Here is a 57,671-nt window from a genome sequence, read left to right on the forward strand (position 1 = left end):
CTTTGATTTCTCGCGGAGTAACTTGTGATGCTGATAATCTTGTTGACTACCAGTCTGACTCCACAAGCACCCACACGAATTGCTTGATTCAGTTGTTAAAGAGCGTTTGGTTAAGAGCTTTCGTCTCAACCGAGGCGCGCATTCTACAGCAGCCTCATTTGCTGTCAAGTGATTATTTTCAGAAGTTTTCGAAGAATTTCTCAACAACTTCAACCACTTGCGCTTCCGATCTCTCGTTAGCGGGAGGCGAATTCTACAGCGTTACACGCTGCTGTCAACACCTCTTTTTCACCGCTTTCGACCGAGAAGACCGAGAAGACCGAGCCGTCAAAAGAGTCAAACATCACCACCCTTTCAACTGCTTCCAGGCTTCGATGAACTGAAGCAACTCGCTATCGAAAATCGCTTAACTCATTGAATCTCAAGGAGTTTTCCGTTTCGACTGCGCCGGAAGTGGGGCGAATTATAGACATCTAAAATTCGCCGTCAACACCTAATTTGGTTTTTCTATCGTGCGAGGAGAAAAGGCGGCGTCCATATAGACGTGTCGCAGATCGGTGCGCAATATACTGCCCAACATCACAATAAAACTCCGCACTCCTGGATGATTCTCCGCAATGAATGATCAACCCCGCAGCCTGGCCTCAACCCTTTTCCCGGTCGGCCTGCTACTTATAGCCATGGCGTCCATTCAATCCGGGGCATCGCTGGCCAAGAGTATGTTTCCCATAATTGGTGCCCAAGGAACGACGACATTACGCTTGATGTTTGCCAGCGTGATCATGCTGTTGTTGCTGCGCCCCTGGAGAGCGAAGCTGACAGCCAAGTCTCTGCGTACTGTCATCGTCTATGGAATGGCTTTGGGCGGCATGAACTTCCTCTTCTATATGTCATTGCGTACGGTCCCTTTAGGGATTGCGGTAGCCTTGGAGTTCACCGGCCCTTTGGCGGTTGCCATTTACGCCTCCCGCCGCGCAATAGACTTCCTCTGGATCGCACTTGCCGCTACCGGACTGCTTTTGCTGATACCGACAGGAGCGACCACTGTCGGCCTGGATCTAGTTGGCGCCGGATATGCACTGGGGGCTGGCGCCTGCTGGGCGCTGTATATCCTGTTCGGGCAGAAGGCCGGCGCCGATAACGGTGTAACCACAGCAGCGCTGGGCGTCATGATCGCAGCCCTGTTTGTCGCGCCGATCGGCATCGTCCATGCGGGCGCCGCACTACTGACGCCCTCCCTGATACCGGTCGCGATCGGCGTTGCCATTCTCTCTACCGCCCTGCCCTACACCCTGGAAATGGTCGCCCTCACCCGTATGCCGGCCCGCACGTTCGGAACACTGATGAGCATCGAACCGGCATTCGGTGCATTGTCCGGTTTGTTGTTCCTGCAGGAATACCTGACGTTTGCGCAATGGATGGCGATCCTATGCATCATCCTGGCGTCAGTGGGGGCAACCATGACAATGGGAGCAGCAGCCAAACCAGCGGTTGCCGCGGATTGAAACAGGATTTGACTCAGGTCTGGTAATTGGTGCTCATTTAGGCCATGTTAGCCACGTAACCCAATGCCAGACATGGATTTTTCGGACAGGGACATCAGAACGCCTACAGCGCGAGCGAACAGGGGCGGACCCGAGCGCCAGACCCGAGGCCGCCATTAAGGATGGTAATGAAACGAATCTTGATACTGATCGCCGTACTCGCCATAGCGGGCTGCGCCGCGACATCGAAAACCCAGGTGAAGCACGGCAAGAAAGGGCTGCATATCAATTGCTCCGGACTCTCGTCCTCCTGGGACAAGTGCTATACCAGTGCCGCCAATGCCTGTGCACCGAAGGGTTACAAAGTCATTGCCAAATCAGGTGACGCCGTGGAAGAGCCGGGTGATTATCCATTTGGTCTGAATCCCGCCGGCTATACCAGTCGTAGCATGATCGTCATCTGCAAATAGTTCGACGCCATCTTACTCAGCGCATTTCTCATCGAGCACGCGCTGTATCTCCTGGTGGCTCGACTCCAGTACCCTGCGCTGAATCTCGGGCGAAGCAAGCATTCGTGCCACCACCAATGCCCCGACACATTGCGACAGAATGGACCAGGCAAGACTGTCGCTCTCCAGTATCTGTGCCCAACTTTCCTGGAGTCGGCAGATCCACAGCTCGGCCTGTTCACGCACCGACTCCTCCGACCGGGCTATTTCAGCCCCCAATGCAGGTAACGCACAACCGGATTCCGGCTGCTCGACATGAGCCATGCTCAGATACTGCTTGAGACAGCGTTGCAGCCGCTGCCTGTCTTGTGCCCCCTCCCCGCCCAGCCGCTCCAGGCTTTGACTTAACTCACGCTCAACGATCGCGCTGAACAACTCACTTTTTGACGAGAAATGACTATAGAACGCAGCGCCACTCAGTCCGATCGCCTTCATCAGACCATCCACTCCCACGGTCGAGAAACCTGAGCTTTTCGCCGACAGCGCGCTGCTTTGCAGCAATTTTTCTCGAGTTTCCAGTTTATGGCCGGCGGAATAACGCATGTTTTTTCCTCAATGTGAGTCGTCTTGACGCTGACACGATCCTAGCATAACGTTCGTTCACTTAACGATCGTTTACCAAAGGGAACTACCCATGAATAACAAGAAGGTCGTATTGGTTGTCGGTGCGGGCGACGCTACGGGAGGCGCTATTGCCAAACGATTCGCCAGGGAAGGATTCATCGCATGCGTTACACGCCGCAGCGCCGACAAATTGCAGCCGTTGGTGGAATCCATTCAGGCAGACGGCGGTGAAGCCCACGGTTTTGCTTGCGATGCGCGCAAGGAAGAAGACGTGATTGCGCTGATCGAAGATATCGAAAACCGCCTCGGGCCGATTGAAGCGTTCATTTTCAACATTGGCGCCAATGTGCCTTGCAGCATTCTCGAAGAAACGGCACGCAAGTATTTCAAGATCTGGGAAATGGCCTGTTTCTCGGGCTTCCTGAACGCTCGCGAAGTGGCAAAGCGCATGGTTATCCGCAAACGCGGCACGATTCTGTTCACTGGCGCTACTGCGGGACTGCGTGGAGCTTCCGGATTCGCGGCGTTTGCCGGCGCCAAGCATGGCATCCGCGCACTGGCGCAGAGCATGGCCAGGGAACTCGGGCCGATGAATATTCATGTTGCCCACGTTGTGGTTGATGGCGCCATCGACACCGACTTTATCCGCAGCAACTTCCCTGACAAGTATGCGACCAAGGATCAGGACGGTATTCTCGATCCCGAGCATATCGCCGAAAACTATTGGTATCTGCACAGCCAACCAAGGGACGCCTGGACCTTCGAGCTGGATCTGCGTCCCTGGAATGAACGCTGGTAACCTTCCTCAAAAATAAAAAAGAGTGCAGCGACCATGAGCAAAACCGTGGAGTTCTATTTCGATCTTGGCAGCCCCGCCACTTATCTGGCGTACACCCAACTTCCAGCAATCTGCGCCAGGACCGACAGCCGGCTGGTCTATATCCCGATGTTGCTCGGAGGCGTATTCAAAGCCACAGGTAATGCATCACCGGCGATGATCCCGGCCAAAGGCCGTTACATGTTTCAGGACCTCGAACGCTACGCCAAACGCTACGGCGTGCCCCTGAAATTCAACCCGCATTTCCCGATCAATACTCTGATGTTGATGCGGGCGGTGACCGGCATTCAATTGCGCCACCCCGAGTGCTTCCTGGCGTTCATCGACTGCCTGTTCAAAGCGTTGTGGGTTGAAGGTCGCAGCCTCGATGAACCGGCAACGGTTGCAGCCGTATTGACCGAACACGGCTTCAATCCTGATCAGGTACTGGCATTGCCCCATGAAGAAGCGGTAAAGACTGCCCTCAAGGACAACACCGAGGCCGCCGTAAAACGGGGTGTCTTCGGTGCGCCAAGCATGTTCATCGGCAACCAGTTGTTCTTTGGCCAGGATCGACTCGACTTCGTTGAAGAAGCCCTGCGCTAGATCTCTACCACCAAACGTCCCCGGGCTGCTTTCGATGAAAGCAGTTCATGGGCCTCATAGGCCGATTCAAGGGTGAACCGACGCCCATCAAGCAACGGCTTGACCTTCCCTGCCTCAATCAACAGCGCGGCCTGGCGCAAAATCTCGCCATGGTGCTCTCCGCCCTTCCCGGTCAGCAGAGGCATAAGGGTAAACACTCCCGAGTAAGTCGCACCTCGGAAGGACAGCGGCGCCAGACTATGCTGGCCCCAGCCGAGGCAACTCAGAACGTGCCCGTGGTAGATTCGTGCAGCCTTGAAGGAAGCATCCAGCGTTTCGCCGCCCACCGTGTCATAAACGATATCGAACCCCTCCCCCGCCGTGTACTCGCGGACATAGTCCTCAACCGACATCTCGCGGTAATCAATGAACGTCGCGCCATAACCTTCAATAATCCCGCGTTGCCCTGCGGACCCCGTCGCGAAAACCTCGGCACCGAACGCGCGGGCAATTTGCACCGCCACATGCCCAACGCCACCCGCCCCACCGTGAATCAGCACCTTTTGTCCGGCACTCACTCGTGCCCGATCCACCAGGCCTTCCCAGGCAGTAATCAGCACCAGCGGCAAACCTGCCGCCTCGCGCATGCTCAGGTTGAACGGCTTACGCGCCAGAAGTCGCACATCGACCACCGCAAATTCGGCCAGCGAACCCTGCACGCCGCCAACGCCGGTCGCCAGCGCATAAACCTCATCACCCGGTGCCCAACCCTGCACGTTCTCACCCACTGCTTCAATCACACCCGCAAGATCCAGCCCCAGCACCGCCGGCAACGGCTGTCGAGCATGGGCGGCTTGCCCCGCGCGGATTTTCAGATCCAGCGGATTCACGCCGCTGGCCTTGATCCGCACCAATACCTGTCCGGCACTCGCCACTGGGCGTTCAAGGGAAACCAAGCGTAGGGGCCCATTGGCCACGTCTACTATCAAGGCGTTCATGTGCTTTGAATCAGTCATTTCGGTCATTCCTGTGGGAGAAAGTGAAGCCATGTTCTCCCAGCCGACTCATGCCGATAAGACACCGAATGGCTATAGTGATCATGCCAGTCCGGCATGAATGAGGCGTTTCATGGACAAGCTCAACGCAATGGCGATTTTCGTTCGGGTGATCGAGCGCGGTAGTTTTTCCGCCGTGGCCCGTGAGCTGCAAACCACCCAACCTACCATCAGCAAAGTTCTGCGCGCTCTTGAAACCCAGCTGGGCGGCAAGTTGATTGCCCGCAGCACGCGCAAACTGTCGCTGACCGACGAAGGTCAACGGTACTACAAAGAATGCCGAAATATTCTCGCCGCGGTGGATGCTGCCGAGCACCGCTTCCAGTCCGGTCGGGAAACAGTCGCCGGGGCGTTACGAATAGGCTCATCGGTCAGCTTTGGCCGCCTGCAGATTGCTCCAAGGCTGCCGGATTTTCTCAAGCAATACCCACAGATTCAGATCGACCTGCACCTGAACGATCAGAATCTGGATCTGGTCAGTGAAGGTCTGGATGTCAGCCTGCGCATCGGCGAGTTGAACGACAGTGGCATGATCGCCCGCCGCATCGGCACCACCCACCGCATCACCGTCGCAGCACCAGCCTACTTGCAATGTCATACCCCGCCACAAACACCGGGCGAGCTGACGAAACACAACTGCCTGCAATTCAACCTGCTCGAATCGCAGAACCTGTGGACTTACGAAAAGGACGGCCAGCGTCACGAGGTGCGCATCAACGGTAACGCCCAGAGCAACAACTCCGAAGCGATCCGCGAAATGGTCCTGGGGGGATTGGGGATTGCGCTATCACCCGTCTGGCTGTTCAGCGAGGATTTGAAGGCGGGTCGAGTGGCCGCCCTGTTGCAGGATTACCAGACCCGATCACTGCCAATACATGCCGTGTCCCCGGCGAACCGTCGCCAATCCGCCAGGGTCAATGTGTTTGTCGAGTACATGTCCCGGGCGCTGGCAGCAGCGCCCGAGCTTCAACCCATTAAATAGCGGCGGTACGCGTGTTCAGCCATGCCAGCGCCTCACCGCTGAGCAACGGACTCAAACGCTCGCGCACTTCGGTGTGATAGGCGTTGAACCATTGCTTCTCTTCCTGCGTCAGCAAGGACGGTTCCAGGCAACGGGTGTCGATCGGGCACAGGGTCAGGGTTTCGAACTTGAGGAAGTCGCCGAACTCGCTGCTGCCAGCCTCAACGTTCATCGCCAGGTTCTCGATTCGCACACCCCAACGACCCGGGCGATAAGTGCCGGGCTCGATAGACGTGATCATTCCTGGCTGCATGGCGGTTTGCGGCGCCGGCGCAGCCTGATAGGCGATCACCTGCGGACCTTCGTGCACATTGAGGAAATAACCCACGCCGTGACCGGTGCCATGACCGTAATCCACGTTCTCGGCCCAGATCGGCGCACGGGCGATCGCATCCAGCAGCGGCGACAGAATGCCTTTCGGGAAATGCGCGCGGGACAATGCAATCACGCCCTTCAACACGCGGGTGCAGTCGCGCTTCTGCTCCTCGGTTGGCGTACCGACCGGCACCATACGAGTGATGTCGGTGGTACCGCCCAGGTACTGTCCGCCGGAGTCGATCAGCAGCAGGCCATTGCCCTCGATCACCGCGTGTTCTTCTTCGGTGGCGTGATAATGCGGCATCGCGCCGTTGGCATTGAATGCGGCGATGGTGTTGAAGCTCAGCGAAACATAATCCGGACGGCGCTCACGGGCTGCCGTGAGTTTTTCGTCGATGGTCAGCTCGGTAATGCGCTCACGCCCCCAGGCCGACTCAAGCCAGGTGAAGAACTCGCACAGCGCCGCGCCGTCCTGCTCCATTGCCCGACGGATATGCTCGGCATCCGCCGGGCTTTTTTTCGATTTGGCCAACGTTGTCGGGTTGAGGCCTTCAACCAGTTTCACACCATTGTCGAGGTTGCCCAGCAAACCGCTGGTCACCCGCGCCGGATCCACCAGCAGACTCGCGTCGCTCGGGATCGCACGCAAGGCATCCGCAACTTCGCTGTAGTCGCGCAGGGTCACACCGTCCTTCTCCAACACGGCGCGCAGTTCAGTGTCGACCTTGTTCAACGCCACGAACAACGTGGCTTGTTGCTGGCTGATCAATGCGAAGGAAACGAATACCGGGTTGAACGACACATCGCCGCCACGCAGGTTGAACAGCCAGGCGATGTCGTCGAGGGTGGCGATGAAGTGCCAGTCCGCTCCGCGTTCCTGCAGGGTTTCGCGCAGTTGGGCGATTTTCTCGCCACGGCTGACGGTCGCCATCGGCGGCAGGTGCTGATAGATCGGTGCGTTCGGCAGGCCGGGACGATCGCCCCAGACCTCGTTCAACAGATCGAGATCGGTACGCAAGCTGGCGCCCCGCGCTTCGAGCTTGCTGCCCAGGGTCCGCGCCGAGGCCACAGCCATGACCGCGCCATCAACCGCGACCACGCCACCTTCCGGCGTCTGCTCGGCCAGCCAGTCCAGCGGGCCCGGTTGACCCGGTTGCAGTTTCACGAGTTCGATACCGCTGCCTTTGAGTTCCTTGGTCGCCTGTTCCCAGTAACGGCTGTCGGCCCAGACGCCGGCGAAATCGGCAGTGACAATCAAGGTGCCCACCGATCCATGGAAGCCCGACAACCATTGCCGCCCCTGCCAGTAACCCGGCAGGTATTCCGACAGGTGCGGGTCGGCGGACGGCACCAGCAGTGCGTGAATGCCTTCGCGACGCATCAGTTCGCGGGTGTGCGCCAGGCGCTGGGGAACCGTTCCTTCGGTCAAAGTCTGGGTACTCATCGTGTCTCCTGCCAATCACTTCATCGTTATTGTTCGGTGCCGGTCGAAACCGGCTCTTTAAAGCCCTGTCGCCCAGAATGCCGGAGCACTGGCGCAAGCGGCCTTGATCAAATCTACAGCCTTGTCGATGTCTTCGGCGGTGGTGAAGCGGCCGAGACTCAAGCGAATGGTACGGCCGGCCAGGTGTGCGTCATGCCCCAGAGCCAGCAGAACGTGAGACGGTGTGTTGCTCGCGGAATTGCAGGCCGAGGTCGCTGAAAACGCGATCGAATGGCTCAACGCCGCCGGATTGAACTCGCCTTCGCTGAAGGTCAGGCTCAAGGTGTGCGGAATGCGTTGCACAGCGCTGCCGTTGAGGCGTACGCCGGGCAGGCTCAACAGTTGTTCGAGCAGTCGCTCGCGCAACGCGACGATGGTTTTCTTCTCGTCATCGAAAGCCTCGGCGGCCAAAGCAAACGCCGAGCCCATCGCGGCGATCTGATGCGTCGCCAACGTACCAGAACGCAACCCGCCCTCGTGGCCCCCGCCGTGAATCTGCGCCTGCAAACGTTGTTGCGCACGCGGACCGACGTACAGCGCACCGATGCCCTTGGGGCCGTAAAGCTTGTGCGCCGAAAACGACATCAGGTCCACCGGCCATTGCGCCAGATCGATCGCCACTTTGCCGGCGCCCTGGGCCGCATCGACGTGAAATAACGCACCACGCCCACGCACCACTTCGCCGATGGCGGGGATGTCGTTGACGGTGCCGAGTTCGTTGTTGACCAGCATCAGCGACACCAGAAAGGTGTCATCGCGCATTGCTTCGCTGACCGCTTGCGGAGTGATCAGGCCCTCGGCGTCCGGTACCAGGTAGGTGACGGCCACACCGGACTCCTGCAATTGCCGGGCAGTGTCGAGAATGGCTTTGTGTTCGATCTGACTGGTGATGATGTGCCCGCCGGAAACGCCGCGGGCCTGAGCCACGCCCTTGAGGGCGAGGTTGTTGGATTCGGTGGCGCCGGAGGTCCAGACGATTTGCTGTGGCTGCGCGCCGACCAGTTCGGCCACCTGACGGCGGGCGTTTTCGACGGTTTTGCGGGCCTGTTGACCAAAGGCATGGGAACTGGAGGCCGGGTTGCCGAAATTACCGTTGAAGCCCAGACACTCGATCATCACCTGAATGACCCGCTCATCCACCGGAGTGGTGGCGGCGTAATCGAAATACAGCGGACGTTGATTCATAAAAAGACTCGCAGAGCGTGTTCCGGGATCAGGAGGCTCGTATCTGCAAACGGCGCGGCGCAGCCTTGTGAGCTGCGCCCGGGTTCGAGAGCGCCATCAATACCTGATCGGATGCCGTTAAAGAAGTAGGGCTTCATTAATAGTGCGTAGGAACGCTCCTGAACGCGACTTTAACAGGCATCAGGCCGGCGGTTGTAGCACTGCGTCAGCTAAAGCTTTCAAGGAACAACGGATACAGCGAAATCACCAGCAGCGCGGCCATGCCCCAGTTGAACACCCGCAACCAGCGGCGATCCTTGAGCACGTTGCGCAGCAAGGTCCCGCACGCCGCCCAGACGCCGACGCTCGGCAGGTTGATGATGGCGAATACCGCAGCGATCACGATGACGTTGGTGAAATATCCCTGCATGGGTGTGTAAGTGCTGATGGCACCGATGGCCATGATCCACGCCTTGGGATTGACCCACTGGAAAGCCGCCGCCCCCAGATAACTGATCGGCTTGGCCTCGCCCTGCTCGCTGTCGCCGACCGGGCCGGAATGGGCGATTTTCCACGCCAGGTACAGCAAGTACACCGCGCCGACATATCGCAGCACCGAATACAGGATCGGATAGGTCTGAAATACCGCGCCCAGCCCGAACCCCACCGCCACCACCAGCACGAAGAATCCGCAGGTAATGCCGAGCATATGAGGAATGGTGCGGTTGAAACCGAAATTCACCCCAGATGCCAACAACATCGTGTTGTTCGGCCCCGGTGTGATCGAGGTGACAAGGGCAAACAGGGCAAAGCCCAACAGCAGGTCAAGCGAGAGAGTCATGGCAGGCAGTCCGTCAGGGTCATTCAGGTGTTGACCCTATCCCACAGCGTCCCGCAAACCCACGGACAGTTGGGTAAAACTTCGAGCGGTACAGTTTAGGATCAGCTAGGGCGACCGTGCAGCTGTACGGCTCGCTCTGCGCTCATCTCACCCTTGTTATCAAAGCCGAAAGGCTTCTGCGGCTGACCGAGCAATTCAGCTTTCTTCGCCTGATATTCATCGAAGGACAAACCACGACGATTGAGGCTTTCAAGGGCCAGTTCACGGGTTTCTTCCGCCGTGTAAGGGCGCAGTTCCGGGGAAACGTGGCTCGCGCAACCGGCGAGAACGGAAACAGCGAGCATCAGGGAAACAGTCAGTAAACGATTCATGGGAGCGTCCTGGCGAGCAGTGTGGAGTCGATGGAGAAAGGCTACGCCCGGGCTCGTCGTGGCAGAAATCAACGCTCTCAATAGTGGCTATCAGGTTTGCCGACAGATCAGCCTCAAATATTCAAAAAAGATCTATCAATATCAATTAACAGTCTTTTACGGAATAACAATCAGCCCTTATAAATCCTTCATCGCGTTCGGCGCTGTTGCTCCAGCAACTGTTTCCCAGGCAACAGCGGTTCAACAAACCCGCCTGAAAGTCACAGGACCACAGCCCGTGACAACGCTCAAGGCCCCGGAATACGGGCTTTCAAAGAATTGGTACAGCGCTTGCTCTGCTCCCGTGACTACTCACTGCTCGCCGAGCAACTGTTGAAAAAGGAACTGACCATGTCGCGTCCATTGAAAGTCGTCGCCCTGTCCGGCGGAACCTGGCGTCCGTCTCGCACACTGGTATTGACCCAGGCCCTGCTGAGCGAATTGTCCGGGCACCTGCCCGTCGAGAGTCACTTGATCGAACTCGGCGATATCGCCCGCCCGCTCGGCGCCGCACTGTCCCGTCAGGAGTTGCCGGCGGAAATCGAAGCTCAACTGCAGGCCATCGAGCAGGCAGACCTGTTGATCGTCGCCGCTCCGGTGTATCGCGGTTCGTATCCGGGTTTGCTCAAACATCTATTCGACCTGATCGATCTGAATGCGCTGATCGACACCCCTGTCCTGCTCGCCGCCACCGGCGGCAGCGAACGCCATGCGCTGGTCCTCGATCACCAGTTGCGCCCGCTGTTCAGTTTCTTCCAGGCCGTGACCTTGCCCATCGGTGTGTACGCCACCGAGGCCGATTTCGCCGACTACCAGATCACCAGCGAGCCCCTGAAAGCGCGCATCCGTCTGGCCGCCGAGCGCGCCGCGCCGCTGTTCGGTACGCACATCAAACCGTTGCTGAAAATCGCCTGAGGAGCTGTTCATGGATGTTTTCTGGTTCCTGCCGACTCACGGCGACGGTCACTATCTGGGCACCGCCCAAGGCGCTCGTCCGGTCACCCTTCATTACCTGAAACAGGTTGCGCAAGCCGCTGACAGCCTCGGCTATCACGGTGTGCTGATTCCCACCGGGCGTTCCTGCGAGGACTCGTGGGTGATCGCCTCGGCGCTGGTGCCGCTGACCGAACGCCTGCGTTATCTGGTGGCGATCCGTCCGGGGATCATCTCGCCGACCGTCTCGGCGCGTATGGCGGCGACCCTCGATCGGCTGTCCAACGGCCGCCTGCTGATCAATGTCGTGACCGGCGGCGACCCGGACGAAAACCGTGGCGACGGCAGTTTCCTCAGCCACAGCGAACGCTACGAAGTCACCGACGAATTCCTCAAAATCTGGCGCCGCGTGCTGCAAGGCGAAGCGGTGGATTTCGAAGGCAAACACCTGCAGGTGCAGAACGCCAAAGCCCTGTATCCACCGGTACAGAAACCCTATCCGCCGCTGTACTTCGGCGGTTCCTCCGACGCCGCCCACGACCTGGCCGCCGAGCAGGTCGACGTGTACCTGACCTGGGGCGAACCACCGGCCGCCGTTGCGGAAAAACTTGCCGACGTGCGTGAGCGCGCCGCCCGCCACGGACGCAAGGTGAAGTTCGGCATCCGCCTGCATGTGATCGTGCGCGAGACCGCCGAAGACGCCTGGAAAGCCGCTGACAGACTGATCGAATACATCAGCGACGAAACCATCGAGGCCGCGCAGAAATCCTTTTCCCGTTTCGACTCCGAAGGCCAACGGCGCATGGCCGCCCTGCACGGTGGGCGCCGCGACAATCTGGAAATCGCCCCCAACCTGTGGGCCGGTGTCGGCCTGGTACGCGGCGGGGCGGGCACTGCGCTGGTCGGTGATCCGCAACAAGTAGCGGCACGAATCAAGGAATATGCCGACCTGGGTATCGAGAGCTTCATCTTTTCCGGTTATCCGCATCTGGAAGAAGCCTACCGGTTTGCCGAACTGGTGTTCCCGCTGTTGCCCGAACCCTACGCGAGCCTGGCCGGGCGCGGCGTGACCAACCTCACCGGGCCGTTTGGCGAAATGATCGCCAACGATGTTCTGCCCGTCAAAGCCAACGCCTGAGGAAGACCGAGTGACTGCCAAACCGCAAAGCACCCTGCTTTCCCCGTTGCAGACCGCCCGACAACTGGCCGCTGAATTCGCCCTGACCGCCGTCGAACGCGACGAACGCGGCGGCACGCCGAAAGCCGAACGCGATGCCTTGCGTGAAAGCGGTCTGCTGGCCCTGAGCATTCCCACCCGTTACGGTGGCCTCGGTGCGCGCTGGAGTGAAACCCTGGAAGTCGTGCGCGAATTCGCCAAAGTCGACAGTTCGATCGCCCACGTCTTCGGTTTTCATCATTTGATGCTGGCCACCGTCCGCCTGTTTTCCCGTCCCGAACAATGGCAGCCATGGTTCGAACAGACGGCGCGGCAGAACTGGTTCTGGGGCAACGCCCTCAATCCGCTGGACACCCGCACGGTGGTCAAGGATCTCGGAGGCTGGCGCGAGTTTTCCGGCAAGAAAAGTTTCTGCTCCGGTGCCAGCGATTCACAGATGCTGATCGCCTCGGCGGTGGACGAAAACAACGGCGGCAAACTGTTGATCGCGGCGATCCCCAGCGGACGCAGCGGCATCACTCTGCACAATGACTGGAACAACATCGGCCAGCGCCAGACCGATAGCGGCAGCGCGACGTTCGAACGGGTGCGGGTCGAGGAATCGGAACTGCTGCTCGATCCCGGCCCGCTGAGCACACCGTTCGCCTGCCTGCGCCCGTTGATCGCACAACTGACGTTCACCCACATGTTTCTCGGCATCGCCGAAGGCGCCTTCGAAGAAGCGCGGCAATACACCCTCAGCGAAACCCGTGTCTGGCACAAGTCCTCGGTGCGCGAGGTGCGTGAAGACCCGTATGTGCTGGCCCATTACGGCGAGTTCTGGGTGGCCCTCGAAGGCATCCGTCTGCTGGTGGAACGCGCCGCCGCGCTGCTCGACGAGGCCTGGGCCAAAGGCCCGAACCTCAGCGCCGAAGAGCGCGGCCATCTGGCCACGGCGATTGCCACGGCCAAGGTCGCTGCCAGTCGCCAGGGGCTGGAGATTTGCAGCCGACTGTTCGAAGTCACCGGCGCCCGTTCGACCCATGCGTCGCTGCGACTCGACCGCCACTGGCGCAACCTGCGCACGCAAACCCTGCACGACCCGCTGGATTACAAACTCCATGAGCTGGGCGACTGGGCGCTGAACCAGGCCCTGCCGGTGCCGACGTTCTATTCCTGATTTCCTTTCGTGGAGCGAGACCCATGCAACTGCTGACCCTGCCGCCCTCACCCGCCCTGGCCACGTCGATCCGCGCCACCGCCCAAGTCTTCGAAGACCCGAAATCCCGGGCCTTGCTCGCGCATCTGCAACAAGTCGCACCGAGCGAAGCCAGCGTGCTGATCATCGGCGAAACCGGCACCGGCAAGGAACTGGTGGCGCGGCACATCCATAACTTGAGCAACCGGCGCAACCGACCGTTCATTGCAGTCAACTGCGGGGCGTTTTCCGAATCGCTGGTGGAAGCCGAATTGTTCGGCCATGAAAAAGGCGCCTTCACCGGCGCCCTCAGTGCCAAGGCCGGGTGGTTCGAAGAGGCGGATGGCGGGACGTTGTTCCTCGATGAAATCGGCGATTTGCCCATGGCGATCCAGGTCAAATTGCTGCGGGTATTGCAGGAACGCGAGGTGGTGCGACTGGGTTCACGCAAGAGCATTCCCATCGATGTGCGAGTGCTGGCAGCGACCAACGTGCAACTGGAGAAAGCCATCAACGCCGGGCATTTTCGCGAGGATCTGTATTACCGGCTGAACGTGGTCAATCTGGACCTGAGCCCGTTGCGCGAACGGCCCGGCGACATCCTGCCGCTGACCCGGCACTTCATCGAGGCCTACAGTCAACGACTGGGCTACGGCCACATCACCATCAGCCCTGGCGCCGAACACAAACTGCGCGGCTACAGCTGGCCGGGCAACATCCGCGAACTGGAAAACGTCATCCACCACACACTGCTGATTTGCCGCAACGGCGTGATCGAGCGCGACGACCTGCGCCTGTCGAACCTGCGCATCGACCGTCCGGACGATCAGCATTCCAATGTCGACGACTCACCGGAAGCGCTGCTTGAACGCGCCTTCCAGAAACTCTTCGAACAACAGGCCGGCGCCCTGCATGAAAAGGTCGAGGACGCCTTGTTGCGTTCGGCCTATCGCTTCTGCCACTACAACCAGGTACACACCGCCGCGCTGCTCGGCCTCAGCCGCAACGTGACCCGCACGCGGCTGATCAAGATCGGCGAACTGGCGGTGAACAAGCGACGGCCTACGGAAAACCTGCAAGGCGAGCGCCTGATCCAGTTGTCGATCTAACCCACCAGTTGGCAGTGCAGGCCATCGTCCTGACTGCGGGCGATGCTGCTCAGCACCTGGAATGAACCGAAGGTCACGGTTCGCGCCTGATGGGTGCGGATCAACTGCCAGAAATCCTGCTCGCCGGTTTCGAAACTCTGGAACGCCGCCTCCCCCGCCTCGCGGGATTGCCATTGCAGGAAACCCAACACCCGCCGGCCATCGTCGCTGGCCTGAACGCTGGCGCTGACGAAACCGGCGTAACGCTGGGCCAGACGCTCGGTCTGCACAGTCAGCGCCGAGACCAGCGCCGGTTGTTGGGCGGGATCGATTTCGAATTCGATCAATTGGGTGAAGCTGCGGTTTTTCGCTGTAACTTGCATGACGCCCCCACTCTGTCAGGCGAATCTTGCGATTCGAAGGCCTGCAGGGTAAAACCTCGAGTTAACTAGAGGTCAAGGGGCAATTTTCAAATGGTCACAGCGGAAAACCTGCACAGACAACTCACGGTTGGCGAAGTCGCGGCCCGCAGTGGTGTCGCCGTCACCACCCTGCATTTCTATGAATCCAAAGGCTTGATCAAAAGCCAGCGCAATGCCGGCAACCAGCGCCGCTATCCACGGGAAGTGTTGCGCCGGGTGGCGTTGATCAAGGTGGCGCAACGGCTGGGCATTCCACTGGCGGAAATCGGTGAGGCACTGAAACAGTTGCCGGACAACCGCGCACCGACGGCTGCGGACTGGAAAGTGTTATCGGAGCAATGGCGGCGGGAACTCGATGAACGAATCAATCAGTTGATGCTGCTGCGGGATCGTTTGACGGGTTGCATCGGTTGCGGCTGTCTGTCGATGGAAGCCTGCCCGCTGCGCAACCAGGGCGATGTGCTGGGCGAGCAAGGGCCGGGCGCGCACTTTCTCGATGTTCCGGGTTGACGGTTCCCACGGCGCGGGAACCGTCGAATCGATCAATCAAAAACCCGGCGCAATCTGGCCTTTGTAGCGGGTCAGGATGAACTGACGCACTTCGTCGGAGTTCAACGCCTTGGCCAGTTTCTGCAGGCCCGGATCGTTGATGTTGTCGGGACGTGCGACCAGAAACTCGACGTAAAGACTCTTGCCCTTTTCGACGATCAGCGCGCTGTTGGTGTCGATCCCGGCTTCCAGCGCGTAGTTGGCGAACACGAACGCGAGATCCACCTGACTCACCGAACGGGCCAGCAATGCACCTTCCAGCTCACGGATTTTCAAATGTCTGGGGTTTTCGACGATGTCACGCTGGGTGGCCAGCGTGTTGCTCGGATCCTTGAGCTTGATCAACCCCGCCTCGTGCAACAGCACCAGGGCGCGACCGGTATTCACCGGGTCGTTAGGGATCGACACACTGGCGCCGTCCTTCAGCTCCGAGATGTTTTTGATCTTGGTCGAGTAAGCACCAAATGGCTCGATGTGCACCCCGACCACCGGCACCAGATCGGTGTGGCGGGTCTTGTTGAAATCATCGAGAAACGGTCGGTACTGGTAGTAGTTGGCATCGAGGTTTTTCAGCGCCAGTTGCTGGTTGGGCTGGATGAAGTCGGTAAACACCTTGATGTCCAGGTCCACACCTTCCTTGGCCAGGGTCGGTTTGACGAATTCGAGAATTTCCGCGTGCGGCACCGGGGTGGCACCGACGATCAATTTTTCGTTGGCGTGAGCGCCGAACGACAGCACGGCAGCCAGAACGGCCAGGGTCTTTTTCATGGTTTGCTCCAAGGCAGATTTGAGTGGCCGTCGTGGGGTGGACGTGGGGCCTTTATGGGATGAACTTTTTTTCAGCGGCGGCTGTAGTGCGCCACCAGTCGATCGCCGGTCATTTGCAGCGCTTGCACCAGAATCAGCAGCAATACCACGGTGACCACCATCACGTCGGTCTGAAAGCGCTGATAGCCGAAGCGGATCGCCAGATCACCGAGCCCGCCGCCACCGATCACGCCGGCCATCGCCGTGTAGTCCACCAGCACGATGGCCGTGACCGTCACCGCCGCCAGCAACCCGCCACGGGCTTCCGGCAACAGGGTGTGGCGGATGATCTGCCAGGTGCTGGCGCCCATGGCCTGGGTCGCCTCGACCACGCCGCGATCGACTTCCCGCAGCGCGGTTTCCACCAGCCGTGCAAAGAACGGTGTGCAGCCGACCACCAGCGGCGGAATGGTGCCCGGTACACCCAGCGAGGTGCCCACCAGCAGCGTGGTCAGCGGAATCAGCACGATCAGCAAAATGATGAACGGCAGCGAACGCAGCATGTTCACGATCACCGACAGCACCCGATACACGCCGACCGTTTCATGCAACTGACGCTTGCCGGTGAGAAACAGCAGCAGCCCCAGCGGCAGTCCCAGAATCACTGTGAACAGCAGCGGCGCTCCGAGCATGCTCAGAGTATCGAGACAGGCCTGGGCAATGTCGGCCCAGTAAATGTGTCTGAACCACTCGGCCATGATCAGGACCAGTCGTGACGCGGTGGTTTGACGCCGTTGAGCAGCCAGTTGCCGACCACGTGGTATTTCCAGCGCACCGGGTCATGCAAGGTGTGCACCCGCGCATTGCGCCAGTGGCGGTCGAAGTTGTGCTTCTTCAGAGTCGAGCGGGTGCCACCCAGTTCGAACAACTTGTTGCTGGCCTCGATGGCGATTTCGGTGGTCAGCACTTTGGCCTTGGCCACGGCCAGGGATGCCAGCGCGACGTTGTCTTCATCAGGTGCCGGACGCGCGGCATCCAGTGCCCGACCTGCCCGTTCGAGCAAGGCTTCGGCGGCTTCCAGACGGATTTCCAGCGCGCCGATCTGAATGATCGTCAGCGGATCTTCGCTGGCCTTGTCCACCCCGGCATCAATCCATGGCCGGGCGAACCGGCGGACGAACTCAACCGTATCGCGCAGCGCCGCCCGGGCAATGCCGGCGTCGATGGCGGCGGTGGTCAACTGGGCGAACGGCCCGGCCAGGGTCGGGCTTTCGTAGGAACGATACGTCGGGAACAGATTGAACGGCGCTACATGAAGGTTTTCCGCCAGCACGGTGCCGCTGGACGTGGTGCGCTGGCCGATGCTGTCCCAGTCGTCGACGATCACCAGCCCTTTCGTGCCACGCTCGACGAAAGCCAGTTGGCCCTTCTGTTCTTCATCCAGCGCCAGCACCGCCAGCCAGTGAGCGTAAAGCGAGCCGGTGCAGTAACCCTTGCGGCCGTTGATCACAAAGCCATCGCCATGACGACGGATCGTGGTCTGGATGTCCTGCACATTCTTGCCGCCGGTTTCCGACAGCGCATTGGCAAAGCGATGGCCTTGCAGCGCCAGTTCAAAAAAATGCGCCTGTTGCGCCGGGGTGCCTTGCAGGCGGATGTCTTCGAGCAGGCAGTAATGGTTTTGCGGGATCTGCCCGAGGGACGGATCGGCGGCGGAAATGATCGCGATCACCTGCGCCAGCACCGCGTACGACACCTGGGCACCACCGTATTCCTTTGGCACTGTGATGCCCCACAGACCACTGTTGGAATACAGATCGACGATCTCGGCGGGAACTTCGCGGCTACGGTCGCGCTCGGCGGCGTGCTCCTGCAGAACGTCGGCGACCTGTACGGCCACGCGCAAGGCTTCGGCATCGTCGGTGATGCGATGGGCGGTCGGCGGGTTGATCGGATAAACGGCAGATTCAGGCATGGATGACTCTCGGTATCGATGTTGTACCGGGTCATTGCAGCTTCTGTGCCTGACTGCCAGCCCTTGTCTGACGCGTCTTTCAACGGCTATCAACAGGCTCTGGCGATAAAAACCCGCGCATTCTGTTGCTTCACTGTCGATGGCTGAACACTGCTCGTCGGGTACTCGGTCACGGCGGCGACACACGCCTATAGTGGAGCGACCGGCATTCCCGTCGAAGACATGCAGTCAACCGCCAAATAACAACAGGGAGCAACGCCATGAGTGTCAAACCCATTCCCGAGGGGTATCACAGCATTACCCCGTACCTCGGCATTCAAAAAGCTGCCGAGGCCATCGATTTCTATAAAAAGGCATTCGGTGCCACCGAAGTCATGCGCCTGAGCATGCCTGACGGTCGTGTCGGCCACTGCGAACTGCGCATCGGCGACAGCGCCATCATGCTCGGCACACCCTGCGACCAAGGGCCATTGCGCAATCCGGACAGTGGCGTGTCCGTCGGTCTGCATCTGTATGTGACCGATGTCGACAAGTCGTTCCAGCGTGCACTGGATGCCGGGGCGACGGCAGTGTCCGAGGTCAAGGATCAGTTCTATGGGGATCGCAGCGGTACGTTGAAAGATTCATTCGGGCATGTGTGGTTCCTGGCCACCCGCAAGGAGGATCTGACCCAGGAGCAGATCGAGCAACGGGCGAAGGAAATGTTTCAACAGGGTTGAGTCCTTCAGGGTCCGAACCGGTCCTTTCGCGAGCAGGCTCGCTCCCACACGGGATCGGCGTGTACCTGCCCGCGACAGGCACTCTGGCTCTACACGCTTCATGAACAATCCGAACACGTTTCACGCCTTGTCATGAACGCCCGGCAATTCCACGATGCAGGCCACCTGCCTGAATAAAGGATCAAGCCGATGTTTGCCGGATTCGTCAAAGACCAGCGCCACGTCAACGGCGTGGACATCAACTATCGCGTCGGTGGCAGCGGCCCCGGCCTGCTGCTGTTGCACGGGCATCCGCAAACGCATGTCATCTGGCACAAGATCGCCGAGCATCTGGCCGAACACTTCACCGTGGTCGCCGCCGATCTGCGCGGTTACGGCGACAGCAGCCGACCGCCGGCCGATGAACGGCATGTCCACTATTGCAAACGGGAGATGGCCCGCGACAACGTGGAACTGATGAGGGCGCTGGGCTTTACCCGATTTTCGATCCTCGCCCACGACCGTGGCGCGCGGGTCGCCCATCGCCTGGCTCTCGATCATCCCGCCACCGTGCAGCGCATGGTGCTGCTGGACATCGCGCCGACCCTGGCGATGTACAGCCAGACCGACGAAGCCTTCGCCCGGGCCTACTGGCACTGGTTTTTTCTGATCCGCCCGGCACCGCTGCCGGAAACGTTGATCGAGGCCGATCCCGAAGGCTATCTGCGCAGCGTCATGGGCAGCCGCAGCGCCGGGCTCAAGCCGTTCACTGACGACGCGTTCGCTGAATATCTGCGATGCCTGAGCCAGCCCGGCAGTGCCCGAGGCATCTGCGAGGATTACCGGGCCAGTGCCGGGATCGATCTGGAACACGACCGTGCCGACCTCGCGGCCCATCATCATCTGAGCTTGCCGCTGTTGGTGCTGTGGGGAGCCGAAGGCACGGTCGGCCGGTGCTTCGATCCGCTCAGGGAATGGCAGCAGGTGGCCACCGACGTGCGTGGCAAGTCCCTGCCCGCCGGTCACTACCTCGCTGAAGAAGTGCCTGAGCTGTTGCTTACCGAAGTGCTGCCGTTCCTGCGCTGATTCGCCGCCAAAAAGCTCAACACAATCCCTTGTGGGAGCGAGCTTGCTCGCGATGACGGTGTGTCTGTGACATTCAAGCTGTCAGACACGACGCTATCGCGAGCAAGCTCGCTCCCACAAGAAACATTTACTTTCATATCCTTCATCGGGATTTGCTTCGGTCATCCGTCTTATAGAGATGCGGGCCGGTCGCACAGGCAAAAGCCACCACCGGCCCTTCAGGGACTCCCGCGCTGCGAAGCCCGTAGTGCTGCGTCCTGTCACCGAATCAAGACCCGTCATCATGTCGAAGAAATCCCGCTCGAAACTGTGGTTCCTGGTACACAGCTGGCTGGCGTTGCCGATCTGGTTTTTTGTCCTGATCGTCTGCGTCACCGGCACCCTGGCGGTGGTCAGCCAGGAGATCGTCTGGCTGGCCAACCCGCAAATGCGCGCCAGCGCACCGTCGGACGATGCTCAGCGCCTGAGTTATGACCAGATCCTCGCCGAGATCAAAAAGGCCGAACCCCGGACTCAGGTGCAAAGTATCAATCGTCCGGACGAATCGCACTTTGCCCTCGACGTCGATGTCAGCTACCCGGACGGGCGCTCGCTGACGGTCTACGTCAACCCGTACACCGGGGTGATCCAGGGCACCGCGCCGAATTTCAACTTCAAGGCCTTCACCCGCGCGCTGCACGGCTGGTGGCTGGTGCCGTTCACCAACGGTTTCAGCTGGGGCTGGTACCTGGTGTCGTTTCTCGGCCTGCCAATGCTGGCTTCGCTGGTGACCGGGCTGGTGGTGTACAAACGCTTCTGGAAAGGTTTTTTCCGTCCGACCCTGCGTTTCAACCATGGCGCACGGATTTTCTGGGGCGACTTCCATCGCTTGAGCGGCATCTGGTCGATCTGGTTCATCGCGGTGATTTCCATCACCGGTACGTGGTTCCTGATCCAGGCGCTGCTGTCGGATAACCAGATCTCCATTTCCAGCGAACCGATCATTCCGGCCATGTCCCGGGAAGCCGTTCCGATGTCCTCCGATGGCGCACCGCCGCCGCGCATCAGCCTGGACCGCGCCATCGAAATCGCCCGGTCGAAAATCCCCGGCCTGGAAGCCAGCTTCATCAGCCTGCCGGGCAATGCCTATGCACACCTGGATATCGGCGGTCGCGGCTGGTATCCGCTGATGTACCAGACCGCGACGCTCAATCCGTACAGCGGAGAGGTGGCGGCTTCGCGGCTGTTGTCCGACCGCACGTCGCTGGAGTTCGTCACCGAGTCCATGCGCCCGCTGCACACCGGGGATTTCGGCGGCCTGTGGATCAAGCTGATCTGGTTCTTCTTCGGCCTGCTGCTGAGCATGATGGTCCTCAGCGGCTTGCTGATCTGGACCAAACGCACCGCGCTGGCCACCGCCAACGCCCTCAAGCGCGAGCACAAGAAACAACGCGTCAAGGCGCAACCGGCCCTGCGCGGTGAACCGTCGGAGGTCAGCCCGTGAGCAAGTCCACCACCGTGGCTCAGCCTTCCCGACTGAGCGTGATCTGGCACAAATGGCGTTTCCACATCAACGTGCTGTTGCTGCTGATCCCGCTGGGTTTCATGCCCAGATACTTCGCCGACGCCGCGCTGTTCCGTGGCGACAGCGGCCTGGGCGAGCGCGAGATCGGCGAAATCCAGGTAGGTCCCTGGAGCCTGCGTCTGGCCGAACTGCGTGACGAAGCACCCCGCTCCGACGGACCGGCGGGCTATCTGAAAGGCTTCAACGCTGCGCTTTGCGATGCCTGTATCGAACCGGTCAAGGCCACCTACCTGCGCATCGGCAAGCCCCGCAGTCTGAGAGCCGCCGGTTCGATCTTCTTCGGTACGCCCTATCGCATGGGCATCCAGTTGCCGGTGCCGGAGAAAACCAAAGCTGACGCCGAACTGTGGATCACCATGGAAGGCTGGGACGGCAGCCTGCATCAAGCCTCTATTCCGCTGAGCCAGGCCTCGCCCGCCACCGTTGCCTGGCTGAACAAACAAGGAGCCAAACCATGAGCCGCCCTACTCGCCTGAATATCGGCGCCGCATTGCTGGCGTTGTGTGCCGGTTTCAGCACCGCAGCCCTGGCCCACAACCCGATGTGCGAGTGCAAGGCCATCGATGCCGAACAGATCAAATGCACCGGCGGTTTTTCCGATGGCAGCGGCGCGCCGGGGGTGACCCTCGATGTGATCGGCTACGACGAAACCATTCTGGTGCCGGGCAAACTCGGCGCCGATTCGACCCTGACCTTCAAGAAACCCGGCGCCGAGTTCTACGTGTTGTTCGACGCCGGCCCCGGCCATGTGGTCGAAATCGACCAAGCGGATATCGAAGCCCCATGACCACACCGACCACCCAAATCGTGCGCCCCGCCGGCGCCGGCCATGAAACCCTCAATGTATTGCTGATCTGTCTGTTGATCCTTGCGGTCGCCGGCTCCGTGGTGGCGTGGCGCGGGGTCCCTCACGAGCCGGAGCCGGTGTCCAGCCATCAACTCGACGCCCGTCGCGACCTCGCCGCCAGCGAACAAGGCATCTACGCCGACCTTCGAGTGACCCTCGACGAAATTCACTTGTTGCGCGAAGAACAACAGTCTCTGCCGACTCCGCAGAACCTGGCCGACGAAGGTTTTGCACCCTTCGCCCAGGATGCCAGCTCAGTGAGCCGTGGCGGTCATGCCTGGCAATTGCTGGGCAACAGCGCTTACTTCGGCCACAGCCAGGCACCTGCTGTGGCCGGTTCGTTTCTCATGCGCCTGAACGAAGACGCGCCGGACATCTGGCTTAACCGCGCTGCCGACCTGCAAGCACCGACGGACCTGTCCGACGCGGCACTGACCGCTGCCGGATGGAAACAGATCGTCGCGCAATTCGATGCCGGGGTGACCCGCGAGCATCGTCATTGAACCTTCGCCTTCATTCGAGAGAAGACCGTCTGCCCATGCCCAGTTCATCTCAACGCCGTCCTTTTTTGCGCCTGCTGCTGATCGGCCTGTGCGCCTGCCTGCTTAGCCCGCTGGCCAGCGCCGACCCGGCCAAGCGCCTGCGCATCGGCATCACCCTGCACCCTTATTACAGCTATGTGGCGAACATCGTCGGCGACAAGGCCGATGTCGTGCCGCTGATTCCCGCCGGTTTCAATCCCCACGCCTATGAGCCCCGCGCCGAAGACATCAAGCGCATCAGCGGGCTGGACGTGATCGTGCTCAATGGCGTCGGCCATGACGACTTCGCCGACCGCATGATCGCCGCCAGCGAAACACCGGACATCAAGACCATCGAAGCCAACGAGAACGTGCCGCTGCTGGCCGCCACCGGGGTCGCCGCGCGCGGTGCCGGCAAAGTGGTGAACCCGCACACCTTCCTGTCGATCAGCGCCTCGATTGCCCAGGTCAATAACATCGCCCGGGAACTGGGCAAGCTCGACCCGGACAACGCCAGGACCTACACCCAAAATGCCCGCGCTTATGGCAAACGCCTGCGGCAGATGCGTGCCGACGCCCTGGCCAAACTGACCCAGGCGCCGAACGCCGAGTTACGGGTGGCGACCGTTCATGCCGCATATGACTATCTGCTGCGCGAGTTCGGTCTGGAGGTGACAGCGGTGGTCGAGCCGGCCCACGGCATCGAGCCAAGCCCGAGCCAGTTGAAGAAGACCATCGATCAACTGCGGGAACTGGACGTGAAGGTGATCTTCTCGGAAATGGATTTCCCGTCCACTTACGTTGAAACCATCCAGCGCGAATCCGGGGTGAAGCTGTACCCGCTGTCACACATTTCCTACGGCGAATACACCGCCGACAAGTACGAAAAGGAAATGACCGGCAACCTCGACACCGTGGTTCGGGCAATTCAGGAGTCCGGCGCATGACGGCTCAGGAAAACCTTTCAATCATCAGCAGTGGCCCGACACTGGAGTTTGCCGAGGTCAGCCTGACGCTGGGTCGCACCACGATTCTGGACAAGGTCAGCTTCCAGGTGCAGCCCGGCCACGTGCATGCGCTGGTCGGCCCCAACGGCGGCGGCAAGAGTTCGCTGATCAAGACCCTGCTCGGGCAGATGCCGCATCAGGGCCGGCTCAGCCTGCAATGGCCCGGCGAGCCTGGCACCATCGGCTACGTGCCGCAGGCGCTGGAATTCGACCGCGGTCTGCCGATGACCGTCGACGACTTCATGGCCGCCATGTGCCAGCGCCGCCCGGCGTTTCTCGGCCTGAGCAAGCGCTACGCCGGCGCCATTGGCGATGCGCTGGAACGGGTCGGCATGCAGGACAAGCGCAAACGCCGGATGGGCGCACTGTCCGGCGGTGAACGCCAGCGAGTGCTGCTCGCCCAAGGCTTGATTCCGACCCCGCAACTGTTGGTGCTGGACGAACCCATGTCGGCGTTGGACGAAGCCGGAATCCAGGTGTTCGAGCGATTGCTGGCCGACTGGCGCGCGGCGGGCATCACCGTGCTGTGGATCGAGCATGACCTGGAAGCGGTCGGGCGTCTGGCCAATCGTGTCACCGGCCTCAACCGTCGGGTGCTGTTCGACGCCACACCACAACAGGCCCTGACTCCGGAGCGTCTGCTGACGCTGTTCTCGACCCATCCACGGAGCGCTGCCTGATGAGTTACGAAGCCTTTCGTTTGATGGTGCAAGGCTGGGCCACCTCCGGTTATCTGCCGGAGGCACTGGCCTACGGATTCGTGGTCAACGCGCTGCTTGCCGGTCTGTTGATCGGCCCGGTGCTCGGTGGTCTCGGCACACTGGTGGTGGTCAAGCGTTTCGCGTTTTTCTCCGAAGCGGTCGGCCACGCGGCGCTGACCGGCGTGGCCATCGGCATCCTGCTCGGCGAGCCCTACACCGGGCCGTATGGCAGTCTGTTCGGCTACTGTCTGTTGTTCGGGATTCTGCTCAATTACCTGCGCAACCGCACCGGCCTGGCACCGGACACGCTGATCGGCGTGTTCCTCTCGGTGTCCCTGGCGCTGGGAGCCAGCCTGCTGCTGATTCTGGCAGGCAAGATCAACGTGCACATTCTGGAAAACGTGCTGTTCGGCTCGGTGCTGACGGTCAACGGCAATGATCTGGCGGTGCTGGCGATCGTCGGTTCACTGGTGATGGCCCTGGCGTTACCACTGTACAACCGCATCATGCTCGCCAGTTTCAATCCGCAACTCGCGGCCGTACGCGGCGTCGCCGTGAAAGCGCTGGACTACCTGTTCGTGGTTCTGGTGACGCTGATCACCGTTGCGGCAGTAAAAGTCATCGGCGCGATTCTGGTGGGCGCCCTGCTGGTAATTCCCGCAGCGGCGGCACGTTTGCTCAGCCAGTCGCTCAAGGGCTTTTTCTGGTGTTCGGTGCTGATCGCCACGGTCAGCACGCTGTGCGGGATTCTCCTGCCCATCGTGTACGACCTGCCGATTCCGTCCGGCGCCGCGATCATCCTCGTCGCCGGCATCGGCTTCGCCCTCGCCGCCATTGCCCGGGGCGTTGTCCCCAGTCTGAAAGGGAACCTTGGATAAATGTCATTTTCTTTGCGAAAGCTCGCCCTGGTCATCGCCCTCGGCGGCTCCGTTTCCAGCCCTCTGCTGGCCACCGAAAAACCTGTGCGGGTGCTGGCCTCGCTGCCGATCACCTACGGTTTGGGCGAAGTGCTGCTCAAGGGCACCGACATCAGCCTCGAACGCGCGGCGCCGGCGAACCTGCCGGGCAGCCGCCAATCGGCGTATTTCACCGGGCGCGGCGCCCCGGCGCTGGACAAACTGGCCACTGGCGCCGATGCCGTGATCGGCGTGCGCTCGCTATGGGCCGACGATCCGCTTTACCCCATCGCCCGACGCAGCAATATCCGCATCGTCGAGGTCGACGCCGCCCGGCCGGTTGACGGTGCCTTGCCGGGCATCGCCGTGCAACCGGGGTTGAAGGTTGATGGCCTGAACAGTCAGCCGTGGCTGGCCAGCAACAACATGGGTCGCATGGCAGACGTGATGGCGGCCGATCTGGTACGTCTCGCGCCGAATGACAAACCGAAGATCGAAGCCAATCTGGCGGCGCTCAAACAGCGCCTGCTGAAACTCACTGCCGACACCGAAGCGCGTCTGGCCAGTGCCGATAACCTGAGCGTGATGAGCCTGAGCGATCACTTCGGCTATCTGATCGGCAGCCTCAATCTGGAGTTGATCGGACAGGATCCGCGGCCGGATGCCGAATGGACGCCGCAAGACCTGAAACAGTTGACCGCCACGCTCAAGGAAAACGATGTGGCGCTGGTGCTGCACCATCGGCAACCGTCGGATGCGGTGAAAGCAGCCATTGCCGAATCAGGCAGTCATCTGCTGGTGCTCAGCACCGATGCGGCGGATCCGGTGGCGGAGCTGGAAGGGAATGTGGATGCGCTGCTCAAAGGTCTGAGCGGCGCGTAACGCCCCCCTCGGACATGAAAAAAACCCGCTGACTGTTTCCAGTTCAGCGGGTTTCTTTTTGATCGGCAGTCTTACTGCGCCGCCGCTTGCGCTTCCATCTTCTGGCGCAGGCTCAGCGGACGCATGTCGGTCCAGACTTCCTCAATGTAGGCCAGGCACTCCTTTTTCATGCCGCTTTTGCCCACGGTGCGCCAGCCTTCCGGAATGGCCTTGTAGTCCGGCCAGATCGAGTACTGCTCTTCGTGGTTGACCACGACCTGAAAGAGGATGTCCTCGCGGTCGAATACTGACGTCATGCTGTGTCTCCATCGTTGTAGGGTGGGCTGCACGGCGGGTGCAGCCGGGTCTGTAGAAGGAACGTTCGGCGCGGCGAAAAATTTACAGGGCAGCGATCGCAGCGCTCAATGCACGGCCGAAAATCTCGGCAACGCGGTCGACTTCAGCGGCGGTGATGACCAGCGGTGGCAGGAAGCGCACCACCGCGCCATGACGTCCGCCCAACTCCAGGATCAGGCCTCGCTTGAGGCACTCGCGCTGCACCAGCGGCGCCAGTCGGGCGAAGGCTGGCGGATGACCAAGGGCATCCGGCGTGCCGTCCGGATCGACCAGCTCGACGCCGAGCATCAGGCCACGGCCGCGAATGTCGCCCAGTTGCGGGAAGTCACGCTGCAGGATGTGCAGGTGCTCGCTCAGGCGTTCGCCCATGGCAGCGGCGTGCTCGCAGACCTTGTGCTCGACCAGGTAACGCATCACAGCGGAACCGGCGGCCATCGCCATCTGGTTGCCACGGAAGGTGCCGGCATGGGCGCCCGGCTGCCAGGTGTCGAGCCAGTCACGATAGACCACCACCGCCAGCGGCAGGCTGCCGCCGATGGCTTTGGACAGCACCACCACATCCGGGGCGATGCCGGCGTGCTCAAAAGCGAACATCTTGCCGGTGCGGGCGAAACCGCTCTGGATCTCGTCGACGATCAATGCGACACCGGCCTTCTCGGTGATGCGACGCAGACCGCGCAGCCACTCGATGTCCGCCGGGATCACCCCGCCCTCACCCTGCACCGCCTCGACGATCACTGCTGCCGGCAATTGCACACCGGCCTCCGGGTCGTTGAGCAGGTTTTCCAGGTAACTCAGGTTGGCCTTCACGCCCGCCACCCCACCAAGACCGAACGGGCAACGGTAAGCATAGGGGAATGGCATGAACTGCACGCCGTTACTGAGCAGTGCGCCCAAGGGTTTCTTCGGCCCCAGGCTGCCCATCAGGCTCAACGCGCCCTGGCTCATGCCGTGGTAACCGCCGGAGAACGCCAGCACGGTGCTGCGGCCGGTGGCGGTACGCACCAGTTTCAGCGCAGCTTCCACCGCGTCGGTGCCGGTCGGGCCGCAGAACTGGATTTTCGCCTGGGAAGCCAGCTCCGGCGGCAACAGACTGAACAGGTCCTGAACGAACTGATCCTTCACCGGCGTGGTCAGGTCGAGGGTGTGCAGTGGCAGTTCGTCGGTCAGCACTTGCTGGATGGCCTCGATCACCACCGGATGGTTATGCCCCAACGCCAGGGTACCGGCACCGGCCAGGCAATCGATGAACGTGCGGCCTTCAACGTCTTCGACGTACAGGCCCTTGGCACGCTTGAGCGCCAGCGGAATGCGTCGTGGATAGCTGCGGGCGTTGGATTCCTGCCGGCTCTGGCGGGCCAGCAGCGGCGTTTCGTTGAACTCGTACAGCGTTTGCGCCGGCGCGGAGGCGATCCGGGCCGACGACTCTTTGATAAGGCTGGTGGCGACTGACATCTCTCGACCCCTCAATTCGCTATGGATAATGACCAAAACTGCACACCACACAGGTGCGCGTTCCGGTCCCGGGGCGCACATGCAGGTTTCCTGTTCTGGAAACGCACCAGCGGGTCGAGGATTTACACCCTTGATCGAGTTCTCAAGCCGATAACCGCAGCGGTTTGTGCATCGGCAGGCTGCGCATGCCGTGGCGAATGAGCGGTGGTGCCGACTCGCGATAGCCCAGATGCCGATAAAAGGCCTCACCGGTGCGGGTGCTCCTGAGCATCGAGCAGTCTCGGCCCCGGGTCCGCAGCCAGCCTTCGAGATCCGCCATCAATGCACGGCCGGCGCCGCGGCGAAACCACTCCGGCTGTACATGGCACAACATGACATCGCCATCGAGCGTGGCCATTCCGACGCCGACCGGTTTGTCCTGCAACAGTGCAATGTTCAGATAATGCTGCGGATCGGCGAGCCATGCGCTGATGCGGTCCGGCGATTGCCGACGGATCCAGCTGTCAACGAGGTGTGGATCGTTACGGTGATCGAGCGCACAACCGACGCGGATCGAACGCTCGACGATGCGGCTGATGATGCCGGTATCGGCCGCAGTGGCCGGACAAATGTAGATGGATGCATCCATGGCGCAGCTCCCTCAATCCATTGAGTCAAAGGCTGGGGCGACAATAGCGGCGCGACCGGCGAATGACCAATGGAGAGAGGTTACATTTGATGTGCCGGGCTCAGGCCGGTTGCAGCGGCATGGTCAGCTCGACCCGCAAGCCATCCGGACGGCTGTCGAAGTGCAGCGTGCAGGCGCAGCGCTGGACAATCGCCTGGACAATCGCCAGCCCCAGCCCGCAACCGGTGCTCTGGCCATTGCGCCAGAAGCGTTGGGTCAGGTGTTGCAGATCGTCCGGTGCAATGCCCGGCCCGTGATCGCGCACGACGAAACGCACACGGTTGCCGAGGGTTTCCAGGCTCAGTTCCACGGCGCCTTCCGACGGGGTATGACGCAGCGCGTTATCCAGCAGGTTGCGCAATGCGGCGATGGACAACACCGAGGGCATTTGCAGTGGCGCGCTGGACAGGCGCTCGGGCAGATGCAGCTTGATTCGCTGCCGCTCGCCGCTGGCAGAGTCCTGAATCGCCAGTCTTGCCACTTGCTCGGCACTGCACTGCACGCCGTCATCGAACGACAGACTGCCCTCGACCCGGGCCAGCAACAGCAATTGCTCCAGAGTCCGATGCAGGCGGTCGGCCCCCTCCTCGGCCCGGGCCAGAGACTGATCGCGGGCACTGCCGTCGGTCATCCGCGCCACTTGCAGGTGAGTCTTGATCGCCGTCAACGGGCTGCGCAGTTCATGAGCCGCATCCCCGGTCAGGCGCCGCTCGCGCTCGATGGTCTTGCCGATGCGCTGGAACAGCTGGTTCTGGGTCTCGAGCAGCGGTTTCAGCTCACTGGGAAAAGACTGCAACTGCAATGGCTCAAGCGAGTCGGCATTACGCCTCATCAGCGCCTCGCGCAGGCGATTGAGCGGTGCCAGCCCCTGACCGATCCCCAGCCACAGCAGGCACAGGCAGCCGAGCAGCGCCACACCTACCGGCACCGATGCCGCCAGCAGGATCGACATGTTCAAGGCTTCACGCTCGATCACCCGGTCGGCAGTGGTGATGCGCACATCCCCCCTGGCCAGAGTGAAGGTGCGCCACGGTGCGCCGTCGATCATCTGGTCGTGGAAGCCCATTTTCTGTGCCTCCAGTGCCTGTTCCGGGTTGTTGTGACTTCGGGCGAGGATCTCGCCGCGCAACGAACTGACCTGACAGGCCATGCCGCCGGGAATGTTCAGTTGTTCTGCACTGAAATGCGTTCCGTCACCCTTGCTCGGGATGGCCGGCAATTGCTCCAGCAGCCCGGCGACCATCCGCGCCGATGCCACCAGTCGCTGATCGAGGGAAAACATCATCTGGTTGCGCAGGTCGCTGAGCATCCAGGCGGCCGCCAGGGCCCAGATCAGCGCGAACGCAGCGCCGAGGGTCAGGCTCAGGCGCAGGCGCAGACTTATCACTTGTCAGGTTCTCCACCATCCGCCGGGCCCAGGCGATAGCCCAGACCACGCACGGTTTCGACGATGCCTTTCCCGAGCTTGCTGCGCAGGTGATGGATGTGCACGTTGAGGGCGTTGCTTTCCAGCTCATCGCTGAAGCCGTAGACGCTGTCCTTCAATTGCTCGGTGGACAGCACTCGGCCACGGTTGTGCAGCAAGGCTTGCAGCAGGGACTGCTCGCGGCGGGACAGGTCAATCGAACGGCCCGCGAGGGTCGTTTCGCGGCTGCTCGGGTCGTAGGTCAGCGCACCATGCTCGATCAGGTTGACGCTACGCCCGGCCACCCGACGCAACAAGGTTTGCAGACGGGCGAACAGTTCACGCAGGTCGAACGGCTTGAGCAGGTAATCGTCGGCGCCGGACTGCAGGCCGTCGACCCGGTCCGTGACCGAATCCCGCGCTGTCAGGATCAGCACCGGAATTTCCAGGCCCTGCTGACGCAATTGCTGCAACAGTTTGAGGCCGTCTTCGTCCGGCAGACCGAGGTCGAGCACCATTACATCGAACTCGGCGACCTTGAGGATCGCCCGCGCCCTGGAGGCGGTATTGACGTGCTCGACCGTCAGGCCCTGGGCCGTCAGCCCGGCGACGATGCCGCTGGCAATCAACTCATCGTCTTCGCATACCAGTACGTGCATGGGAGCTCCGTGAGAAAAAAAGCGATTCAAGCAACAGAGGATTAAGCGGCAATTATGGACACTGCCCGTGCCGAGGAAAAGCACGATCCCGGATCAAACGCTCACACACAATATCCTTTCAATATTGACCACCGCATCGACAACTGTAAAACCGGCAAAACAAGTTGAAACTTCCCCACCGATACAAATGGCAAACAACAAGATAATGCGCAGATGTTAATTATCGCTATAACCTTCCGGCGCAACACAAACAAAAGCAACCCGCTTTATTAACAATCACTACTTATTAAAAAGGAACATTCAATGTCCAAACTTAAAAACTTCGTCGCTATCGACTGGCGCTCCGGACCGGACCGTATTTACTTCTTTCTCAAAGATAACGACACCTATTCCCGCTATGACAATGGCGATGAAAAAATATCTGATGATTATCCCCTGCCGATCAAGGGCAACTGGAAGGAATTCGACGCCCACGCCAGGCACCTGCGCTTCGGGTTCACCCAGACACGGGCGAGCGACAAGGATATCGCCTGGCTGTTCTTCTACAATGGCGATCGTCCATGGGTGTGTGCCTATGACCAGGACAAGGATAACGTCGACGCGTTTTACAATCTTTCCAACTCGCTCTGGGCGCCGATCCTGCCTTACTTTGAAAGAATCATCGCCGGTACCTGGCTGGAAGCGATCGGACACAAGTCCCTGTTCCGCTTCCTGTTGAATGATGGAACTTATCTGACATTCGACACTATCAAGCAACAAATAAGGCACGACCCCACAGCGGTATTATCCGGACTTGCACCTTACAAACATCGCCTTGTGACTGCCGCTCAAGTTGATCCAACTTTCAGCGACAACCGCTGGTACATCTTTCTGACCGATGACCAGTTCGTGACTTACAACATGCAAAAAGGCCGGGTCGAGGGGGGCGTGCATAATGTCAGTGGCAGATTCGCCGGGTTGACCCGGGGCCTCTGACTCCCCAAATCGGTCGCAATGCTGTAGCGTCGCGCAGTTCGACGCATGGAGACGCCCGGTTAATCATCGGTTAATCGCTGCCGCCCATTGTGTTCATCACTTGCACAGGGACAAGGCTCCACCATGCGTCATATTTTTCTACTGTTTGCACTGTTGATTTCGGGTCTGGCCCAGGCAGGGAACGATCCTTTTGCGACAAAACCGGAGTTCCTCCCGGTCGACAAGGCCTTCGTGCTGACGTCGGAACGACTGGACTCCGGTGAAACCCAACTGTTCTGGCAGATCACAGACGGCTACTACCTGTATCAGAAACGCCTGAAATTCGATGGACTGGCGGCGCAAAACGTTCCGGCGCTGCCTGAAGGCGAATCCCACAGCGACGAATACTTCGGCGAGCAACCGGTTTATCGCCAGGGCCTCGAGCTGAAAATCCCGGCGGCGGCCAAAGGCCAGATCAAAGTCAGTTATCAAGGCTGCGCCGACGCGGGCCTGTGCTATCCACCACAGACCCGCGTGATCGATCTCGGTGGCCAGGCGGCCGCTGCGACGACGGAGCAAGCGCAGGATCAAGCGCTGGCCAGCGGCCTGCAGCAGCACTCGCTGGGCTGGAGTCTGCTGGTGTTCTTCGGTCTCGGTCTGCTGCTGGCCTTTGCCCCCTGCTCGTTGCCGATGCTGCCGATTCTGGCCGGCATGGTGGTTGGCAGTGGTGCTACGCCACGTCGTGGTTTCGCACTGGCCAGCAGTTATGTGATTTGCATGGCGCTGGTGTATGCGGCGATGGGTGTCATCGCGGCCCTGCTGGGAGCGAACCTTCAGGCCTGGTTGCAGAATCCGTGGCTGCTCGGGACGTTCGCGGCGATATTCGTGATTCTGGCACTGCCGATGTTCGGCTTCTTTGAACTGCAACTGCCGGTCGCCGTCCGTGATCGACTGGAGCACGCCTCACGCAGCCGCAGCGGCGGCAGTCTGGTCGGCGCGGGTGTACTGGGCGCGTTGTCCGGCCTGCTGGTCGGGCCGTGCATGACCGCACCGCTGGCCGGTGCCTTGCTCTACATCGCACAAAGCGGCAATGCGTTGCACGGTGGCCTGATTCTGTTTGCCCTCGGCATCGGCATCGGCGTCCCGCTGCTGGTACTGGTGACCGTCGGCAATCGCTTCCTGCCAAAACCCGGCGCGTGGATGAACCTGCTCAAAGGCGTGTTCGGTTTCCTGTTCCTCGCCACCGCAGTGCTGATGCTGCGCCCGGTGCTGGACCCGTCGCTGTGGCTCGCACTGTGCGGCGCGCTGCTGCTGATCGCGGCCTACAGCGCGTGGAAACAGTCCGAAGGCTTTGGCCGGGTCGCCCAGTTGTTCGGTGCCGGCTCGCTGTTGCTGGGGCTATGGGGCAGTTTGCTGATGGTGGGTGCCGCGGGCGGCAGCGATGATCCGTTTCAACCGTTACAGGTTTACAGCGCCGGACGCACCGGCACGGCTGCACCGAACGGTCATGAAGCGTTCATCACGATCAAGGATCCAGCGGCCCTGCAACGTGAACTCGACACCGCCAAGGCTCAGGGCCAATGGGTGCTGCTCGATTACTACGCCGACTGGTGCACGTCGTGCAAAGTCATGGAAAAAAAGGTGTTTGGTCAGGCGCGGGTGATGCAGGCCTTGAATGATGTGCACTTGCTGCGCCTGGACGTCACCGCCGACAACGCCGCCAGCCGTGAACTGCTCGCTCGCTACAAAGTGCCGGGGCCACCGAGTTTTGTATGGATCGGTACCGACGGTGAAGAACGCCGCAGCCAGCGCATCACCGGCGAGGTCGATGCCGATACGTTCCTGCAACACTGGACTACCACCCGAGACGCCCGTTAATGCTGACCTTCACCCTCGGCACCTTTGCCATTGCGCTTAATCACCTGCTGCTGATCAGCGCCCTGGCGCTGGCCACATTCGTCGGCTGGCGGGTGGCCAAGCGTGGTGGCGATAACCCCGAGTCAGCCCTGTTCAGCCTGTTCCTGCTGGGCATGCTCGCGGCGCGCATCGCCTTCGTCGCCCTGTACTGGGGGCACTATCGCAACGATCCGTGGCAGATCATCGATCTGCGCGACGGCGGCTTTCTCGCCTGGCCGGGGGTGATCGTGCTGTTGCTGGCCGCGCTGTATCGTGGCTGGCGCCGACCGGGCCTGCGCCGTCCGCTTGGGTTTGGCGTGGCCAGCGGCGTGGCCTTCTGGTTGCTGGCTACCCTGTCACTGAGCATTTACGAGCAAGGCACACGCCTGCCGGACATCACGTTGCGCAACGCCGCCGGGGAAACCGTAAAGCTTGCCGACTATCAGGGCGGGCCGCTGGTGATCAATCTGTGGGCCACTTGGTGCCCGCCCTGCCGCCGGGAAATGCCGGTGCTGGAAAACGCCCAGCAGCAACGCCCGGACCTGACGTTCCTGTTCGTCAATCAGGCCGAGAGCATGCAAAGCGTCGCCACTTTTCTCGAAACCCAGGGCCTGAGCCTGAACAACGTGCTGTTCGACCGCAGCGGTCATCTGGGTCAGGCCGTGGGTTCCATGGCATTGCCGACTACGCTGTTCTATAGCCCGGACGGTCAATTGCTGGCCAGCCATCTGGGCGAGTTGTCGAACGCCAGTCTGGCCCGGGCCCTGGAAAACTTCGACACCCCGAATCCGACTACGAACGCCGTACCGGCCACCTCTGCAAGGAAACTGCCATGCCCCGCCTCCGCCACCTGCTGACGCTGTCTCTGGGCGCCGCCCTGTTGCACTTGCCGTCGGTGCAGGCCGCTGAAGAACTGCCTGACGCGATCAAGAAGATCGAAGCCAAGGGCGCAAAAATCGTCGGCCAGTTCGACGCGCCCGACGGCCTGCGCGGTTACGCTGCGCAATACCAGAACCGCGGTATGGCCCTGTACCTGACGCCGGACGGCAAGCATGTGCTGTTGGGCAACCTGTACGACGCCGACGGCAATGACCTGAGCAGCGCGCCCTTGCAAAAACTGGTGTACGCGCCGATGGCCAAGGAAGTCTGGGCCAGGTTCGAAGCGAGCAACTGGATTCAGGACGGCCAAAAGGACGCACCGCGCACGGTGTACCTGTTCAGCGACCCGAACTGCCAGTACTGCAACATGTTCTGGGAGCAGGCCCGCCCCTGGGTCAAGGCCGGCAAGGTGCAGTTGCGGCACATCATGGTCGGCATCATCCGCGAAGACAGCCCGGGCAAATCCGCTGCACTGCTGGCGGCCAAGGACCCGGCCAAGGCCCTGGACGATCACGAGAAGGCCGGCAAGACCAGCACGCTCAAGGCCCTGAAGGATATTCCGGCCACCGTGCAGACCAAACTTGCAGCGAACATGCAGTTGATGGAAGACCTGGAACTGCAGGCCACCCCGGCGATCTTCTACATGGATGACAAGGGTGAACTGCAACAACAGCAAGGCGCACCGACGCCGGACAAGCTGGTGAAGATTCTGGGGCCGAAATAAACAACGCCCACGCAATGCGTGGGCGTTTTCGTTACTTCAAGTCAGCCAGAAATTTCAGCAGCGTGTCGGTCACGAACGGCGGATTCTCCAGATTGGAGATATGCCCCGCCTCCGGCACCAGCACACACGGGCAACCGATCAGCCCGGCCATTTCCTGTGCTTCCGACGGTGGACGGGGTTTGTCCTGATCACCGCAAACCACCAGAGTCCTCGACGCATTCAGTTCCCCCAGACGCGGCAGCAGATCATCGCGGCCAAAGGTGATGCGCCCCATCGGCACGATGCTTTGACGCAGACGTTCAGCAGAGTAAGCCGCGAGTTTCGTGCGAAAGTCCTGATACAGCGCCGAATCCCGGTCGATACCCGGACGGAAGAAGATCGGCACCACGATGTCCAGCAATTGCTCGGAGATTGCGCCGCTTTCCTCGATCTGTTTGAACAGCGAGAAATAATACTGACGAGTCGGCTCCGGCTCGACGCCAACGTAGGTGTCCATCAGCACCAGACCGTTGAGCCGCTGCGGCGCCGACAGTGCCAGGCGCACGCCCCACATACCGCCGACCGACAGGCCGACCAGCGTCACCCGGTCGATGTCCAGATGATCGAGCAAGGCCAGCGCCTGCCGGGCGATGTCGTCCAGTGATGTGGTGTGTTCAGGCAAGCGCCCGGATTCACCGTGGCCCCACAGGTCCAGCGCAATCACCCGATAGTGCGGTGACAACGCGGCGATCTGCGGCGTCCACATGGCCTGGTCCCACAGGTAGCTGCCTGCCAGCAACACCGCCGGCCCCGTGCCTTGATCAATGTAGTGAAGCGCCTGTCCGTCAACCGTGAAAAAAGGCATCGATTACCTCCGAGGCAAAGAAACTGGAGCCCGCAGACTGAGCGGGTCGGCCCTGGCAGTCAATGATATGAAAGGATTACAGCGCCCGACCTGCGACAACAGCTACAGAGACAGACATGTTTTCCGTAGCCGTCTTCGCAAGGCGGGATCTGCGGGGTTTTACAACCCCTCCAGCTCCGCCATCAGATCATTCAGCCGATCCACCTTCTCCTCGGTGATGTCACTGGCCGCCAGCCCTTCAATGTACCCGGCCAGTTCCTCCACCGTGCTGCACTCGAACATCGCTCGCAGCGGCACGTCCCGTTGCAGGGCTTTCTGCACCCGCGAGGCGATCTGCGTGGCGAGCAGCGAGTGGCCGCCAAGTTCGAAGAAGTTGTCGCGTACCCCGACCTTCTCGACCTTCAACACCTCGGCCCATATATCAGCCAGGGTCTGCTCCAGTTCGCTGCGCGGCGCCAGGTAATCCTGGCTCTGCAGCTGGCCGATTTCCAGCGCCGGCAGGGCCTTGCGGTCGAGTTTGCCGTTGGCGTTGAGCGGCAGCCGGTCGAGCCACAACCAGTGCAGCGGCACCATGTATTCCGGCAGTTCGGCGCGCAGGCGCTGCTTGATTCGTTCCAGGCGCTCAGTCTGATTCAGTGCGCAATCAGCGGCGACCAGGTAGCCGACCAGATGCTTGCCGTTGACGCCTTCCTGCACGCCGACAGCGCCGTCACGGACTTCCGGTTGCTCATGCAGACGCGCCTCGATTTCACCCAGTTCGATCCGGTAACCGCGAATCTTCACCTGATGGTCGACCCGACCGACGTACTCCAGCACACCGTCACTGCGGCGGCGCGCCAGGTCTCCGGTGCGATACAGACGCTCGCCCGGCGCACCGAACGGATTCGGCACGAATACCGGTGCGGTGCGCAGCGGATCACTGACGTAACCACGACCGACACCGGTGCCCGCGACACACAACTCACCCACGGCACCCAACGGCACCAGATCCAGCGCGCCGTCGAGCAGGTACAGCAAGTTATTGTCGGTGGGTGTACCGATCGGCAGGTAACTGCCGCGAGTCGACGCCATGTCGACGCGGAAGAACGCCACGTCGTCCGAACACTCCGCCGGACCGTAGGCGTTGACCAGCCCGATCTCCGGGTACCGCAGCAGCCACTGGTGCGCCAGCTCCGGCGGCATGGCCTCACCGGTCGGCAACATCCAGCGCAGGCCATCGAGGCTCAGGCGATCCGAAGCCAGCATGCCCTGAATCAGCGACGGCACACTTTCCAGCACAGTGATGCCCTGTTGCTGCACATGCACCAGCAAACCTTGCGGATCATGAGCGATGGTATTCGGCACGATATCGACCCGTGCGCCGAACAACGGCGCAGCGAGGAACTGCCAGACCGAAATGTCGAAACTTTGCGAAGCGGTCTGGGCGATCACGTCGGCGTCGCTGAGGCCCAGGTAAGGCACCTTGCTCAACTGGTTGTTGAGCATGCCGCGCTGCTCGACCATCACGCCTTTGGGCAACCCGGTGGAGCCCGAGGTGTAGATCACGTAGGCCAGGTTACCCGGGCCGCTGAAGATGCCCGGATTCGCCGACGACACCGCGCCAGCCTGAACCTCTTCCCACACCAGCAAACGTGGGCGGTTGGCGCAGCTGAACTCATCCAGCAAGACCATCGCCTGTTCACGGCAGGCTTCGCTGCACACCAGCACCGGCGTGCGGCTGAGCTCGATGATGCGTTGCAGACGCTGGCTCGGCAGGCCCGGATCCAGCGGCAGGTAACCGGCGCCGGCCTTGAAGCTGCCGATGATCATGCCCAGCAGATCCGGATTGCGCTCGCTCAGCAGCGCCACTGGTTGATCCATTTGCACACCCGCAGCAACCAGCGCATGGCCGAGCCGGTTGGCGTTGCGGTTCAACTGCTCGTAGCTCAATTGCTGATCGAGGCAACTGGCGGCGACGCGTTGCGGATGTTGCGCCACCTGCGCTTCGAACAGTTCGACGTAGCTCTGCTCCAGCGGATAGTCGTGCTCACTCTGGTTGCAGCCGTGGAGCAGGAAATCCTGTTCCTCATGGCCCAGCAGCGGCAGGTCAGCCATGTCGCCATGGAAGCCGTCGACCAGCGCCAGCAACAGACGCTTGAACTCGCCGAGCATGCGCTCGATGGTCGACTCGTCGAAGTAGCGTTGGTCGTAGGACAGGTGCAGGCCGAGGTCATCGCCCGGATAGCAAACCGCTGTCAGCGGGAAGTTGGTGTGGGTACGGCCCGAGTCCGAGGTCGCATTGAGGCTCTGCGCCCGGTCCAGCACCGAGACTTCCACCGGGGCGTTTTCAAACACGAACAGGCTGTCGAACAGCGGCTGGCCTTTCGGCAGTTCGCTCTGTTCCTGGATGTTCACCAGCGGCAGGTATTCGTACTCGCGCAGCTGCATGTTGCTGTCGAGCAGAGCGCTCAGCCACTGACGCACGCTGGTGCGCTGATCGTCCGCCGGGATCTGCACCCGCAGCGCGATGCTGTTGATGAACAGGCCGACGGTGCGTTGCATCTGCGGCATGTCCACCGGGCGCCCGGCCACGGTCACGCCGAACAACACGTCGCGATCACCGCTCAGACGTCGCAGCACCAGGGCCCACGCCGCCTGGGCGAAGGTGTTGATGGTCAGCTGATGAGCCTGGGCCAGTTCGCGCAGACGGGCACCGTCCTCGACATTCAATCGGGTGTAGCGGTCGCCGACGATCATCCCGCCGCTTTCGCCGGCGTGCTCACGCAGGAACGGACGGTCGCTCGGGATCGGTGTGGTGCGCTCGAAGCCTTGCAGGTTCTGCCGCCACCACTCGCGCGCCTCAACCAGGCTCTGGCGTTGCAGCCAGCCGATGTAATCGCGATAACGCGGCGGCACCGCCAATTGCGCTTCGCGACCTTCACCCAGAGCGGTGTAGATCTCGAAGAAGTCGTTCATCAGCAGCGAGCGGCACCAGGCATCGATCAGGATGTGGTGGTTGCTCATCATGAACCAGTAACGGGCCGCGCCGACCTTGATCAGGCGCAGGTGGAACGGTGCCTGATTGAGCAGATCGAACCCGGCTTCGCGCTCGGCCTTGAGCAGTGCTTGCAGCTTCGGCTCCTGCTCGGCTTCGGCAATGGCGCTCCAGTCCAGGTAATCGACCGGCGTGCGACCCGGCGTATGAATCACTTGCAGCATGTCTTCGCCGACGTTCCAGCAGAACGATGCACGCAGCGCTTCATGACGGGCGACCACAGCCTGCCAGGCCTGGGCGAAACGCTCGGGGTCGAGTTCGCTGTTGATGCGGTAGCGATCCTGCATGTAGTACAGACCGGTGCCCGGTTCGAGCAAGGTGTGCAGCAACATGCCTTCCTGCATCGGCGTCAGCGGGTACACGTCTTCGATGTGCGCCGCCGGCACCGGCAGTGCGTCGAGCTGCGCCTGGGTCAGTTTCGCCAGCGGGAAGTCCGACGGCGTCAGGCCACCGGCCTCGTCCTGCAGACAGTGTTCGATCAGGCTCTGCAACTCGCCGACATAGGCATCGGCCAGCTCGTTGATGGTCTGCGCGTCGTAGCGTTCGGCGCTGAAGGTCCAGCGCAGGATCAACTCACCGCCGTACACCTGACTGTCGACGCTCAATTCGTTCGGCAACGGTGCGTGAGGATCGTGGGCCGCACCGACCGGCTCGTCCAGCGGATGGAACAATGCGTCGCTGCCGAAACTCTGGTCGAACTGGCCGAGGTAGTTGAAGGTGATCGGCGCATCCGGCAATGCCGCCATGCTCTGACGGCTGGCGTCATCAGCCAGATAACGCAGCACGCCATAACCCAGGCCCTTGTGCGGAACGGCACGCAGTTGTTCCTTGATCGCCTTGATCGAAGCGCCCTGCCCGGCGGCTTCTTCGATGTTGTGCGGAGTCAGGCGCAGCGGATAAGCGCTGGTGAACCAGCCGACGGTGCGAGTCAGGTCGATTTCGTCGAACAGGGTTTCGCGGCCGTGGCCTTCCAGTTGAATCAACGCCGATGGCTGGCCGCTCCAGCGGCACAGCACGCGGGCCAGTGCAGTCAGCAACAGGTCGTTGACCTGCGTGCGATAAGCGCTCGGTGCCTGTTGCAGCAGTTGCTTCGTCCGTTCGGCATCCAGACGCACGCTGACCGTTTGCGCGTGACGATTCTGCCGCCCGCCTTCAGGGCGTTCGCACGGCAGGTCGGCATTCGGGCCGGCCAGTTGCGCCTGCCACCAGCTCAGTTCTTCACGCAGGGATTCGCTGCCGGCGTAAGCCTGCAAGCGCGCCGCCCAATCCTTGAAGGCGCTGGTTTTCGCCGGCAGCGCCACCGACTGACCGGCATCGAGCTGGCGATACACGGTTTGCAGATCGTCGAGCAGAACGCGCCACGACACACCGTCAACCACCAAGTGATGAATCGCGATGAACAACCGTTGCTGAGCGTCCGGCCCATCCACCAGCACTGCACGCAGCAGCGGGCCCTGGGCAAGGTCGAGACTGCGCTGGGCATCGGCGAACAGTGCAGCGCACTTGTCCATCGACGGCACGCGCACTTGCCACAACACTGCGGCATCGGTCACCGGTTGATGGGTTGCCTGCCATGCGCCGTTGACCTCGATGAAGCGCAGACGCAGGGCGTCATGCTGCTCGATCACCGCCAGCAATGCTTGCTCCAGACGATGCGGTTCCAGCGGTGCAGTCGGTACAAGCAGCAACGCCTGGTTCCAGTGCTGACGCTGGGGAATCTCGGTGTCGAAGAACCAGTGCTGGATCGGCGTCAGACGCGATTCACCGGTCACCAGACCTTGTTCGGCGGTCACGGTTTCTGTACGACTGGCGACAGCGGCCAACGTCTGCACCGTCTGATGCTGGAACAAATCACGGGGGCTGAAATGAATGCCCTGCTGCCGGGCGCGGCTGACCACTTGAATCGACAGGATCGAGTCGCCGCCCAGTTCGAAGAAGTTGTCGTTGAGACCGACCTGCCCGACGTTGAGCACTTCGCACCAGATCTGCGCCAGGGTCTGCTCCAGCTCGTTGCTCGGCGCCACGTAATCCTGACGGTTCAGCTCCGGGTCCGGTGCCGGCAACGCGCGGCGGTCGAGCTTGCCGTTGGCGGTCAGCGGCATGCTCGCCAGCAGGATCAGATGCGTCGGCACCATGTAGTCCGGCAATTGTGTCTTGAGATACGCCTTGAGGGCTTCGCGCAGTCCGGCTTGCTCGGCTTCGCTTCGCTCGGCGATGTCGGTCACCAGGTAGCCGACCAGTTGTTTGCCGCTCGGCGCATCCAGCGCCAATACCACCGCTTCGCGGATCGAGTCGTGATCGAGCAGGCGGGTTTCGATTTCGCCCAGTTCGATCCGGAAACCACGAATCTTCACCTGATGGTCGATCCGCCCCAGGTATTCCACCAGACCGTCGGCACGCTGGCGCACCAGGTCGCCGGTGCGGTACATGCGCCCGCCATCAGCGGCAAACGGGTCGGCCACGAAACGTTCGGCGGTGATGCCCGCACGCTCGTGATACCCCTGGGCCAGACCGGCGCCGCCGACGAACAACTCACCGGTCGCGCCTTGTGGCACCAGCGCCAGGTCGGCATCAAGAATATAGGCCACACGATCACCGATCACGCTGCCGATCGGCACACTGCCGGCGCCCTCTTCCAATACTTCCGGCGCAAGGCTGGCCAGCGGCATGACCACGGTTTCGGTCGGACCGTAGGCATTGAAGAACAGACTCGGTTTGAACGCTGCGCGAATCCGTTGCAGGTGTTCGCCGGTCAGCGCTTCGCCACCGGTGATGATCATGCGTACCGGCAGAATGTCGTTTTGCGTCGCGAGGAACTGCGCCAACTGGCTGCCGTAGCTCGGGGTGAAACCGAGAACATTGATGCGATGTTCGCGGATCAGGCCGCAGATCGCTTGCGCGTCCCACTGTCCCTGCGCACGCAGCACCACTTGCGCGCCGCTGAGCAACGGCACCAGCAGACGCTCGGTGGCGGCGTCGAAGTTGATCGAATAGAAGTGCAGTTCGCAATCGTCCGGGCGCATGCCGAAACGCTCGATCACGGCCTGACAGTGCATGGCGATTTCACCGTGGGACACCACCACGCCTTTCGGCTTGCCGGTGGAACCCGAGGTGTAGATCAGGTACGCCTGATGTTGCGGCAGGCTGATGAACGGAAGTTCGCTGGCCGGGTAATCGGCCAGAGCGGCGCTGTCGTCCTCCAGGCACCAGCGCGCCACGTTCGACGGCAGTTCGCCGAGGGCCTTGAACATCGCCCGGTCGCTGAGCAGAAGGCCGACGCGGCTGTCTTCGATCATGTAGTGCAAGCGGTCAAGCGGGTATTCCGGGTCCAGCGGCACATAGGCACCGCCGGCCTTGAGGATCGCCAGCAAGCCGACGACCATCTCCAGCGAACGCTCCAGCGCCAGGCCGACCCGCACTTGCGGGCCGACACCAAGCTCACGCAGAGCCCAGGCCAGACGATTGGCGCGGGCGTCGAGTTCGGCGTAGCTCAGGGTCTGGCCGGCGAAGGTCAGGGCCGGTGCGTCTTTGCGCGCCAGTGCCTGCTCGGCGAACAGGTGATGGATGCATTGGTCGAGACGACGCTTGCCCGGCTCGACGCCAAGGCTTTCGAGCAATTGCTGTTGCTCAGGCGCATCGAGCAGCGGCAGTTCACCGAGACGTTGCTGCGGGTCGGCAATCAGCGCTTCCAGCAGGTTGCGCCAGTGCCGGGCCATGCGCGCAATGGTCGGCTCATCGAACAGATCGGTGCTGTAAGTCAGGCAGCACCCGAGGCGATGGTCGAGGTCGGTGACTTCCAGATTGAGGTCGAACTTGGTCGCCCGCGCATCGTTGACCAGATACTCGACGGTCATCCCGGCGAGTGTGCGGCTTTGCTGGAATTCCCAGCGCTGCACGTTGCACATCACTTGGAACAGCGGGTTGTAGGCGGCGCTGCGCGGCGGCTGCAACGCCTCCACCAGATGGTCGAACGGCAGGTCCTGATGGGACTGGCCTTCGATCACGGTGTGGCGCACCTGCTCGAACAATTCCCCCACCGACATCTGGCCGTCAAGCTGGCAACGCAGCACCTGGGTGTTGAGGAACGCCCCGATCAGCCCTTCACTTTCCGGACGGATGCGGTTGGCCACCGGCGCACCGATGCGCAGATCGGTCTGGCCGCTGTAACGATAGAGCAAGGTCGCGAGTGCAGCGGTCATGGTCATGAACAGGGTCAGACCGTTCTGCGCGTTGAACGCCCGGACCCGTGCGGCGAGATCGTCGCTCAGGTCGAAACGGAACAGTTCACCCTGGTGGCTTTGTACCGGCGGACGCGGACGGTCGCCCGGCAGTTCCAGCAGTGGATGTTCGCGACCCAGTTGGGTGGTCCAGTAGTCGAGCTGACGCTGACGCTCGCCGGATTCCAGCCAGTGGCGCTGCCACACGCTGTAATCGAGGTACTGCACCGGCAGCGGCTCCAGCGGCGAATCGCGGTCATCGATAAACGCTTCGTACAACGCGCTGAGTTCCCGGGCGAAAATGTCCATCGCCCAGCCTTCGGTGACGATGTGGTGCAGGGTCAGGACGAAGTAATGCTCCTTTTGCGCCGTCTTGACCAGGCAGGCGCGCAGCAGCGGGCCGCTTTCCAGATCGAACGGCAGGTGCGCTTCGTCGTCGGCCAGTTGCCGGATTTTCTGCTCACGCACCTCGTCGGCGAATGTCGAAAAATCTTTCCAGTCCATGCGCACGCCGGTCTCCGCATGCACCTGCTGACGGGCCACGCCATCGACACTCGGGAACGTAGTGCGCAGGGTTTCGTGACGCAGGATCAAGGCTTGCAGCGCCGACTCGAAACGCCCGACATCCAGCACGCCCCGCAGGCGCGCCATGCCGCCGACGTTGTACGCCGGGCTGTCCGGCTCCATCTGCCAGAGGAACCACATGCGCTGTTGGGAATAGGACAGCGGCACCGGTTTGCTGCGATCGACCTTGTCGATCGGCGGCTGCCTGTTGGTGCGACCGCTGGCCTGGATCTGACAGATCTGTTCGGCGAAATCACCCAGTTCGCTGTGTTCGAACAAGGCACGCAGCGGCAGCTCGACGTCGCAGGCCTGACGGGTGCGGGAAATGATTTGCGTGGCCAGCAGCGAGTGACCGCCGAGGGCGAAGAAGTCGTCGCGCAGGCCGATCTGTTTCAGACCCAGCACCTCACGCCAGATGGCGGCGATCTGTTGTTCCAGTTCAGTGACCGGCTCGACGTGTTCGCGCACCTGCCATTGCGGCTCGGGCAAGGCGCGGCGGTCGAGTTTGCCGCTCGGGCTCAGGGGCATCGCCTCCAGACGCATCAGTAGTGCCGGAACCATGTACTCCGGCAGCTCGGCAGCCAGTGCCGTTTTCAGTCGAGCGATGTGCGCATCCTGATCTGCATTGGCATCGGTACCGGTGAAGTAGCCGATCAGTTGCGGGCCGGCGACGGTTTCACGCACCAACACGGCGGCCTGAGCCACACCATCCTGAGCCAGCAGACGGGCTTCGATCTCTTGCGGCTCGACGCGGAAGCCGCGCAGTTTCACCTGCTGATCGAGACGGCCGAGGTATTCGATCACGCCATCGTTCGTCCAGCGTGCACGGTCACCGGTGCGGTACAGACGCGCACCCTGCTCGCCCAGCGGATCGACCACGAAACGTTCGGCGGTCAGACCCGGGCGACCGAGGTAACCACGAGCCAGGCCGATGCCGCTGATGCACAGCTCACCCGGCACACCGGCCGGCACCGGATTCAGCTCACTGTCGAGCACGCGGCAGACCACGTTGCCCAGCGGACGGCCAATCGGCGAACACTCGCCATCGGCCACGCTGCAATGCCAGTGGGTGACGTTGATCGCGGTTTCGGTCGGGCCGTAGCGGTTATGCAGTTGCACCGCCGGCAGCTGCGTCAGCACCCGATTGCGCAGTTCCGCCGGCAGCGCTTCACCGCCAGAGAACACGCGACGCAAGCGGGTGCACTCGGCACTCAACGGTTCGTCGATGAACAGCGCAAGCAACGGCGGCACGAAGTGCAGCGTGGTCACGCCGTACTGCTGAACCAGCTGCGCGATGCGATGCGGATCGCGGTGTTCACCATGGCCGGCGATCAACAGGCGCGCGCCAGTCATCAACGGCCAGAAGCACTCCCACACCGACACGTCGAAACTGATCGGCGCCTTTTGCATCAACACGTCGGTTTCGTCCAGGCGATAGGTGTTCTGCATCCATTGCAGACGCTCGGCCAGCGCCGCATGAGTGTTGCCGACGCCTTTCGGCTGGCCGGTGGAACCGGAGGTGTAAATCACATAGGCGAGGTTGTCGCCGTGCAGGTGCAGGCCCGGTGCCTGGCTGGGCCAGTTTTCCAGGTGCAGGGTGTCCATGGCGATGACGCTGACGCCTTCTCTGGCCGGCAAGCGGTCAAGCAATGCGGTCTGGGTCAGCAGCAGTTCGACGCCACTGTCACCGAGCATGTAGGCCAGACGCTCGGCCGGGTAATCCGGGTCGAGCGGCACGTAGGCACCGCCGGCCTTGATGATTGCCAGCAGGCCGATCAGCAGTTGCGGTGAACGTTCGGCGGCGATGGCCACGCACACGTCCGGGCCGACGCCTTTGTCACGCAGGTAATGGGCGAGTCGGTTGGCCTGAGCGTGCAGTTCAGCGAAGTCGAGGCTGCCGCCGTCCCATACAACTGCGGTGCGATCAGGCGTCTGCCGCGCTTGTTCATTCAGCAGCTCCGGCAACCATTGTTGTGCCGGGGTGCACGGGGCGATGCTCCACGCATTTTGCTGAGCGTTCTCGGCGGCGGTCAGCAGCGGCAGGTCACCGATGGCGTGTTCCGGACATTCGCAGACAGCGCGCAACAGATTACTGAAATGCTCGGCCAGCCGCTCGATGGTCGCGGCGTCGAACAATTCGTCGGCGTAGTCGAAGGACAGCGTCAGGCGACCGTTGCGGTCTTCTTCACTGTGCAGTTGCAGATCGAACTTGGCCTCGCGGCTGTGCCACGGCAGTTCCTCGGCGAGCAGGCCCGGCAGGCGCTTGAGTGCGCTCAAGTCGCGTTGCTGATGGTTGAACATGATTTGGAACAGACCCTGTTCGCGGGCCTGCGGGAAGGCTTCAAGCAGTTGTTCGAACGGCAAATCTTGATTGGCCTGAGCATCGAGCGCCGCCTGACGGGTTTGCGCCAACAGCCCGCTAAACGAAAGACGTGAGTCAACCTCGGCGCGCAGCACCTGGGTGTTGATGAAGAAGCCGATCAGGCCTTGGGTTTCCAGACGCGGGCGGTTGGCGTTGGGCACACCGATGCGGATGTCACGCTGGCCGCTGTAGCGATGCAGCAGACTCTGGAACGCCGAGAGCAGCAGCATGAACGGCGTGGATTGGCAGGTCTGGGCAGTCTGGCGAATGGCGTCGCTGAGGCTGATCCCCAGGCGAACGCTGTGGCGTGCGGCACTGTGCTTTTGCTTGGCCGAGCGTGGATGGTCGGTCGCCAGTTCCAGGGTCGGATGCTCGTCACCCAATTGCGCTTTCCAGTACGCCAGTTGCCGCTCGCCCTCGCCCCGCGCCAGCCACTGACGCTGCCAGCTGCCGTAGTCGGCGTACTGGGTCGGCAACGGCGCCAGTTCCGCGCGCCGGCCTTGGGAAGCGGCGGCGTACAGGCGCGAGAACTCGTCGATCAATACGTTCAGCGACCAGCCATCAGCGATGATGTGGTGCATCGTCACCAGCAACTGGTGATCTTCGTCGTCGAGGCGAACCAGCGTCACCCACAGCAGCGGACCGTTCTCCAGGTCGAACCGGGTGCGCGCTTCGTCTTCGCGGATCTGTTGCGCGCGGGCTTCACGCTCGCTGGCCGGCAGGTCGCTGATGTCGATCAATTTCAGGTTGAACTCGCCTGCGGCTTCGACCTGTTGCAGGGCCACGCCATCGCGTTCGAAGAAGCGCGTACGCAGGGATTCGTGGCGTTCGATCAGTTGCTGGAAACTGGCACGCAGTGCGTCTTCATCCAGTTCGCCGCGCAGGCGCAGGGCACCGGGAATGTTGTAGGCGCTGCTCTGCGGGTCGAGTTGCCAGGTGATCCACAAGCGGTTTTGTGCCAGGGATTGTGGCAGTGCTTCAGTGCGCGACAGTGCGCTGATTTCGCCCTGTGCGCTGCCGCCGTCCTGTTGCTGCTGCGCCACGGCGGCGGCGAACGCGGACAGGGTCGGCGCTTCGAACAGCAGGCGCAGATTCAGCTCCAGGCTCAGTTCTTCGCGCACTCTGGCGATCACTTGCGTGGCGGCGATCGAGTTGCCGCCGAGCAGGAAGAAGTGATCGTCGGCGTTGACCTGTTTGACGTTGAGTTGCTCGGCCCAGATTCTGCCAATCAACACTTCCAGTTCGGAGGCGGACGCGGTCGAGTCATGAGCGTTTTCAGCCGTGGCCGACGGGAACACCGCGTAGCTGTCGAGGCTGCCATCAGCCAGACGATTGCGGCAGGCCGAACGTTGCAGCTTGCCGCTGGAGGTCTTCGGCAGCGCGCCCGGATTGAGCAGCACGACCACATTCGGCGCTTCCTGGTACGCCTCGGCCACGGCCTGGCGGATCGCCTTGATCAGCGCTTCGGGCGGAAGGATTTTCTGCACGCTGCGGCTGATTTCCGCCGCGATGCCGATGCCTTCTTCGCCGTTCCGATTGACTGCGAACGCCGCGACGCGGCCCTTGCGCACCACCTCGACTTCGTTCTCGACCGTTTTCTCGATGTCCTGCGGATAGAGGTTGTGACCGCGCACGATCAGCATGTCTTTCAGGCGACCGGTGATGAACAGTTCACCGTCGCGAATGAAGCCCAGGTCACCGGTGCGCAGCCAGGTCTGGCCGGCGTGCTGGACGAAGGTTTTGGCCGTCGCCTCAGGGTTGCGCCAGTAGCCGTGGGCGATGCTCGGGCCGGTGGCCCAGACTTCACCGACGGCGTTGTCGGGCAGTTGTTCAAGCGTGCCCGGCTCGACGATCAGCACCGCATGCTCCGGCTGGCTGATGCCGCAGCTCATGATCGGGCTGCCCTCGCCCGGCTCGACGCGGTTCTGCGCCAGGGCTTGATCGTCGACACGCAAGGCCGGGATGCCGGTGCCGCGCGGTGTGCCGGCGACGAACAGGGTCGCTTCGGCCAGACCGTAGGACGCCATGAAACGGCTTTCGCTGAAACCGCACACGGTGAACTTCTCGGCGAAACGCTCGAGGGTGTCGAGACGGATCGGCTCGGAACCCGAATAGGCGACACGCCAGCGACTCAGATCGAGACGCTCCAGCGCGGATTCGCTGACACGTTCGCTGCACAGACGATAGGCGAAGTCCGGGCCGCCGCTGATGGTGCCGCCGTACTGACTGATCGCTTCAAGCCAGCGCAACGGCCGGCCGAGGAAGTAAGCGGGTGACATCAGGATGCATGGCACGCCGCTGAAGATCGGTTGCAGCAGACCGCCGATCAGGCCCATGTCGTGGTAAAGCGGCAGCCAGCTGACGATCACGTCGTCCGGGTTCACGTCAATGCCGAAACCGTGACGGATCAGCAGTTCATTGGCCACCAGATTGCCGTGGCTGACCTGCACGCCTTTGGGCAGCGCAGTCGAACCGGAGGTGTATTGCAGGAAGGCGATGTGGTCTTGCGGCAAGGTCGGTTCGACCCAGCGCTCGGCCAACGCAGCGTTGAGAGTATCGACACACAACAACGGCGGCGCGCTTTCGATTTGCTGCAGGGCGTCGCGCAGGTCGGCGCTGGTCAGCAACAGCCGCGGTTCGGCGTCGGCAATGATCGACAGCAGACGCTCCTGATGGTGACGCTTGGCCGACTCCGGCGGATAGGCCGGCACCGCGATCACGCCCGCGTACAGGCAACCGAAGAATGCCGCGACGTAATCCGGACCACTGGGAAACAGCAGCACGGCGCGATCACCGAAACCGGCCTCGGCCTGCAAGGCTGCGGCGATGGTGCGGGCACGCTGATCGAGTTCGCGATAACTGAGCACCACAGCCTGCTCCTCGTTTTCCGCGAGAAAGCGCAGGGCCAGCCGGTCCGGTGTCAGGGCCGCACGGCGCTGTAGGGCTTGGACCAGGGTGCTGGGGAGTTCGAACGCGTCGGTCATGAGGTTTCCTGCCTGAATTCGGCTTGCTGGTGGAATCGGTTGGCTGCGGCATGCCCGTGCAAGGCATGCGGGACACGGTCTTCGCCGACCGTGCAAGGCATTGGAATGCGGTAGGTCCGGGGCTGCGCACCCGGAACCGTTCACCAATGAGAACGGATGACGTCTTGAAATAATTAGTCGGCAGGCTGGATAGCCAACGCGGCCTGGCGAATGGGCGCATGCGGCGGCGCGTCGCAGTTCACGGAACGCACCGTCATGGATCATTACTTCTCTTTCTCAATTGACAATCATTATCATTCAACATAATTTGTCGCTCGATGTGTAGGAAGCCCCCTCCCCCAGGCGTCCCACTAACCTATTGGCAGCAAGGTGATTTCCATGACGGAACAAGTATCCACAAGCAGGTGCGATTCACCGCTACTTCAGGCATTCGTCGACAATCGACTGATTCTGGTCAAGATTGCAGCCCGCATTACCGGCTGTCGGTCACGCGCCGAAGATGTGGTGCAGGATGCGTTCTTCCGGCTGCAATCGGCGCCACCGATCACGTCGTCGATCAAGGCTCAGCTGAGTTACCTGTTCCAGATCGTGCGCAATCTGGCCATCGATCACTACCGTAAACAGGCGCTGGAACAGAAATACGCCGGCCCCGAGGAGGAAGGGTTGAACGTGGTCATTCAAGGTGCCTCGCCGGAAACCTCGCACATCAACTTCTCGACCCTGGAACACATTGCCGATGCACTGACCGAGCTGCCGGTCCGCACGCGTTACGCCTTCGAGATGTATCGCCTGCACGGCGTACCGCAAAAGGACATCGCCAAGGAACTCGGCGTTTCGCCGACCCTGGTCAACTTCATGATTCGCGATGCGCTGGTGCATTGCCGCAAGGTTTCGGGCAGCCGTGCAGAAGCCATGACCGCCAACCGCCGCTGACGCCACGCCATTCCAAAAAAAAGATCGCAGCCTTCATTGAAGGGCTGCGATCTTTTTTTGTTTCAGCCGGGCATCACACCAGTTTGCAGCGATCGAAAAACCGCTCGCGTCCCAGGATCATCAGCGCCGCGCGCTTGTGCGGAAAATCGAATTCCTTTTCACAGTGGAAACACTGGTTGTGCATGTGGCCGATCATCTTCGCGTTGTCGGCACGCGGCTCGGCGACGACGCGCTGGGTGCGCGGATCATCCAGAAACAGGTAATGCACCAGCGCCGACAGCCAGCTCGCCACTTTGTGCGGGCCGCGATGGTCTTCCTCTCCGACCAGCATGTGAATGCCTCGGTCGTAGTTATCGGCGTCGTAGAACGGCGCGATACGATCTTCCTTGGCCCAGTAGGCTTCGAAATAGGCAAACGGCTGATCATCGAAACAGCCGATAAGGGTCAAAGTGTGCGGATCGGCCTCGAGTTTGCTCAGGTATTCGCGGTGCTGTTCGAGACTGCCCTCTTCCTGCCAGAAACGGGCGACTCGCGGACTGTTCTGCCAGCGGTTGAAACGCGCAAGATCGTGTTCGATCTCAACCGTACGCAGAGAAATCCACGCGCCAAGGCGCGCATCGAAACGTCGATAGACTTCTCCGCGCGGCTTCATCGGTCGTAGCGGATGGCGCTTGCCGTTGCTGATGACCATCTGCTGCGGATAGCTGCCGGTCAACGAGGCGCCCAGCCACGGTTGCGGCAATTGCCAGAACAGCGTGCGCTCGCAGCGATACTCCCCCGCCACGTCAGTGCCCACCAGTAAACCGCTGAGCAGGGCTTCGGTCGGTGCCTGATCCAGTCGCCATATCAATTGCTGACACGCCGGATCCCGGGCAAACAGCCAATAACACGCTGCCCACAGCGCCTGACCCGGTGGCAATGCATAGCGTTCATCGATCTGGATCGGCCCATGGCCTTCACGATCGAGGCGCAGGCGAATCAGCGGCTGCCCGTCCAGGCTCAGGCTCAGGCGGCATTCAGTGGCATCGGCTATCAACTGACTGCCCGAGGGCAAGGCCAGGGCAGTCAGGTCATTCAGATTGGACATGGGGCGGGCTCACGATAATCGTCGACAGTTCAACGATGGGACGTGAGGCGGGTCGCCAAATTTAGTCCGCCGGGCAAAAAACCAGGCGTCAGTGATGAGGAACCGGCATCACGGCAATCCGGTACGGCTCGAAGATCTTCAGCATCTGGCCGTTGTCGCGCAAACCCTGCAGCAATTTGCCGAACGCCTCGCCGGTGATCGGCGCTTTCGGGCTGAGAATGGCGTAGTGGTGGTAGATCTGGTCGATGCGCTGCGACACCAGCAACTCATCACGCACCTTTTCGTTGCGCAGCAGGTAATCGAACAGATATGAACGGGTCACCAACGCAATGTCTGCACGACCGCGCAACACCATCAACAGATTGCTGTCGTGGGAGTAGGTCAGCGTGGCGTTCCAGGTATCGGCAAGGTATTTGGGATCGGCATTGAAGCTGGCGAACTCGTAGTGATAACCACTGTAAAGCGCCAGGCGTTTGCCCTTGAGATCGGCGAAGTAATTCTGCTGGCGACCGGGTTCGTTCTGCGCAACGAAAATTTCCGCGTCTTCCAGGCCCATGTCGACAGTAACGTGGGGAATGTTTTTCCAGCCCCAGTCCGGGTTTTCAAAGATCGCCATGTCGGTGCGGCCATCCTTGAAATCACCGAACCTTCGCGGAATCGAAGTGGGTACCAGCTCGAAACGGTAGTCGCTCTGCAAGCTGTTCAACGCCGCCACCAGCTCCGGCAACAGACCGGTGTCCGCGCCGTTTTCCGGGCGAATGGTGTACGGCGGAAAATGCGCAGCGCCGACCCGAACCACTTGTTCTGCTTCTGCGGGCAATACCCATAACGTAGCCAGCGCTACGAGCATCAGCCCGGCGGCCGTCCGAATTGGCGAAGACTTCAAAACAACCCACTCCCCGAAAAAGTACCGATCATTGCATTCAAGCTAGGCGGTTTCGCCCAGTTAGCCAGTTTCCCGGACCGATAGAAAGCGATTAGCGTTCTTCAAGCACCAGAATCAACGCCTCTTCGGCCAGTTGATCGAGGCTCAGACTGCCACCGGCCCGGAACCAGGTGGTGGTCCAGGACAGCGCACCTGTGAGAAAACGTCGGGTAATGAACACGTCGCCACGGATGAATCCCGCTTCCTTGGCCTCGCCCAGCACTTGCAGCCAGATATCCTCGTAGATGTCCCGCAGCGCCAGCACCTGGGTCTGGCCTTCTTCGGACAGCGAGCGCCATTCATACACCAGCACCGCCATCGCTTCGCCGCTGCCGCCCATGATCGACTGCAATTCGCAACGGATCAGCGCCAGCACCCGCTCGCGCACACCGGTCGCTTCGGCCAGGGCCGCCCGCATCAGCGCCGTGTTGTAGCGGATGGTTTCTTCCATCACTGCCCGCAGGATTTCATCCTTGCTCTTGAAGTGATGAAAAATACTGCCCGACTGAATGCCCACGGCACCGGCCAGGTCACGCACGGTGGTGCGCTCGTAGCCCTTGTTGCGGAACAGGTGGGCCGCCACTTGCAGCAGTTTGCCGCGAGCGCTGTCCGGGTCGGTCAACCGGCCTTCGTCGACCAGTTCGCGCATGACCTTCAGGGCTTTTTGCTCGTCCACCCGTTCTCTCCTACAGTCGTTCAATCATCTGCTGCCCTGAAATTGCAGGGTTGCGCGGGCAATTTAAGCCGCCGACCGCGACCAAGCAAGCGCTTGGGCAGAAGATAATTTCGCCTGTTTACAAACCAAGCGCTTGCTTGGTAGCCTCGACTCACTTCTGCACAGATTGCCGAGTCGGAGATGAAAATGCCCACCACCGTCCGCATCGGATGCGCCAGCGCATTCTGGGGAGACACCTCGACCGCCGCCGCGCAGCTTGTGGCCGGCGGAAAACTGGACTATCTGGTCTTCGACTACCTGGCCGAGATCACCCTGTCGATCATGGCCGGCGCCCGCATGAAGGATCCGCAGGCCGGGTTTGCCGGCGACTTCATCGAAGTCCTCGCGCCGCTGCTGCCGCAACTGGCAGAACAGAAGATTCGCGTCATCAGCAATGCCGGGGGGATCAATCCCCAAGCCTGTGCCGCCGCCCTGCAAGCGGCCTGCGACCAGGCTGGCGTGACGCTGAAAATCGCGGTGCTGTCGGGCGACGATCTGCAACCACAGTTCAAACAGCTCGCCACCCAAGGCATCACGGAAATGTTCAGCGGCGCACCGCTGCCGCCGATGTGCGTTTCAACCAACGCCTACCTCGGCGCACCGGGCATCGTCGAAGCCCTGCGCCTGGGCGCCGACATCGTCATCACCGGCCGGGTGGTGGACAGCGCGGTGGTCAGTGCCGCGCTGGTGCACGAGTTTGGCTGGTCATGGCACGACTACGACAGACTCGCTCAGGCCGCATTGGCCGGGCACATCATCGAATGCGGCGCGCAATGCACCGGTGGCAACTTCACCGATTGGCGCGACGTGCCGGATTACGAGCACATCGGTTTCCCGATCGTCGAGGTGAGCGCCGACGGCCAGTTCATTGTCAGCAAACCCGAAGGCTCCGGCGGACTGGTCACACCGCTGACCGTTGGCGAACAGATGCTCTACGAAATCGGCGATCCACAGGCTTATCTGTTGCCCGATGTGGTCTGTGATTTCAGTCAGGTCAAACTTCTGCAACAAGGCAAAAACGCAGTCCGCGTTACCGGCGCCAGAGGCTTGCCACCCAGCAACCAATACAAGGTCAGCGCGACATACCCGGACGGTTTCCGCTGCACCGCCAGTTGCCTGATCGCCGGTATCGATGCGGTGGACAAGGCCCGACGCGTCAGTCAGGCGATCATCGACAAGACCTCGGAAATGCTCGAGCAACGCGGCTGGGGCCCTTACACCGGAACCCATGTCGAATTGCTCGGCAGCGAAGCCACCTACGGCCCCCACGGCCAGTGTCGGGACAGCCGCGAAGTGGTGATCAAACTCGCCGTACGTCACCCGAACAAACAGGCTTTGATCCTGTTCTCCCGGGAAATTGCCCAGGCCGCCACCGGTATGGCGCCGGGCCTGACCGGCATCGTCGGCGGGCGGCCCACGGTGTATCCGTTGATCCGGCTGTTTTCATTTCTGATCGACAAAAGCGCCTGCACACTGAAGATCGACATCGCCGGCGAATCTCATCCGTTCTCCCTGCCCGCCCCGGCCACTCTCGACAGCCAAAGCTTGCCACTGCCCCACGAAACACCCAAACCCCAGGGGCGCGCCGACGCCAGCGTGGCGCTGGTGAAACTGGCCGTGGCGCGCTCCGGCGACAAGGGCAACCACAGCAACATCGGCGTGCTGCCACGTCGCCCTGAATACTTGCCGTGGATCGCCGAAGCGCTGTCCCCCGCCGTAGTCGTCGACTGGATGAGTCATGTCCTCGACCCGATTCACGGTCGGGTCGAGCGCTGGTATCTGCCGGGTACCCACAGCCTGAATTTCCTGTTGGAAAACGCCCTCGGCGGTGGTGGTGTGGCGAGCCTGCGCATCGACCCGCAAGGCAAGGCCTTCGCCCAGCAATTGCTGGAAATCCAGATCCCGGTGCCGCAGAGCATCGCCGAACAGTTCGACTAGGGGATTGGCACCATGGCATTCGAATCGATTTTCAAGGCTGATCTGTTCAGCGGCCAGACGGTGATCGTCACCGGAGGCGGCAGCGGCATCGGACGCTGTACCGCCCACGAACTGGCGGCGCTCGGTGCGACCGTGGTGCTGGTCGGGCGCAAACCGGAAAAGCTGCAAGCGGTCGCCGCAGAAATTGCCGAGGACCGTGGCCGGGCCCACTGGAAATCTTGCGACATTCGTGACGAAGAAGCGGTGAAGGCACTGGTCAGCGAGCTGATCCGCGAACACGGACCGATCCATGGGCTGGTCAACAATGCCGGCGGCCAGTATCCGTCGCCACTGGCTTCGATCAATCAGAAAGGTTTCGAAACCGTGCTGCGCACCAACCTGGTCGGTGGTTTTCTGATGGCCCGGGAAGTGTTCAATCAGTCGATGAGCAAACATGGCGGCAGCATCGTCAACATGCTCGCCGACATGTGGGGCGGCATGCCCGGCATGGGCCATTCCGGGGCCGCCCGTTCGGGCATGGACAATTTCACCAAAACGGCGGCGTTCGAATGGGGTTGCGCCGGCGTTCGGGTGAATGCCGTGGCGCCTGGCTGGATCGCGTCCAGCGGCATGGACACTTATGAAGGCGCGTTCAAGGCCGTGATCCCGACCCTGCGCGAACACGTGCCGCTCAAGCGCATCGGTACCGAATCGGAAGTCAGCGCAGCGATTGTTTTTCTGCTCAGCCCTGCCGCTGCGTTCATCAGCGGCAGCACCTTGCGCATCGACGGCGCGGCCAGTCTGGGCAATCGCGCTTGGCCGCTGCACAAGGCGACCCGCAGCGAATCCTTCAACGGCTTTCATCGGGCGTCCAGCCCAGACGTCTTGAAGGACAAGGAGTAAGCCATGCCGGTCATTCAATCCCGGCTCGATCCGCAGAGCGAGGCCTTCACCCGCAACCGCGCAGCGATGCTCGCGGCTATCGAGCAAGTCCGGCAACTCGAACAGAACCTGCTGGACAAGGCTGCCGAGGCCAAGCCGAAATTCGACAAACGCGGGCAATTGCTGCCCCGTGAACGCCTGAATCTGCTGCTCGACCCGGGCGCGCCGTTCCTCGAACTGGCGAGCCTGGCCGGTTACAAACTGCACGACGACAAGGATGGCAGCTCGGCCGGTGGCGGCTTGATCGCCGGCATCGGTTACGTTTCCGGCGTGCGCGCCTTGATCGTGGCGAACAACAGCGCGATCAAGGGCGGGACGATCTCCCCGACCGGTCTGAAAAAATCCCTGCGCCTGCAACAGATCGCCCAGGAGAACAAACTGCCGGTCATCACGCTCGCCGAAAGCGGTGGCGCCAACCTCAACTACGCGGCGGAGATTTTCGTCGAAGGCGCGCGCAGCTTTGCCAATCAGGCGCGGATGTCGGCGATGGGGTTGCCGCAGATCACCGTGGTGCACGGCTCGGCCACGGCCGGCGGTGCGTATCAACCGGGTCTGTCGGATTACGTCGTGGTGGTGCGTGGCAAGGCCAAGCTGTTTCTCGCCGGTCCCCCGTTGCTTAAAGCCGCGACCGGTGAGGTGGCCACCGACGAAGAGCTGGGCGGCGCCGAGATGCACGCGCAGGTGGCCGGCACCGCCGAGTACCTGGCCGAGAACGATGCCGATGGCGTGCGCCAGGCCCGGGAGATCGTCAGCCTGCTGAACTGGAACGCGCCACTGCCGCGACTGCCCGAACCGCCATTCAAAGAACCGCTGTACCCCATCGACGAACTGTTGGGCTTGATTCCGGACGACCCGAAAAAGCCCTACGACGTTCGCGAAATCATTGCCCGAATCGCCGACGAATCGCGCTTTCTGGAGTTCAAGGGTGAGTTCGATCAGCAGACCGTTTGCGGCCACTTGAAAATTCAGGGCCGCGCCTGCGGCTTCATCGGCAACAACGGCCCGATCACGCCCAATGGTGCGAGCAAGGCGGCGCAGTTCATTCAATTGTGTGACCAGAGCCAGACACCGTTGCTGTTCTTCCACAACACCACCGGGTTCATGGTCGGCACCGAATCGGAACAGCACGGCGTGATCAAACACGGCTCGAAACTGATCCAGGCCGTCGCCAACGCACGGGTGCCGAAACTGACGATCGTGGTCGGCGGCTCCTACGGTGCGGGCAACTATGCGATGTGCGGGCGTGGACTCGATCCGCGCTTCATATTCGCCTGGCCCAACAGCCGCACCGCCGTGATGGGCGGTGCCCAGGCCGGCAAGGTGCTGCGGATCGTCACCGAAGCCAAGCAATTGAAGGACGGTCTGGAACCCGACCCGAAAATGCTCGACATGCTGGAACAGGTCACCGCACAGAAACTCGACAGCCAGTCCACCGCTCTTTATGGCAGCGCCAACCTGTGGGACGACGGGCTGATCGATCCACGCGACACCCGCACCCTGCTCGGTTACCTGCTTGACATCTGTCACGAAGCCGACATTCGCACGTTGCAAGCCAACAGCTTCGGCGTCAGTCGGTTCTGATTGCCACGGACTCAAGGAGAACAATAACAATGATCTTCACCCCGGAACACGAAGCCCTGCGTCGCACTGT

At 61.5% G+C, this 57,671-nt stretch carries 50 protein-coding genes (1 of these 50 only partly in view); 30 read left to right on the forward strand and 20 right to left on the reverse strand.

Annotation, left to right across the window (positions count from 1 at the left end):
- Positions 1–617: 617 nt before the first annotated feature.
- Both rhtA and NWV16_RS19335 read left to right on the forward strand, forming a co-directional pair.
- Positions 618–1,505, forward strand: coding sequence for a threonine/homoserine exporter RhtA (rhtA, locus tag NWV16_RS19330; RefSeq protein ID WP_260520361.1), 888 nt, complete (start codon positions 618–620; stop codon positions 1,503–1,505).
- A gap of 167 nt (positions 1,506–1,672) precedes the next feature.
- Positions 1,673–1,954: a hypothetical protein gene (locus NWV16_RS19335; protein ID WP_065257014.1), complete on the forward strand. Its 282-nt coding sequence runs from the start codon at positions 1,673–1,675 to the stop codon at positions 1,952–1,954.
- Between the two features lie 12 nt (positions 1,955–1,966).
- Here NWV16_RS19335 and NWV16_RS19340 read toward each other — a convergent pair whose 3' ends face one another.
- Positions 1,967–2,536 (reverse strand): TetR/AcrR family transcriptional regulator, encoded by a 570-nt coding sequence (locus tag NWV16_RS19340; RefSeq protein WP_260520362.1) that lies wholly within the window; start codon positions 2,534–2,536, stop codon positions 1,967–1,969.
- A gap of 91 nt (positions 2,537–2,627) precedes the next feature.
- Between NWV16_RS19340 and NWV16_RS19345 the strand changes: the two genes are divergently transcribed.
- Together NWV16_RS19345 and NWV16_RS19350 are read left to right on the forward strand one after the other, a co-directional pair.
- On the forward strand, positions 2,628–3,356 hold the full coding sequence (locus NWV16_RS19345; RefSeq protein ID WP_260520363.1) for an SDR family oxidoreductase: 729 nt from the start codon (positions 2,628–2,630) through the stop codon (positions 3,354–3,356).
- A gap of 33 nt (positions 3,357–3,389) precedes the next feature.
- Positions 3,390–3,980 carry a 2-hydroxychromene-2-carboxylate isomerase gene (locus NWV16_RS19350; RefSeq protein ID WP_260520364.1) on the forward strand — a complete coding sequence of 197 codons (591 nt, stop codon included), beginning with the start codon at positions 3,390–3,392 and terminating at the stop codon, positions 3,978–3,980.
- Here NWV16_RS19350 and NWV16_RS19355 read toward each other — a convergent pair.
- A complete protein-coding gene (locus tag NWV16_RS19355; protein ID WP_260520365.1) occupies positions 3,977–4,975 on the reverse strand; it encodes a zinc-dependent alcohol dehydrogenase family protein in 999 nt (332 codons plus the stop codon). The two genes, NWV16_RS19350 and NWV16_RS19355, sit on opposite strands and share 4 nt — an antisense overlap.
- A 112-nt stretch (positions 4,976–5,087) precedes the next feature.
- On the opposite strand from NWV16_RS19355, the gene NWV16_RS19360 reads away from it, so the two are divergent.
- Positions 5,088–5,996 carry a LysR family transcriptional regulator gene (locus tag NWV16_RS19360; protein WP_260520366.1) on the forward strand — a complete coding sequence of 303 codons (909 nt, stop codon included), beginning with the start codon at positions 5,088–5,090 and terminating at the stop codon, positions 5,994–5,996.
- Here the strand turns inward: NWV16_RS19360 and NWV16_RS19365 are convergent.
- The 4 genes from NWV16_RS19365 to NWV16_RS19380 all read right to left on the reverse strand — a co-directional run bounded on the left by NWV16_RS19365 (position 5,989) and on the right by NWV16_RS19380 (position 10,212).
- Entirely contained in the window at positions 5,989–7,797 is a 1,809-nt protein-coding gene (locus NWV16_RS19365; RefSeq protein WP_260520367.1) for an aminopeptidase P family protein, read from the reverse strand. The two genes, NWV16_RS19360 and NWV16_RS19365, sit on opposite strands and share 8 nt — an antisense overlap.
- 57 nt (positions 7,798–7,854) lie before the next feature.
- Complete coding sequence (locus NWV16_RS19370) at positions 7,855–9,021, reverse strand: aminotransferase class V-fold PLP-dependent enzyme (RefSeq protein ID WP_260520368.1); 1,167 nt, start codon at positions 9,019–9,021, stop codon at positions 7,855–7,857.
- A gap of 205 nt (positions 9,022–9,226) precedes the next feature.
- Positions 9,227–9,841, reverse strand: coding sequence for a LysE family translocator (locus NWV16_RS19375; RefSeq protein WP_260520369.1), 615 nt, complete (start codon positions 9,839–9,841; stop codon positions 9,227–9,229).
- A gap of 101 nt (positions 9,842–9,942) precedes the next feature.
- Positions 9,943–10,212 carry a hypothetical protein gene (locus NWV16_RS19380; protein ID WP_260520370.1) on the reverse strand — a complete coding sequence of 90 codons (270 nt, stop codon included), beginning with the start codon at positions 10,210–10,212 and terminating at the stop codon, positions 9,943–9,945.
- Positions 10,213–10,270: 58 nt separating this feature from the next.
- On the opposite strand from NWV16_RS19380, the gene NWV16_RS19385 reads away from it, so the two are divergent.
- Genes NWV16_RS19385 through NWV16_RS19405 form a run of 5 tightly spaced genes read left to right on the forward strand, consistent with a single transcriptional unit; the run spans position 10,271 to position 14,647 of the window.
- Positions 10,271–10,588, forward strand: a complete 318-nt coding sequence (locus tag NWV16_RS19385; RefSeq protein WP_260520371.1) for a hypothetical protein — start codon at positions 10,271–10,273, stop codon at positions 10,586–10,588.
- Positions 10,589–10,602: 14 nt separating this feature from the next.
- The gene (msuE, locus tag NWV16_RS19390; RefSeq protein WP_260520372.1) at positions 10,603–11,166 is read left to right on the forward strand and encodes an FMN reductase; all 564 of its coding nucleotides are present in this window, start codon (positions 10,603–10,605) and stop codon (positions 11,164–11,166) included.
- 10 nt (positions 11,167–11,176) lie between these two features.
- Entirely contained in the window at positions 11,177–12,322 is a 1,146-nt protein-coding gene (gene ssuD / locus NWV16_RS19395) for an FMNH2-dependent alkanesulfonate monooxygenase (RefSeq protein WP_260520373.1), read from the forward strand.
- Positions 12,323–12,332: 10 nt separating this feature from the next.
- Positions 12,333–13,520, forward strand: a complete 1,188-nt coding sequence (locus NWV16_RS19400; protein WP_260520374.1) for an acyl-CoA dehydrogenase family protein — start codon at positions 12,333–12,335, stop codon at positions 13,518–13,520.
- Between the two features lie 23 nt (positions 13,521–13,543).
- Entirely contained in the window at positions 13,544–14,647 is a 1,104-nt protein-coding gene (locus NWV16_RS19405; protein ID WP_260520375.1) for a sigma-54-dependent Fis family transcriptional regulator, read from the forward strand.
- Here NWV16_RS19405 and NWV16_RS19410 read toward each other — a convergent pair.
- On the reverse strand, positions 14,644–15,009 hold the full coding sequence (locus NWV16_RS19410; protein WP_260520376.1) for an antibiotic biosynthesis monooxygenase: 366 nt from the start codon (positions 15,007–15,009) through the stop codon (positions 14,644–14,646). The genes NWV16_RS19405 and NWV16_RS19410 overlap by 4 nt on opposite strands.
- 90 nt (positions 15,010–15,099) lie before the next feature.
- Here NWV16_RS19410 and soxR point away from each other — a divergent pair, with 90 nt between their 5' ends.
- Positions 15,100–15,558, forward strand: a complete 459-nt coding sequence (gene soxR / locus NWV16_RS19415) for a redox-sensitive transcriptional activator SoxR (protein ID WP_260520377.1) — start codon at positions 15,100–15,102, stop codon at positions 15,556–15,558.
- A gap of 36 nt (positions 15,559–15,594) precedes the next feature.
- On the opposite strand, the gene NWV16_RS19420 is transcribed toward soxR, so the two are convergent.
- From NWV16_RS19420 to NWV16_RS19430, 3 genes are all read right to left on the reverse strand, one after another.
- On the reverse strand, positions 15,595–16,365 hold the full coding sequence (locus NWV16_RS19420) for a MetQ/NlpA family ABC transporter substrate-binding protein (RefSeq protein ID WP_260520378.1): 771 nt from the start codon (positions 16,363–16,365) through the stop codon (positions 15,595–15,597).
- Positions 16,366–16,436: 71 nt separating this feature from the next.
- The gene (locus tag NWV16_RS19425) at positions 16,437–17,102 is read right to left on the reverse strand and encodes a methionine ABC transporter permease (protein WP_260520379.1); all 666 of its coding nucleotides are present in this window, start codon (positions 17,100–17,102) and stop codon (positions 16,437–16,439) included.
- Positions 17,103–17,104: 2 nt separating this feature from the next.
- Positions 17,105–18,319 carry an SfnB family sulfur acquisition oxidoreductase gene (locus NWV16_RS19430; RefSeq protein WP_260520380.1) on the reverse strand — a complete coding sequence of 405 codons (1,215 nt, stop codon included), beginning with the start codon at positions 18,317–18,319 and terminating at the stop codon, positions 17,105–17,107.
- A 260-nt stretch (positions 18,320–18,579) separates the two neighbouring features.
- Here NWV16_RS19430 and NWV16_RS19435 point away from each other — a divergent pair, with 260 nt between their 5' ends.
- From NWV16_RS19435 to NWV16_RS19480, 10 genes are all read left to right on the forward strand, one after another.
- Positions 18,580–19,038 (forward strand): VOC family protein, encoded by a 459-nt coding sequence (locus NWV16_RS19435; RefSeq protein ID WP_260520381.1) that lies wholly within the window; start codon positions 18,580–18,582, stop codon positions 19,036–19,038.
- A gap of 189 nt (positions 19,039–19,227) precedes the next feature.
- Complete coding sequence (locus NWV16_RS19440; protein WP_260520382.1) at positions 19,228–20,103, forward strand: alpha/beta fold hydrolase; 876 nt, start codon at positions 19,228–19,230, stop codon at positions 20,101–20,103.
- Between the two features lie 283 nt (positions 20,104–20,386).
- Positions 20,387–21,586 carry a PepSY-associated TM helix domain-containing protein gene (locus NWV16_RS19445; protein ID WP_260520383.1) on the forward strand — a complete coding sequence of 400 codons (1,200 nt, stop codon included), beginning with the start codon at positions 20,387–20,389 and terminating at the stop codon, positions 21,584–21,586.
- A complete protein-coding gene (locus NWV16_RS19450; RefSeq protein WP_260520384.1) occupies positions 21,583–22,125 on the forward strand; it encodes a thiamine pyrophosphate-binding protein in 543 nt (180 codons plus the stop codon). The genes NWV16_RS19445 and NWV16_RS19450 overlap by 4 nt, the downstream gene beginning before the upstream one ends.
- Positions 22,122–22,454 carry a hypothetical protein gene (locus tag NWV16_RS19455; RefSeq protein WP_260520385.1) on the forward strand — a complete coding sequence of 111 codons (333 nt, stop codon included), beginning with the start codon at positions 22,122–22,124 and terminating at the stop codon, positions 22,452–22,454. The genes NWV16_RS19450 and NWV16_RS19455 overlap by 4 nt, the downstream gene beginning before the upstream one ends.
- A complete protein-coding gene (locus tag NWV16_RS19460; protein WP_260520386.1) occupies positions 22,451–23,017 on the forward strand; it encodes a DUF6162 family protein in 567 nt (188 codons plus the stop codon). The genes NWV16_RS19455 and NWV16_RS19460 overlap by 4 nt, the downstream gene beginning before the upstream one ends.
- A 35-nt stretch (positions 23,018–23,052) precedes the next feature.
- Positions 23,053–23,982, forward strand: coding sequence for a metal ABC transporter substrate-binding protein (locus NWV16_RS19465; RefSeq protein ID WP_065257035.1), 930 nt, complete (start codon positions 23,053–23,055; stop codon positions 23,980–23,982).
- The gene (locus NWV16_RS19470) at positions 23,979–24,722 is read left to right on the forward strand and encodes a metal ABC transporter ATP-binding protein (RefSeq protein ID WP_260520387.1); all 744 of its coding nucleotides are present in this window, start codon (positions 23,979–23,981) and stop codon (positions 24,720–24,722) included. The genes NWV16_RS19465 and NWV16_RS19470 overlap by 4 nt, the downstream gene beginning before the upstream one ends.
- The gene (locus tag NWV16_RS19475; RefSeq protein WP_260520388.1) at positions 24,722–25,621 is read left to right on the forward strand and encodes a metal ABC transporter permease; all 900 of its coding nucleotides are present in this window, start codon (positions 24,722–24,724) and stop codon (positions 25,619–25,621) included. Before NWV16_RS19470 ends, NWV16_RS19475 begins: the two co-directional genes overlap by 1 nt.
- On the forward strand, positions 25,622–26,521 hold the full coding sequence (locus NWV16_RS19480; RefSeq protein WP_260520389.1) for a metal ABC transporter substrate-binding protein: 900 nt from the start codon (positions 25,622–25,624) through the stop codon (positions 26,519–26,521).
- A gap of 71 nt (positions 26,522–26,592) precedes the next feature.
- On the opposite strand, the gene NWV16_RS19485 is transcribed toward NWV16_RS19480, so the two are convergent.
- From NWV16_RS19485 to NWV16_RS19505, 5 genes are all read right to left on the reverse strand, one after another.
- The gene (locus NWV16_RS19485; RefSeq protein ID WP_065257038.1) at positions 26,593–26,817 is read right to left on the reverse strand and encodes an MbtH family protein; all 225 of its coding nucleotides are present in this window, start codon (positions 26,815–26,817) and stop codon (positions 26,593–26,595) included.
- Between the two features lie 82 nt (positions 26,818–26,899).
- The gene (locus NWV16_RS19490; protein WP_260520390.1) at positions 26,900–28,312 is read right to left on the reverse strand and encodes an aspartate aminotransferase family protein; all 1,413 of its coding nucleotides are present in this window, start codon (positions 28,310–28,312) and stop codon (positions 26,900–26,902) included.
- 142 nt (positions 28,313–28,454) lie between these two features.
- Positions 28,455–28,940 carry a GNAT family N-acetyltransferase gene (locus tag NWV16_RS19495; protein ID WP_065257040.1) on the reverse strand — a complete coding sequence of 162 codons (486 nt, stop codon included), beginning with the start codon at positions 28,938–28,940 and terminating at the stop codon, positions 28,455–28,457.
- 100 nt (positions 28,941–29,040) lie between these two features.
- A complete protein-coding gene (locus NWV16_RS19500; RefSeq protein WP_260520391.1) occupies positions 29,041–30,366 on the reverse strand; it encodes an ATP-binding protein in 1,326 nt (441 codons plus the stop codon).
- Positions 30,363–31,043, reverse strand: coding sequence for a response regulator (locus NWV16_RS19505; protein WP_260520392.1), 681 nt, complete (start codon positions 31,041–31,043; stop codon positions 30,363–30,365). Before NWV16_RS19505 ends, NWV16_RS19500 begins: the two co-directional genes overlap by 4 nt.
- A gap of 303 nt (positions 31,044–31,346) precedes the next feature.
- Between NWV16_RS19505 and NWV16_RS19510 the strand changes: the two genes are divergently transcribed.
- The 4 genes from NWV16_RS19510 to dsbG all read left to right on the forward strand — a co-directional run bounded on the left by NWV16_RS19510 (position 31,347) and on the right by dsbG (position 35,496).
- Positions 31,347–32,018, forward strand: coding sequence for a hypothetical protein (locus NWV16_RS19510; RefSeq protein WP_260520393.1), 672 nt, complete (start codon positions 31,347–31,349; stop codon positions 32,016–32,018).
- A gap of 123 nt (positions 32,019–32,141) precedes the next feature.
- The gene (gene dsbD, locus NWV16_RS19515) at positions 32,142–33,875 is read left to right on the forward strand and encodes a protein-disulfide reductase DsbD (RefSeq protein ID WP_260520394.1); all 1,734 of its coding nucleotides are present in this window, start codon (positions 32,142–32,144) and stop codon (positions 33,873–33,875) included.
- Positions 33,875–34,750 carry a TlpA disulfide reductase family protein gene (locus NWV16_RS19520; RefSeq protein WP_260520395.1) on the forward strand — a complete coding sequence of 292 codons (876 nt, stop codon included), beginning with the start codon at positions 33,875–33,877 and terminating at the stop codon, positions 34,748–34,750. The genes dsbD and NWV16_RS19520 overlap by 1 nt, the downstream gene beginning before the upstream one ends.
- Entirely contained in the window at positions 34,726–35,496 is a 771-nt protein-coding gene (gene dsbG, locus NWV16_RS19525; RefSeq protein ID WP_065257046.1) for a thiol:disulfide interchange protein DsbG, read from the forward strand. Before NWV16_RS19520 ends, dsbG begins: the two co-directional genes overlap by 25 nt.
- 31 nt (positions 35,497–35,527) lie before the next feature.
- On the opposite strand, the gene NWV16_RS19530 is transcribed toward dsbG, so the two are convergent.
- Both NWV16_RS19530 and NWV16_RS19535 read right to left on the reverse strand, forming a co-directional pair.
- Complete coding sequence (locus NWV16_RS19530; RefSeq protein ID WP_260520396.1) at positions 35,528–36,340, reverse strand: alpha/beta fold hydrolase; 813 nt, start codon at positions 36,338–36,340, stop codon at positions 35,528–35,530.
- Between the two features lie 159 nt (positions 36,341–36,499).
- Entirely contained in the window at positions 36,500–49,501 is a 13,002-nt protein-coding gene (locus NWV16_RS19535) for a non-ribosomal peptide synthetase (protein ID WP_260520397.1), read from the reverse strand.
- A 378-nt stretch (positions 49,502–49,879) separates the two neighbouring features.
- Between NWV16_RS19535 and NWV16_RS19540 the strand changes: the two genes are divergently transcribed.
- Positions 49,880–50,434, forward strand: coding sequence for an RNA polymerase factor sigma-70 (locus tag NWV16_RS19540; RefSeq protein ID WP_065257049.1), 555 nt, complete (start codon positions 49,880–49,882; stop codon positions 50,432–50,434).
- A gap of 73 nt (positions 50,435–50,507) precedes the next feature.
- Here the strand turns inward: NWV16_RS19540 and NWV16_RS19545 are convergent, their stop codons facing one another.
- The 3 genes from NWV16_RS19545 to NWV16_RS19555 form a co-directional block, all read right to left on the reverse strand.
- Complete coding sequence (locus NWV16_RS19545) at positions 50,508–51,521, reverse strand: GNAT family N-acetyltransferase (protein WP_260520398.1); 1,014 nt, start codon at positions 51,519–51,521, stop codon at positions 50,508–50,510.
- Positions 51,522–51,609: 88 nt separating this feature from the next.
- Positions 51,610–52,407, reverse strand: coding sequence for a substrate-binding periplasmic protein (locus tag NWV16_RS19550; protein WP_260520399.1), 798 nt, complete (start codon positions 52,405–52,407; stop codon positions 51,610–51,612).
- A 91-nt stretch (positions 52,408–52,498) separates the two neighbouring features.
- Positions 52,499–53,122 (reverse strand): TetR/AcrR family transcriptional regulator, encoded by a 624-nt coding sequence (locus NWV16_RS19555; protein WP_260520400.1) that lies wholly within the window; start codon positions 53,120–53,122, stop codon positions 52,499–52,501.
- A gap of 186 nt (positions 53,123–53,308) precedes the next feature.
- Between NWV16_RS19555 and NWV16_RS19560 the strand changes: the two genes are divergently transcribed.
- The 4 genes in view from NWV16_RS19560 to atuD are tightly spaced (at most 29 nt apart) and all read left to right on the forward strand, a layout consistent with a single transcriptional unit that may run on beyond the window.
- A complete protein-coding gene (locus NWV16_RS19560; protein ID WP_260520401.1) occupies positions 53,309–55,099 on the forward strand; it encodes an acyclic terpene utilization AtuA family protein in 1,791 nt (596 codons plus the stop codon).
- A 12-nt stretch (positions 55,100–55,111) separates the two neighbouring features.
- Positions 55,112–55,981: an SDR family oxidoreductase gene (locus NWV16_RS19565; protein ID WP_260520402.1), complete on the forward strand. Its 870-nt coding sequence runs from the start codon at positions 55,112–55,114 to the stop codon at positions 55,979–55,981.
- 3 nt (positions 55,982–55,984) lie between these two features.
- Positions 55,985–57,601, forward strand: coding sequence for a geranyl-CoA carboxylase subunit beta (gene atuC, locus NWV16_RS19570; RefSeq protein ID WP_260520403.1), 1,617 nt, complete (start codon positions 55,985–55,987; stop codon positions 57,599–57,601).
- 29 nt (positions 57,602–57,630) lie between these two features.
- Positions 57,631–57,671 carry the start of a citronellyl-CoA dehydrogenase gene (atuD, locus tag NWV16_RS19575; protein WP_260520404.1) on the forward strand. The gene runs 1,117 nt beyond the window's last position, so only the first 41 of its 1,158 coding nucleotides appear in the window; it begins with the start codon at positions 57,631–57,633; its stop codon lies off the right edge, out of view.

Origin of the sequence: Pseudomonas sp. BW7P1 (assembly GCF_024981055.1) — a bacterium.
Taxonomy (GTDB): domain Bacteria; phylum Pseudomonadota; class Gammaproteobacteria; order Pseudomonadales; family Pseudomonadaceae; genus Aquipseudomonas; species Aquipseudomonas bananamidigenes.

Coding starts and splice junctions, on each gene's coding strand:
- NWV16_RS19410 (WP_260520376.1), bottom strand. CDS start 15,009: ATGCAAGTTACAGCGAAAAACCGCAGCTTCACCCAATTGATCGAATTC.
- NWV16_RS19350 (WP_260520364.1), top strand. CDS start 3,390: ATGAGCAAAACCGTGGAGTTCTATTTCGATCTTGGCAGCCCCGCCACT.
- NWV16_RS19380 (WP_260520370.1), bottom strand. CDS start 10,212: ATGAATCGTTTACTGACTGTTTCCCTGATGCTCGCTGTTTCCGTTCTC.
- NWV16_RS19340 (WP_260520362.1), bottom strand. CDS start 2,536: ATGCGTTATTCCGCCGGCCATAAACTGGAAACTCGAGAAAAATTGCTG.
- NWV16_RS19365 (WP_260520367.1), bottom strand. CDS start 7,797: ATGAGTACCCAGACTTTGACCGAAGGAACGGTTCCCCAGCGCCTGGCG.
- NWV16_RS19485 (WP_065257038.1), bottom strand. CDS start 26,817: ATGACGTCAGTATTCGACCGCGAGGACATCCTCTTTCAGGTCGTGGTC.
- NWV16_RS19440 (WP_260520382.1), top strand. CDS start 19,228: ATGTTTGCCGGATTCGTCAAAGACCAGCGCCACGTCAACGGCGTGGAC.
- ssuD (WP_260520373.1), top strand. CDS start 11,177: ATGGATGTTTTCTGGTTCCTGCCGACTCACGGCGACGGTCACTATCTG.
- soxR (WP_260520377.1), top strand. CDS start 15,100: ATGGTCACAGCGGAAAACCTGCACAGACAACTCACGGTTGGCGAAGTC.
- NWV16_RS19360 (WP_260520366.1), top strand. CDS start 5,088: ATGGACAAGCTCAACGCAATGGCGATTTTCGTTCGGGTGATCGAGCGC.
- rhtA (WP_260520361.1), top strand. CDS start 618: ATGAATGATCAACCCCGCAGCCTGGCCTCAACCCTTTTCCCGGTCGGC.
- msuE (WP_260520372.1), top strand. CDS start 10,603: ATGTCGCGTCCATTGAAAGTCGTCGCCCTGTCCGGCGGAACCTGGCGT.
- NWV16_RS19370 (WP_260520368.1), bottom strand. CDS start 9,021: ATGAATCAACGTCCGCTGTATTTCGATTACGCCGCCACCACTCCGGTG.
- NWV16_RS19345 (WP_260520363.1), top strand. CDS start 2,628: ATGAATAACAAGAAGGTCGTATTGGTTGTCGGTGCGGGCGACGCTACG.
- NWV16_RS19425 (WP_260520379.1), bottom strand. CDS start 17,102: ATGGCCGAGTGGTTCAGACACATTTACTGGGCCGACATTGCCCAGGCC.
- NWV16_RS19530 (WP_260520396.1), bottom strand. CDS start 36,340: ATGCCTTTTTTCACGGTTGACGGACAGGCGCTTCACTACATTGATCAA.
- NWV16_RS19510 (WP_260520393.1), top strand. CDS start 31,347: ATGTCCAAACTTAAAAACTTCGTCGCTATCGACTGGCGCTCCGGACCG.
- NWV16_RS19540 (WP_065257049.1), top strand. CDS start 49,880: ATGACGGAACAAGTATCCACAAGCAGGTGCGATTCACCGCTACTTCAG.
- NWV16_RS19435 (WP_260520381.1), top strand. CDS start 18,580: ATGAGTGTCAAACCCATTCCCGAGGGGTATCACAGCATTACCCCGTAC.
- NWV16_RS19470 (WP_260520387.1), top strand. CDS start 23,979: ATGACGGCTCAGGAAAACCTTTCAATCATCAGCAGTGGCCCGACACTG.
- NWV16_RS19480 (WP_260520389.1), top strand. CDS start 25,622: ATGTCATTTTCTTTGCGAAAGCTCGCCCTGGTCATCGCCCTCGGCGGC.
- atuC (WP_260520403.1), top strand. CDS start 55,985: ATGCCGGTCATTCAATCCCGGCTCGATCCGCAGAGCGAGGCCTTCACC.
- NWV16_RS19520 (WP_260520395.1), top strand. CDS start 33,875: ATGCTGACCTTCACCCTCGGCACCTTTGCCATTGCGCTTAATCACCTG.
- NWV16_RS19335 (WP_065257014.1), top strand. CDS start 1,673: ATGAAACGAATCTTGATACTGATCGCCGTACTCGCCATAGCGGGCTGC.
- NWV16_RS19355 (WP_260520365.1), bottom strand. CDS start 4,975: ATGACTGATTCAAAGCACATGAACGCCTTGATAGTAGACGTGGCCAAT.
- NWV16_RS19445 (WP_260520383.1), top strand. CDS start 20,387: ATGTCGAAGAAATCCCGCTCGAAACTGTGGTTCCTGGTACACAGCTGG.
- NWV16_RS19545 (WP_260520398.1), bottom strand. CDS start 51,521: ATGTCCAATCTGAATGACCTGACTGCCCTGGCCTTGCCCTCGGGCAGT.
- NWV16_RS19565 (WP_260520402.1), top strand. CDS start 55,112: ATGGCATTCGAATCGATTTTCAAGGCTGATCTGTTCAGCGGCCAGACG.
- NWV16_RS19420 (WP_260520378.1), bottom strand. CDS start 16,365: ATGAAAAAGACCCTGGCCGTTCTGGCTGCCGTGCTGTCGTTCGGCGCT.
- NWV16_RS19560 (WP_260520401.1), top strand. CDS start 53,309: ATGCCCACCACCGTCCGCATCGGATGCGCCAGCGCATTCTGGGGAGAC.
- dsbD (WP_260520394.1), top strand. CDS start 32,142: ATGCGTCATATTTTTCTACTGTTTGCACTGTTGATTTCGGGTCTGGCC.
- NWV16_RS19475 (WP_260520388.1), top strand. CDS start 24,722: ATGAGTTACGAAGCCTTTCGTTTGATGGTGCAAGGCTGGGCCACCTCC.
- NWV16_RS19375 (WP_260520369.1), bottom strand. CDS start 9,841: ATGACTCTCTCGCTTGACCTGCTGTTGGGCTTTGCCCTGTTTGCCCTT.
- NWV16_RS19460 (WP_260520386.1), top strand. CDS start 22,451: ATGACCACACCGACCACCCAAATCGTGCGCCCCGCCGGCGCCGGCCAT.
- NWV16_RS19490 (WP_260520390.1), bottom strand. CDS start 28,312: ATGTCAGTCGCCACCAGCCTTATCAAAGAGTCGTCGGCCCGGATCGCC.
- NWV16_RS19430 (WP_260520380.1), bottom strand. CDS start 18,319: ATGCCTGAATCTGCCGTTTATCCGATCAACCCGCCGACCGCCCATCGC.
- NWV16_RS19505 (WP_260520392.1), bottom strand. CDS start 31,043: ATGCACGTACTGGTATGCGAAGACGATGAGTTGATTGCCAGCGGCATC.
- NWV16_RS19405 (WP_260520375.1), top strand. CDS start 13,544: ATGCAACTGCTGACCCTGCCGCCCTCACCCGCCCTGGCCACGTCGATC.
- NWV16_RS19535 (WP_260520397.1), bottom strand. CDS start 49,501: ATGACCGACGCGTTCGAACTCCCCAGCACCCTGGTCCAAGCCCTACAG.
- NWV16_RS19495 (WP_065257040.1), bottom strand. CDS start 28,940: ATGGATGCATCCATCTACATTTGTCCGGCCACTGCGGCCGATACCGGC.
- NWV16_RS19455 (WP_260520385.1), top strand. CDS start 22,122: ATGAGCCGCCCTACTCGCCTGAATATCGGCGCCGCATTGCTGGCGTTG.
- dsbG (WP_065257046.1), top strand. CDS start 34,726: ATGCCCCGCCTCCGCCACCTGCTGACGCTGTCTCTGGGCGCCGCCCTG.
- NWV16_RS19465 (WP_065257035.1), top strand. CDS start 23,053: ATGCCCAGTTCATCTCAACGCCGTCCTTTTTTGCGCCTGCTGCTGATC.